Here is a 48,481-nt window from a genome sequence, read left to right as displayed (position 1 = left end):
ACAAATGTTACGTGCCTTCAGCGACAGCATGAATGGCTATACCTTCTTTGAAAGATAATCTCAGGTTTAAGGACTCAGCTCTATGTCAAAAGTGATCATTATTGGCGCCGGTGGTGTTGGCGGCGTCGTTACTCATAAATGCGCACAATTACCCGAAGTATTTTCGGAAATTGTTCTGGCCAGCCGTAATGAAGACAAATGTAAAGCAATTGCCGCACAGCTGGATCGCCCAATCCGCACAGCACAGGTTGATGCGGATAATGTACCTGAGCTGACCGTCTTACTGGAAAAGGAAAAACCGGATCTAGTCATTAACGTAGCTTTGCCGTACCAGGACTTGCACATTATGGATGCCTGTCTGGCTGCCGGTGTGGATTATCTGGACACTGCCAACTACGAACCGCTGGACACTGCAAAGTTTGAATACAGCTGGCAGTGGGCTTATCGCGAAAAATTTGAAAAAGCCGGTTTAATGGCATTGCTGGGCAGCGGTTTTGATCCCGGTGCGACCAACGTCTTTACCGCTTATCTTGCCAAACATTATTTCGATGAAATCCATGAGTTGGACATCATTGATGTCAACGGTGGTGACCATGGTTATCCGTTTGCTACCAACTTCAATCCGGAAATCAATATCCGTGAAGTCACTGCTGAATGCCGTCACTGGGAAAATGGTGAGTTTGTCACCACTCCTGCGATGTCAAAAAAAGCCAGCTTTACCTGTCCGGAAGAGGTCGGTAATTACAATATTTACCGTATGTACCACGAAGAATTGGAATCACTGGTTGTTAATTTCCCGACCTTGAAACGTGCCCAATTCTGGATGAGCTTTGGTGAAAGCTATCTGAAACATCTGGAAGTGCTGGGTAATGTCGGCATGACCGGTATTGATCCAATTGACTATAACGGCCAGCAGATTGTGCCGATTCAGTTCCTCAAAGCGTTATTGCCCGATCCTTCAACATTAGGTCCACGTACCAAAGGCAAAACCTGTATTGGCTGCGTGGTCAAAGGCGTAAAAGACGGTAAACAGAAAATCGTTTATCTCTACCAGATTAAAGACCATCAGGATTGCTACGCAGAAGTACAGTCTCAGGCTATTTCATACACCACAGGTGTGCCAGCAATGATCGGCGCCAAAATGATGCTGGAAGGCAAATGGAAAAAACCGGGCGTCTGGAATATCGAACAGTTTGATCCCGATCCGTTTATGGAAGATATGAACAAATACGGTCTGCCATGGCAAGTGATTGAGCTGGATGATTTCAATCTCGACGGTTGATTAATTCTCTACGGTCTCAAAGAGGCGTCGGGTTACGCTATGCTAACCCGACCTACAACCTTAACAAGATAAATTAATTATCGATTTCAGGTGTTTGAAAATTAATGCAATTTACGGATTTTACCAAGCTGGATCTATCCCGTCTGCCATCGCCATGTTTTGTGGTAGATGAAGTCGCGGTTGAGCGTAATTTACGCATTCTGAATCATGTGCAAACGGCGAGTGGTGCAAAAGTTCTGGCCGCTTTGAAAGCATTTTCCATGTGGTCTTTGGCACCGTTAACAGCGAAGTATTTGAGTGGAACCTGTGCCAGCGGTCTGCATGAAGCACGTCTTGGCTTTGAAGAATATGGTGGAGAAGTACATGTTTTTGCCGCCGCATTCAGCCAGGCAGATATTGATGAGCTGCTGACATTTGCCAATCATATTGTGTTTAATTCCTGTGGGCAGTGGTTACGATTTCGTGAGCAATGTCTGAAGGCTCAGAAGCAACGTCCTGAATTACATTTCGGTTTACGTATTAATCCAGAACATTCAGAAGGCGCGGTGCCAATCTACGATCCATGCGCGCCCGGTTCGCGTTTAGGTATTCCGTTATCACAGCTGGACGAAAGTGCTTTAGAAGGCATTTCCGGTCTGCATTTTCATACCTTGTGTGAACAGGGCTTTGAGCCTTTGCAACGCACTGTGGCTGCTATGGAAGCCAAGTTTGGTCATTTATTGCCACAGATGCATTGGGTGAATTTTGGCGGCGGTCATCATATTACCGCTGATGGTTATAACATTGATGGGTTAATCGAGTTAGTTAAGGATTTTAAACAACGGCATCAAGTCGAAGTTTATCTGGAGCCTGGTGAGGCGGTGGCAATCGGTACAGGTATTTTGAGTTGTGAAGTGCTGGATATCACCTGGAATCATTTGGATCAGGCCATTCTGGATACCTCTGCTACCTGTCATATGCCTGACACTTTGGAAATGCCTTATCGCCCAGATATCACTGGTTCAGGATTACCGGCTGAAAAAGCGCATACCTATCGTTTGGGCGGTTTAACCTGTCTGGCGGGCGATGTGATTGGCGATTACAGTTTTGATACGCCATTGGAAATCGGTCAACGACTGGTATTTGAAGATATGAGCCATTACACCATGGTGAAAACCACGACGTTTAATGGCACCAAATTACCATCGCTGGCTATCTGGAACTCCGAAACCGATGAGTTACGTGTAGTCAAAAACTTTGACTACAGCGATTTTAAAGAGCGACTGTCATGAACACTGAATTGAACGAAGAATTTCCAATTTTCCTGGGCTCTGAAATTGATCAGGCCGACCCGAAACAGGCGATGTTTCATGTTTTGCCAGTGCCATATGAAAAAAGTGTGTCCTACGGTGGCGGAACCAGAAATGGTCCATCAACCATTTTGAATGCCTCATGGCAGTTGGAAAAATGGGATGGTAAAAGCAATCCATGCGATTTGGGCATTTATACCTGCCCGCCAGTCGATTGCAGCGTCAGCTCGCAACAGGTGATAGATAATATTGCCAATGCCACTGCTGAAATCATCCGTAATGGGGGTATTCCAGTGGTGTTAGGCGGTGAACACACCGTGACTTATGGCGTTATCAAAGGCCTCAAAGATGCCGGTATTGAAGATTTCGGTATTGTGCAGATTGATGCACATGCCGATCTGCGTCATGCCTATGAAGGCGATATTCTGAGCCATGCTTCAGTGATGAAACGTGCTGTGGATATGGGCATTCCGTTATATCAGTTGGGCATTCGCGCGTTTTGCGAAGAAGAAATGCAGGTGCGTGAAGAATTTGGCGTGTATTACCAGGATGCCGATGAGTTGGTGCCAAATAATATCAACAGCATTACCTTACCTGATGATTTCCCGCAGAAAGTGTTTTTCACGGTAGATATTGATGGCATGGATCCCAGTGTGTTTCCATCAACAGGCACGCCAGTGCCGGGCGGGCTCAGTTGGTATCAAACATTAAACCTGTTTGAATCGGTGGCCAAACAACGTGAAATCATTGGCTTTGATGTGATGGAATTTGCGCCGATAGAAGGCTTTCATGCCTACGATTTTGCGGCGTCTATGCTGACCTACAAGTTGATGGGAATCACTGCTCGTAGCCGTCAAAGTTGATTTTAAAATCAACCACAGAGGTTTTTGAGATATCCACAGATTATTTCGAAGGATATTAATTCAGAGCAACCTAACGATTATTTGGTTTGTGTCGAGTTACGCTGCGCTAACCAGGCCTACGTTTTATCTTTGTGGTTTTAAATAAGATTGATATCGGTCACCAATGTCGGTGAATCAAAGAAAACTATTATAAATCTGCGTCCATCTGTGTAATCTGCGGATTGATATTGCTTTATATCTCTCTGTGCTTTGTGGTTAATTCACTGATCGTAAAATCAGTTTTTACTTTTCTTTGAAGCGTTTACACGTTAAAATTCGCGGTTTTTTTACTCTCTGGGGTCTGCGACATGAGCCAAGCTACAATCACATTGCTGCAAAACTACTACGATGCGTTCAACCGTCAGGATATGGATGCGTTTTTGAATATGCTGACTGATGATGTTATTCATGACGTAAACCAAGGTGGTCGTGAAGTTGGTAAAGAAAAATTCGAAGCATTTATGGATCGTATGAATGCGCATTACAAAGAACAAATCGTCGATATTTCTATCACCAGCAACGAAGCCGGTGACCGCGCTGCAGTTGAATTCACTGTGTTAGGTGAATACCTGAGCACCGATGAAGGTCTGCCAGAAGCGAATGGCCAAAAATATAATCTGCCAGCTGGTGCATTTTTTGTTATCCGTGATGGCAAAGTCGCTCGCATTACCAACTACTACAACCTGGAAGACTGGGTAAAACAAGTCGTCGGTTAAACTGCAAGATGATCAGCCAGGCTGGAACAGCTTTTCCAGCCTGGCTTTTTTATATGCCTTTCCATTGCACGGATTAAGATAACTATGCTGGAATTGAAACGTTTATCAGGTGAAGCCCTGAATCAATATATTCCCGAACTGGCCCAGTTACGCATTCAGGTGTTTCGTGATTTTCCCTATTTGTATGATGGCGATACAGATTACGAAGCACGTTATCTGCAAACCTACATCGAAGCTCCAGACAGTGTGATTGTGCTGGCATTTGATGGCGATAAAGTAGTCGGTGCATCTACCGGCATCCCGTTGAAATATGAAACAGAAGAAGTCAAAGCGCCGTTTATTAAAGCGGGTATAGACGTGAATAGTGTGTTTTATTGCGGTGAATCGGTATTGCTATCGAAATACCGGGGGCAGGGCGCTGGTGTAGCTTTCTTTGATCACCGTGAAGCACACGCCCGTGATTTGGGCGGCTATGAGTACAGTTGTTTCTGCGGAGTGCAACGACCTGACGATCATCCACGTCGTCCGGCAGGCTTCAGACCATTGGATAACTTCTGGCGTAAACGTGGTTATGAAAAACATCCAGAATTGCAGACTACTTTCAGCTGGAAAGAACTGGACGAAGATCATGAATCACCCAAGCCGATGACTTTCTGGATGAAGAAACTCTAGCTTAGGTTTTGCCATCTATAACAATGGCTTGTCAGCATAGTGGTTGAGAAGCTGTTACAAATAAACTATCTGGCATTGAAATAAGGCTGAAATGCCCAATCTTTAATGTCCCGTTAACGATTTCCCGAGTTTGGTGTCAATGAGCAAAGTTAAAGTCGCTGCAGCGCAATACGATATTGGTTTTTTCGAGGACTGGTCGCAATTCACTGACAAACTGACGCAGTGGGTGGCTGAGGCGGTTGAAGAAAAGGCCAAGTTATTAGTGTTTCCTGAATATGGCAGCATGGAACTGGCTTCGTTATTTGGCGAAACCATCTATAAAGATCTCGGAAAACAATTGCATTCCATGCAGGATGTTTACGCTGACTGGCAGGATCTGCATCATCAACTGAGCAAGCAATATGATGTGATGATGTTGGCCAGCACTTTTCCGGTATTACAGGAAGATGGCACTTTCCGTAACCGTGCCAACTTATATGGTCCTGATGGCCTGATTGGTTTTCAGGACAAATTGATCATGACTCGCTTTGAAAATGAGCAATGGTTAATTCATCCTGGTAAACAGATCAAAGTACTGGATACCGATGTCGGCCGTATCGGCATCAATATCTGTTATGACAGTGAATTCCCGATGATTGCCTATCAACAGGTCAATGCGGGTGCAGATTTAATTCTGGCACCAAGTTGTACTGACACCCAGGCTGGTTTTCACCGGGTACGTATCGGTTGCCAGGCACGCGCTCTGGAAAATCAATGTTATGTAGTTCAGTCACCGACCTTCGGTGAAGCGTCTTGGTCAGAAGCGGTTGATGTCAACACCGGGCGTGCCAGTATTTATACCCCTGTTGATTATGGTTTTCCGGACAATGGGATCTTGATTGAAGGGGTTGCTGATAAACCGGGTTGGGTCTGCGCCGATCTGGATTTGACTGAAATTGCCCGCGTTCGGCAGGAAGGACAGGTATTTAATTACCGTGACTGGCCGTTGCAACATAAATTAACCGGTCCAGAGCAAACACGTTAAACAGTTTAAACACCGCTGTTATCGCGGTGTTTTTCTTTGCAAACGTCAATAACCTTGCTGTCCATGTGGATGCAGTGGTTTCAGGCAAGGTATAAAATACTCAGCCGAATATGCTTAAAAAAATTACAGGAGTCATGCATGACTAGCCCCGCGCAAATTGAGGAAATCGTCAAAAATTATCAGGATCCATCAACACTGATAACATTCGGCGATACCCGCGCCACGGTCAAAGTATCGCAGGACGATAATCAGACGCAGGTCGATGTGACTTTAGGCTATCCAGTCAAAGGTTATGCGGCTGAACTGGCACAGAACCTTAAACAATTGATTGAAGCTGATGGCGCAACAAATGTCAGCGTCAACATCACTACTAAAATCGTAAAACATAAAGTGCAGCAGGGTGTGCCAGCACTGGAAAATGTCAAAAATATTATTGCAGTTGCGTCAGGTAAAGGCGGCGTAGGTAAATCAACGACCTCGGTCAATCTGGCACTGGCTCTGGCGGCTGAAGGTGCCACGGTAGGTATTCTGGATGCAGATATCTACGGTCCAAGCCAGCCGCGTATGCTGGGCACCACCCAACGCCCTGAATCCATTGATGGCAAATCAATCGAGCCAATTGAAAGCTACGGCATTCAGAGCATGTCGATTGGCTTTTTGATTGATGAAGAAGAGCCGATGATCTGGCGTGGTCCGATGGTGACCCAGGCTTTACAGCAAATGCTGGGCGACACCAACTGGAAAGAACTGGATTATCTGGTTATCGATTTACCACCTGGTACCGGCGATATTCAGTTGACCTTGTCACAGAAAGTGCCGGTCAGTGGAGCGGTTATCGTGACGACACCACAAGATATTTCCTTACTAGATGCCCGTAAAGCATTGAAAATGTTTGAGAAAGTGAAAGTTCCAGTGTTAGGCGTGATTGAAAATATGAGCACCCATATTTGCAGCCAGTGTGGCCATGAAGAGCATATCTTTGGTGCTGGTGGCGGGCAGTCGATGGCTGATCAATATGGTGTCAATATGCTGGGCAGTTTGCCGTTGGATATTCATATTCGTGAAGATGCCGACAATGGTCAGCCGACAGTGGTAAAAGATCCGGACGGTGACATTGCCATGGCTTATCGTGGAATTGCCCGTCGTATTGCGGCTAATCTGGCGATGCAGGGTAAAAATTATGCCGCTGCATTCCCGAATATAGTTATCAAGAACGACTAATCAGGCTATCATCAACATCTTTTGAGCTTAACTGACGGACTATGAGCATAAAATCAGATAAATGGATCCGCCGCATGGCAGAACAACACGGCATGATTTCGCCGTTTGAGCCAGGTCAGGTACGTGAACGTGAAGGACAGCGCATTATTTCCTATGGCACCTCCAGCTATGGATATGATGTACGCTGTTCCACCGAGTTTAAAATCTTTACCAATATCAATTCAGCAATTGTCGATCCGAAAAACTTTGATGCCAGCAGTTTTGTGGATATCACATCAGATGTGTGCATTATTCCGCCAAATTCTTTTGCCTTGGCTCGCACTATTGAATCGTTCAAAATCCCGCGAAACGTGTTAACGGTTTGTTTGGGCAAATCTACTTATGCCAGATGTGGCATTATTGTAAATGTCACGCCGTTAGAACCAGAATGGGAAGGGCAGGTAACATTGGAGTTTTCCAATACCACACCCTTACCGGCCAAAATCTACGCCAATGAAGGCGTTGCACAAATGTTGTTCTTTGAATCTGATGAAGTCTGTGAGACCTCTTATGCTGACAGAGCTGGTAAATACCAGGGTCAGCAGGGCGTGACTTTACCGAAATCCTGATAGAGATATGGCCGTGCAAAGCATCAGCAGAATCATTTTACCGGGGCTGCTGCTTATGCTTAGCGGCTGTGAAGGTCAACCACAACAAACCAATCAATGGCAGCATAGCGAAGGCAGTTATGCTGCGACCTTTTCAGCTGATGGTCAGTTTCTATTATCCGCTGATGTAGATGCGGCAGCCAGGCTCTGGGACTTACAAAGCAATCAGGTGAAATACAGCTGGCAAAGCGAACAGAAAGAAACTATTCGCAGTACCTCGGTGGCATTAGCCAAATCCAGTCCGGTGGCGGCGACCGTCGAGTTTGATACGGTTATGTTGTGGAACACCCAAAGTGGTATGCCGGAAAACAGGCTGACTTTTCCATTACGGATAAAATCGCTGGATATTTCACCCAATGGGCAATTTCTGTTGTTGGCATTGGCTGACAGTACAGCGGTCTATTTTGATATCAAGGCTAACCGGGTACGCCATGTATTTGAACACGATGGTGCGGCGGTGGATTCCCCGGTAAATCATCCCATTAATGCGGTGGCTATTTCACCTGACGGAAAAACAGCGTTAACCGGCGGTGATGATAGAACGGCTCGACTATGGGATCTGCAAAACGGCCAGCAATTGCAAAACTGGCTACATGGCAATAATGTGAATCTGGTGAAATTTGATCCACAAAGCCGATTTGTCTTCACTGCCGCTGATAATGACCATTCCTATCTCTGGTCGTTAACTGATGGCAGTCAACAATCTCAATTACGCAGTTCCGCATGGCCGAAATCAATGCCAATTCCGGATTTTCCGGTATTTACAACTACAACCACCGCCGTTAATTTTTCTCAGGATGGCATGTTATTGGTCACCGGACATGCTGCAGAGCGCATTTGTGTCTGGCAGCTGCCGCAAGGCGACAAATTACGTTGCTGGAAAGTGACCAGACAAAATCCACTTAACCCCGGTATGGTCATCCAGGCGGTGTCTTTTATTGCTAACGACAGTGCGGTATTAAGCATTGCCGGCACCGGCGAAGCTCAGCAGTGGCAGTGGAGGTAGTAGTTATGTACAAACTGGTTTTTTTTGTCCCTGACAGTCATAAAGAATTAGTTAAAGAAGCCATTTTTAATGCTGGTGCCGGACAATTTGAAGGTTATGAGTTTTGCAGTTGGGAAACTCTGGGCACTGGTCAGTTCCGCCCTTTATCGGGTAGTCAGCCGTTTATTGGTGAAAGCGGAAAAATTGAACTGGTTAATGAGTACCGGGTTGAAACGATTTGTACGAACGACACCATCAAAGCCGTTGTCTCAGCTTTGAAACTTGCCCACCCATATGAAGAGCCTGCTTATCAGTACTGGCTAGTTAATCAAGAGGATTTTTAATTTAATGAACGCACCTGCGTCCCCGCAAACCATTCGTCTTGCGGATTACACTGTTCCCTCCTATCTGGTCGATAACGTTGATTTGCATTTTGATCTGGATGCGTCAACCACCCGAGTCACCAGCATTCTGAATATGCGACGTAATCCGAAAGGACCAGGGGAAGACTGTGTGCTAAATGGTGAACATCTTCAGCTTATCAGTATCAAGCTGGATGGCCGTTTGTTAACTGCTGCAGAATTTCAACGGTCCAATACACAGTTGATTTTGCCGCAATTGCCGGAAAAATTTCAGCTGGAGATTGTGACCGAAATTCATCCAGATCAAAACACGGCTTTGGAAGGGCTTTACCACTCAGGATCATTGGTCTGTACCCAATGTGAGGCTGAGGGTTTCCGTCGCATTACTTATTATCCGGATCGACCTGATGTGATGGCGGTGTTTACCGTCACTATCACTGCTGATAAACAGAAATGGCCGATTCTATTATCCAACGGTAACCTGCAAGAGCAGGGCGAACTGGAAGATGGACGTCATTGGGTGCGTTGGCATGATCCGCATCCTAAACCCTGTTATTTATTTGCCTTGGTTGCCGGCGATTTGTATATGCAGCAGGACAATTTCACCACCATCAGCGGTCGTGACGTGACCTTGCAGATCTATGTGGATAAGGAAAATCACGATAAATGTGATCATGCTCTGATGTCATTAATACAATCCATGCGCTGGGATGAAGAAGCCTATGGTCGGGAATATGATCTCGATGTGTTTATGATTGTTGCGGTCAACGATTTCAATATGGGTGCGATGGAAAACAAAGGGCTGAATATTTTCAACGCCGCTTGTGTTCTGGCCAGCCCAAAAACTGCTACTGATAACGATTTTTATACGATTCAGAGCATTGTCGGACATGAGTATTTCCATAACTGGTCCGGCAATCGGGTGACCTGTCGTGACTGGTTTCAGCTTAGCCTGAAGGAAGGTTTCACGGTAATGCGTGATCAATCGTTCAGTGCAGATTTGAATTCTGCCGCTGTGCAACGCATTGATGATGTCGATCAATTACGCAGTCTACAGTTTGCTGAAGATGCCGGCCCGATGGCCCATCCTGTGCGTCCTGACAGCTATATTGAGATCAGTAACTTTTATACCGTCACGATTTATGAAAAAGGCGCTGAAGTCGTGCGCATGATCAAAACCCTGCTGGGCGATGAAGGCTTCCGTAAAGGCACAGATTTGTATTTTGACCGGCATGATGGTCAGGCGGTCACCACCGATGATTTTGTCAAAGCAATGGAAGAAGCCAACCACTTTGATCTGACCCAGTTCAAACGTTGGTATACCCAGGCTGGCACGCCTGAAATCACCGCAAAATATTACTATGATGCAGCCAATAAAACCTTCAGTCTCACATTAAGTCAGTCCTGTCCGGCGACGCCTGGGCAATCCGAAAAACTGCCATTTCTGATCCCGGTAGCAATGGGGCTGCTTAATGCTGATGGCCAAAGCCTGCCATTACAACTGGTTGGTGAAACCCAAGCTTATGCATCAGACACACGCGTACTTGAACTGCGTGAAACCGAACAGACTTTTCAATTTATCGGTGTAGAGCAGCAACCGATAGTTTCTTTATTACGTGGCTTTTCAGCGCCGGTTAAATTATTGATTGAACGTGATAATGAAGAACTTGCATTCTTAATGGCACACGAGAAAGACAGCTTTAACCGCTGGGATGCGGGACAAAGCCTGTTTATCCAAATCATGCTTGCTTTAATTGCCGACTATCAGCAAAACACCAGTCTGGAGTTACCTGAAATTTTGGTAAAACAGTGTGCTGCGGTACTGGAAGACAAAGTGGCGGATCCAGCTTTGGTGGCCCGTATGCTGACATTGCCTTCAGAGAATTATCTGGCGGCGCAGATGACAGTTGCTGATGTGGATGCCATTCACCATGTTCGCAAGTTTGTAAAAGAAACCCTAGCTGTCCGTTTGAAAACGCAGTTTGATGTTTTATATCAACAACATAATCTGCCTAATGTGCCGTATCAGTTTGATTCCGAGCATATGGGACGACGCAGTCTTAAAAACGTCTGCCTGGGTTATCTGATGGCAACGGGCGACCCAATGCAGACGCAGCGTTGTCTGAAGCAGATGAAACAAGCCGATAATATGACTGATACCCTTGCGGGTTTGAGGTTAATGGTGGATCAAGCCGGAATCGAGCGTGAACATGCCTTGCGGGCATTTTATGAACAATGGCAGCATGACCGGCAGGTTGTTGATAAATGGCTGACTGTGCAGGCTTTATCCAGCTTGCCTGATACCTTGATACGTATTAAAGGCTTGATGAAACATCCGGCGTTCAGCATTAAAAACCCGAATAATGTCAGAGCGTTGATTGGGCAATTTTGCCGTAATAATCCGGCTGCATTTCATGCAATTGATGGCAGTGGTTATCGGTTTCTGGCCGAGCAGATTCTGGTATTAGATAAACTGAATCCACAAGTGGCCTCCAGACAGTTGGGTGCGTTTAACTCCTGGCGTCGCTATGATGCCAAACGCCAGCAAATGATGCGTGAAGCGTTGCAAAGCATTGCACAGCAGCAAGATCTCTCATCGGATGTTTATGAGATCGTTAATAAATATCTGGCGGATTAATGAAATTTCACCTGCACCCCCAGCTTGCAGCTGATACGTTTGTGGTCGGAGATTTGCCTCTGTGTCGGCTGTTATTAATGAATGATGCACGTTTTCCGTGGGTTATTCTGGTGCCGCGTCGGTTGGATATCAGTGAAGTGTATGATTTACCAATGCAGGAACAACAAATGTTGTGGCAGGAATCTGCATTGGTCGCTGAAAAATTGATGCAGCTGACCAAGGCCGACAAAATGAATCTGGCCGCGCTAGGCAATGTAGTACCTCAGTTACATGTGCACCATGTGGCGCGTTTTAAAACCGATGAGGTGTGGCCAAAACCTGTTTGGGGGCAGGGTACAGCTGAGCCTTATAATGAAGCTGACAAACAGCTTATGTTGCGTAATTTAAGTGAAATGTTTAGAGGTTTTCTCATTAGTGGTCAAAGTCTTAACGTTTAGACTTAATGTCGATAGGGAAGAGGCTATGCGCTATTACCGTGGTGAAGCCTCTGCCGTTGTAGCCAGAACAGACACAGGTCAATCGTTGCAGTTTCCGGCTTTACACGTGCGGCGCTTCATTACACAAAAAGGGATTCATGGACGTTTCCGAATCCGCTTTGATGACAATCACAAATTGCTCAATCTGGAACGGATTGGCGATTAATCAAGGTGAGCTAAATCGTCTAATAAAACCGGTTTGGGGCGGCCAATGTGGTAGCCCTGTGCATAGTCAACACCGATGGTTTTTAACATCGTCAAAATAGCTTCATTTTCCACAAATTCGGCAATAGTTTTTTTGCCCATGCCCTTGGCGACATCCACTAAAGCTTTTACAAACAAACGGTCATCGGGGTTGTCACAAATATGCCGGATAAAGGCACCATCAATCTTTACAATTGCCACGGGTAGTTCCCGCATATAACGGAACGAAGCAAAACCGGTCCCGAAATCATCCAGTGAAAACTGACAACCGAGTTTATTAATTTTCAGCATCATCGCTTTTGCCTGACCGTAATCGGCAACGGCTGCTGTTTCCGTTAATTCAAAAATCAGATTGTCAGGTTTGGCTCCGGTTTCTCGTAGCAAGCGTTTCAAACGTGGCAAGAGTTCTGGATCCGAGGTCGCATGTGCCGATAAATTCAACGATAGTGACATTGGGTCAGGCAGCCGATCAAACTCAGCCTGCTTGTGTAAACCCATTTGTAAAACATGGTGATCTATTTGATGAATTAAACCGGTTTGTTCAGCTACTTCAATAAAACTGCCCGGCATATGCAAAGTACCATCAGCATCCTCAAGTCGCAGTAGCGCCTCGTAATGGCTAACCTTGTTAGTGCTCAAATCCAGAATAGGTTGGTAGTGAAAAATAAAGCGTTGATTTTTTCCGGCCAGCGCATCAATGATTTTTTGTTTCCAAAGAATTCGATTTTGCAGATGACTGCGGGTTTTATCATCAACGTTAAAGGTGTGCCAAGTGTTTTTGCCTTTCGCCTTGGCTTGATACATCGCTAAATCAGCATTACTTAACAATGCATCAATTCCTTGATCGGCCAGCGGAAACTCAACCAGACCGATACTGGATGAAATATGGTAACTAATATGCTGATAGATAAAGTTTAATTCAGCCAGCTGTACGGCAATCTTTTTGCAAAACTGCTCGGCACCTTTTAAATCAGTCTGTGGCAGGATAACCGCAAATTCATCTCCTCCCAATCTTGCCACCATATCAGTAGAGCGAGTCACTTTACTTAATACCTGGGCCACACGTTTCAGCAATTGATCGCCGATATTGTGCCCACAGCTATCATTTAAATCCTTGAACTGATCCAGATCCAGAACCAGTAATACGCCGTTGCTGTTTACTTTTTCGGCATGTAGCAGAATGCGTTCAAACTCAGCATTGAATTTAAACCGATTATATAAGCCGGTTAAAGCATCATGTTCGGCCATCCACAGAATTTGATCTTCATTATGTTTTTTCTCGGTGATATCAACGCCGACAGACAGAATCACCGAATCATTATTCTGAACATTCAGACTTGAGTGCATCCAGGAAATAACCCGAACATTATCGTTATGGTGGATAAAATCGGCCTCCATCTGCTGGACATTGGAACGCTTTTCTTTAATGTCGGTGAGTGCCTGATAAATATGCGGCCATTCTTCGGGTGAGAAGAATCCTTGTATCGGGGTATTCAGAATTTCGTTGGCTGGTATGCCGGTAATTTTTTCAGCGTACTGATTGAATGAGGTAATGCGACATTGCTGGTCCAGCGTGATAATAATTAATTGCGCTGTGTTAATAAGGTTTTTGACAAAATCCCGTTCCTGTTGCAATGCCAGCGTCTGCATTTCCACCGAACTGTGAAGCTGTTCGAGTTGAGTGGTAAGTGACACCGTTGCTGTTTCAAGCAGATCCAACTCATCGGTAGATTGATGGTGTTGAGGGGGGCTGATAGATTGTCGAACAGTCTGATACTGTTGTTTTGCCAATAATGGTAATGCTTTAGAAACGCGGGAGAGGCGGCGTAATGGTGAGGAAATAAATAACACCAACGAACTGCCCAACAATACAATACTGACTATGGCAAACAGGATATTCCGCACTAAAGACTGGTGAAGTTCTTTTTGCTGTTCGCTGATATTTTCCATAATGACAAACAGCACGTCATCACTGCCTTGCGGACGAATCATATGGAATTCGATAGGCAGCCCGGTGGGGCGCATAATATGATTTTGCATATGATGGAAATCGTGTTGATGAATTCCACCAAACTGCCGTAAGTAATCAATATTCCTTTCAAAATGACTTAATGCATGAACATACTTTTCCCAGGTTGGCAGGTAACGATCTTGCGTTTGTTCATCACCGGCATAAGAGGAAAGAATAGCCAGATCGGCACCGGTTTTACTGGAAAATGCCAGCAATATCTGGCTAATGTCATAACCTAACAACAACACATATTCAGTCTGATCCTGACTCAGTACAGGGATAAGCAAATATTGACGGCATTGATATTGGCAGTCGACCTGACTGTAACTGGTCTCATTTTCAGCAGTGTGCACGGCAAATTGACTGACGAATTCCGGTACTTCCAATCCCCATCCACCGAGGTATTTCCCATCTCTCCGGTATAGATGCGCCACACTCACATTCCATCCCAGTTCCAGTTCACTTTGCTGACTATAGATGAGATCAAGCAACTCATAGGCTGTTGGTGTCTTGCTGGCAGGGATTAACACAAACTCTGCCAGGCGCTGCAATTCGTTTTTAGATGACTCCAACTGACCGTCCAGATACTGGTGATATTGCTGTTGGATTTGCTCGCGTACGAAACCAAATTTATGCTGCATATCCCAATAAATCATTATCGGGAAACTGATATTCAGCAGGATCAGCAAGCCACCAAACAAAAGGGCGAATTTCCATTTCAGGCTGAAAAATCGTGATGGGCTATCTGGTTGATTCATGTAGATTTAGAAATGATAAGAAAGGGATAGCGCAAACAAATTCCAGTGTTTGTCAGTCTGGCTCATATCATTTTCTCGTGGTGACAAAATCGCTGTTCCTTCAATGAATTGATATTCCGCTCGTACTCGCCATTGAGGAGTGACATCCCAGTGGCCACCTACAGCCCAGGTTTTGCTGTAATAGGCATGAGCCGGTATCGGTGAACGATCAATTCCAAAATTGGCCAGAAAAGCACTTTCCTCACGGTTTTGACGGGCTCTTTTACTGCCATTCCAATCATCATGATTCAGTTGGAACTCTTCATAGCGCACAAAACCCTGCCATCTGGGGCTAAAGTTATAACTTAACTGCGAGTAGTAACCAATCGAATTGAAATCCTGCGCTGCAAAAGCAGAACTAATATTGCGGTATCTTGCGGCCTGAAAGGCAACCTCAGTAGTGAACTGCCATTTTTCACCATTAAATTGCATTGATAAAACACTGTAGTCGATATCAATATTGCCAGAACTTAATCCCGGACCTGCAGGGAAGGCAACTCGATCAGCTGCGCCGGCACGAAAATCTGTACGAACACTGGCACCGGTATAGGCATAAATCCAACGGCCACCGTTATGTTCGTACAGTAACCTTCCAAAAGCCGCTAAATCATTGCTGCGTATTTCGCCGTCCCAATCCTGTCCCATGTAGGCATATTCAAAGTTTTTATCGACAATCGGATAACCAACACCGCCTTGTAATGACCATGTTCCGCTATCACGGTAAATTCGTCCGTAAAGATGGATTCCATCTGACGATACTGTGAGGTTTCGAACTTTGTCGAAATAAATGGCTTGTGGAAGAAAGATACCTTCACGGGTATGGGCGACATCACGGGTTTCGTTATACAGACCAATTGGGTTTTTGATCCGGCCTAAGTACATGCCAAAAGTACTCTGCGCAGAAGAAAATAATGTTGCATCCAGCAATGCATAATCTATTTGCGGAGAGCCGGAATATAAATCTCCCGCCCGGCGAGACAAGATTTGCCCAGCTAAACGTAGTTTGGGAGAAACTAAATAACTGCCATTCAAGCCAATTTCAGTAAATTCAAAACTGCCATTATCACTATCCCCAAAAAAGCGATTGTCCGAGGTCTGAACAAAGGCCTGAGAGGCAAAGCCATTCCAATGAAACCGAGAGGGTGAAGGGGTATTCGTATCGGCAAATACAGGCCCTGCGAGGCCGGTTGCAACTAACCATAAAGCCAGCTTCATGATGGTGCCCTCACAATAGAAACCGTATCGTCTATTTCAGGCTCACTGATATAACCAATGGCTCCGGGGGTATTCGCTATACGTTGTCGCATTTCCGCTTCATCATTGACACGATTGGGGCGGACACCGGTTCCGGAAAAAGCTTGCTGATCCCAAATACGTCTCAATTGATAAGGAAACATGCCCAGCAGAGATTTACAAAACTGGATGTGTAAGGGATGTTCGTCATCAAGGACAAAAACATTCACCGGGGTGCCATCAGGCCATTGAGAAATACGCATCGCAAAAATAGCGCGGAGAGTGGTTTTGGATAACTGCAGATCGTCAAGCATGGGATTGACAATCACGGTTTCAGCTTTGAGTAATGGCGCAAACGCCAGTAGTGCTATGACCAGCCAAATTTTTACCATGCGAATCTGTGTCATAGCTTCGACCTATCCTTTATCCAAGCATGGCTGATACTAACTTGTGATTACGGAAAAGAAAATAGTATTTAAGCTAATCCAGTTTTATTTTTGTTTAGGGCTGTAAATAAGATAGCTGCCTGAGGCAATATCATGCCAGCTGAGTTTGTCGGGGCTTAGCCATAGCCACCAATATCCCAGGCCGAGTGGTAACCATGAAAATATGCCGACCACGAAACGAAGAAACGCTTGTTGCCAGCTAATTCCGGTGTTATTGCCGCTGATGAGATAGATTCGCCAGGCACGCATGCCCAGCGTTTGTCCGCCATGGGTCCAGAACCAGCCATAAAAAACAAAAGCCACGCCGATAAGGTAGATAAAAAAGAACGGGTTGTTTGCGCCTATAGCTTCGCCGCCATTAAAGGCGACAGCAACTGCTGTGGCAACCATAAGCACTGAAACCAGCAGCATAATGTCATAAAGCATTACTCCCAGCAGTCTGAATGGGCCAGGTTTACGGGTTACAGATAAGTTTTTGGTCATAACAAAGGCTCAATTTTATTGGGCGAATTCGGGCGTATAAAGTATCATTATCGCTTTAATTTTCTCTGAATTGGGTTTCAAATGCTGCAATTGGTTGGCCGTCCGGCTTTCTCTGCTTTCCGAATTGAAAAATTGCTGCGCGCCATCCGCGCTGAAGTTGCCTCTGTGAGTGCGTTAAGAAGTGAATATCACTATTTCGCTGAACTGGAAAGTGACGGTCAACTTAACGAAGCGGATCTTGCCACGCTCAGCGAAATGCTTGAAGCCAACAAAGGCAGCAGCAATGTGCAAGCCGAGGAAAAGCTGTTTTTGATTACCCCACGTCCGGGCACTATTTCTCCTTGGTCGAGTAAAGCTACCGATATTGTGCATAACAGCGGATTAACCGATATTGTCCGCGTAGAACGTGGCATTGCTTTTTATGTCAGCAGTAATTCAACGCTGACCAGCGAACAACGTTCAGTAATTGCCGCAAAACTGCATGATCGTATGATCGAAAGCGTGTTTGATAATGAAGAAGACGCTGAACAATTGTTTATGCACACAGCGCCCAGACCATTATTGTCTGTTGATATCCTTAATGGTGGTCGTCAGGCACTGGTTGAAGCCAATCAAACACTTGGACTGGCACTCGCAGATGATGAGATTGATTATCTGTTTGATAATTTCTCTGCGCTTAATCGCAACCCTAACGATATAGAACTGATGATGTTTGCTCAGGCCAACTCTGAGCATTGCCGTCATAAAATTTTCAAAGCTGACTGGATCATTGATGGCAAAACACAGGATCGCAGCCTGTTCGATATGATTCGTTACACCCATGAGCAACATCCTGAAGGGGTAGTCAAAGCTTATAACGATAATTCTTCAGTTATTGAAGGCCCGCGCAGTCATCGCTTCCAAGTGGATATGAATGATAACCACTACTGCTACGAAGGCGAGCAACAGCATATCCTGATGAAAGTGGAAACCCACAATCATCCAACTGCTATTTCGCCATTTCCCGGTGCAGCAACCGGTGCCGGTGGTGAGATTCGGGATGAGGGTGCAACTGGTCGTGGTTCCAAGCCTAAAGCAGGTTTAACCGGCTTTTCAGTTTCTAATCTACAGATCCCCGGTTTTGAACAACCTTGGGAGGCCAACTACGGCAAACCGGCCCGTATCGCATCAGCATTGCAAATCATGATTGATGGCCCATTAGGTGGCGCGGCATTTAATAATGAATTTGGTCGCCCTAATCTGTGTGGTTATTTCCGTACCTATGAAGCCAAAGTGCCTTCAGATAATGGTTTTGAAGTGCGTGGTTATCATAAGCCAATCATGGTGGCCGGTGGTCTTGGCAGTATTCGTCCACAACATGTTGAAAAACATATTATGCAACCAGGCACTCAACTGATCGTGCTTGGTGGTCCAGCCATGTTGATCGGTCTGGGTGGCGGTGCAGCGTCATCAGTCGCATCTGGTACCAGTGAAGAAGGTCTGGATTTTGCCTCGGTGCAACGTGGTAATCCGGAAATGGAACGTCGCTGCCAGGAAGTCATTGATCGCTGCGTCGCGTTAAATGACAAAAACCCGATTGTTTCGATTCATGACGTTGGTGCAGGTGGCCTATCCAACGCGTTTCCTGAGTTAGTTGATGACAGTGGTCGTGGTGGCCGTTTTGAGCTTCGGGTGATCCCGAACGATGAACCGGGCATGTCGCCAATGGAAATCTGGTGTAACGAATCACAGGAACGTTATGTACTCGGGGTGAATCCGGAAGATGTCGAGTTGTTTCAGGCGATTTGCGAACGTGAGCGTTGCCCGTGGGCGATCGTCGGCGAAACCACTGAAGATCAGCATTTGTTGCTGGGAGATGCGCAATTCGAGAATAATCCGATCGATATGCCATTATCACTGTTGCTGGGCAAACCGCCGAAAATGCTGCGGGATGTCAAACATCACAGCAAACCGAAACCGGAACTGGATCTCAGAGGTATTACCGTCAGTGATGCGTTGGAAAGAGTATTAAAACTGCCGACAGTCGCCAGCAAAAACTTCCTGATCACTATCGGTGATCGCAGCATTACCGGTTTAGTTGCCCGCGATCAGATGGTGGGACCATGGCAGGTACCAGTTGCCGATTGTGCAGTCACATTGGCCGACCATCACGGCTTGCTGGGCGAAGCCATGTCGATGGGCGAACGTACGCCATTAGCCGTAATTGATGCTCCGGCATCAGGACGCATGGCGATTGGTGAAGCATTAACTAATATTGCCGCTGCCGATATCGAAAAAATCAGTGATATCAAATTGTCAGCCAACTGGATGGCGGCCTGTGGTCACAGCGGTGAAGATGCGTTGCTATACGATACGGTCAAAGCGGTTGGTATGGAATTATGTCCACAATTGGGTATTGCCATTCCGGTGGGTAAAGATTCGCTGTCGATGAAAACCGTCTGGGATGACAACGGTGAAACCAAAGCAGTTACCTCACCGTTATCACTCATTATCAGTGCCTTCGCGCCAGTGATCGACGCCAGCAAAACCTTAACACCACAATTGCGAACTGAGCTGGGCGAAACCCTGTTGATTTATCTGGATCTGGGGCATGGACATAATCGTCTGGCCGCATCTGCTTTGGCACAGGTTTACAATCAGGTCGGTCATCGTGGTCCGGATGTTGATGATGCACGCAATCTGAAAAACTTCTTTGCAGCAATGCAACAGCTGAAACAGGATAACTTGTTGCTGGCCTATCACGATCGTAGTGATGGTGGTCTTATTACGACTTTATGTGAAATGGCGTTTGCCGGTCATTGCGGTCTGAATATCAACCTCAATGGTTTGGGTGAAGCCTTGCCGGTGTTGTTTAACGAAGAACTGGGCGCAGTCATCCAAATCAAAGCTGAACATCAAGATGCTGTATTGGAACTGTTGCAGCAGTTTGAGTTAGACAAACATAGCCATCTTATCGGTGATGTAACAACTGACCAGGCGATTCACATCAGTGTGAACGGTGAGGAAGTATTAAATGAACGCCGTCAGGTATTGCAAAAATTCTGGGCAGAAACCAGTTACCGTATGCAAGCTTTGCGCGATAACCCGGATTGTGCCGAACAGGAATTTGCAGCACTGGATGATCAGCAGGATCCTGGTTTACATGCCAAGCTGAGTTTCGACTTAACCGAGAATGTAGCCGCGCCGTTTATTATCAGTGGACATCGGCCGAAAATGGCGATTCTGCGAGAGCAGGGCGTGAATGGTCAGCTGGAAATGGCTGCAGCATTTGATCATGCGGGCTTTACCGCCGTTGATGTGCATATGAGTGATATTGTGGAAGGCCGGGTTTCTCTGGCTGATTTCAAAGGTCTGGTTGCCTGTGGTGGTTTCTCTTACGGTGACGTATTGGGAGCAGGACGTGGCTGGGCCAGTACGGTATTGCATAATGCTCGTGCACGCGATGAGTTTGCTGCCTTTTTTGCCCGTGAAGATACCTTCTCACTTGGTGTATGTAATGGCTGTCAGATGTTGTCACAACTCAAATCACTGATTCCTGGCAGTGAACATTGGCCACGTTTCAGCCGTAATCTTTCTGAACAGTTTGAAGCACGTTTTTCTTTAGTTGAAATTACCGAGTCGCCATCGATTCTGTTACAGGGTATGGCCGGATCGATCATGCCGATTGCTGTAGCGCATGGCGAAGGACGCATTGATTTCTCTGAAGGTGGCAGCATGAATGATGCCCTGGTGGCAATGCGCTTTGTTGATCACTATGGCCAGCCTACTGAGCGCTATCCATTTAATCCAAATGGATCGGAAAATGGCCATACTGGATTCACTACCACAGATGGCCGCGTTACGATTCTGATGCCACATCCTGAGCGGGTGATCCGCAGTGTTCAGCATTCATGGCATCCGGATGACTGGGGTAAGGACGCACCGTGGATACGGGTGTTTCATAATGCCCGACGTTGGGTTGGTTAAAACAATGGATACCCCTTTGATTTATCGAAGGGGTATTTTTTTATCAACAGATCCTAAAGTGTTTTGCTTAGCCAGCCATGAGTGATTTGCGTATTCCAAAATTATTACTGTCAGGACGTTTACCATGGCTGCTGTTACTAGCCATGTTGGCAATCCATCAAGGACTGGTCTTTGCAGCAACGTCTGTACAACACGATCTCGAAAATTGGCAATATCGCTGGGGCGACTCACCATTTATCGATGGGCAGCCCGAGTGGACCATGCCAGACCAGATACAGCATGCTGATTGGCATAACATAGCCAAACCTGCTTACCCACCGGATCGGCAGGGTAGAACAAATATCTGGTACCGCACTGAATTGCCAGAGGCCAGGTTGATCGATCCAGTCGTTTTTATCTCCAGCATTGATTTAATTGCCGAGGTTTATCTCGATCAGCAGCTGGTTTATCGTTTTGGTGAATTTGATGCTGATGGAAAGGGTGAATATGCAGGGTGGCCCTGGCATATGATTGGTTTGCCGGATGATTTTTCCGGTCGGACATTATATTTTCGGATTTATTCTGACTACACCGATATTGGGTTATGGGGTGAAAAGAAACTGCTTGAACGCTCAGAAGCCTTGCTCAATATATTGAATAATTCGCATAACGATTTAATTATTGCGGCGTTTTTTTTCTTTATCGCCTTGCTGGCATTTGCTTTTTCACTGATGCGCGGCGATAACCGAGAATTTATTTATCTTGGATTATTCTCGCTGGCAAGTGCCGGCAATTTATTAGGTGAAAGTCAGGCATTACAACTATTGATTTATGCGCCGCTGGCCAAAACTTATCTGGCCGCGATCTCGTATTTTTCAATCCCGATTTTTATCGCATTGATTTTAAATTACTGGTTTTCTGAAAAAAGCGGCAAGCTAATGCTGCGTATTGCCCAAATGCATATGGTGTATGTGGTGCTTTGCTTGGTATTGTCATTATCCGGTGTCTGGCATCTGGGATTTTTCTACCCGATTTTTGACGTGTTATTTGTCATGACTTTGATGGCCATGGCTTGGTTTTGTGTACGTTATTTTTATGTAATGAAGATCGAACAACGAATGGTTATGGGCGCATTCGGTGTTTATGCCATTTTTTTCCTGATCGATATGTTGGTTGCTCATGATCTGGTGCCCTGGTTCAATTTCCCGCTTGCTTATGGGGCATTAATCTTTGCTTTGGTCTTGGTGATTATTTCACTTCGCCAATATCGACAAACTCAGCAGGCATTAGCTGAGTTAAATGTATTACTAGAGCAGCGGGTTACCGAACGAACGGCATCTTTACAAAGTTATGTGCTGCAGGAACAACAGCGGGCAAATCAGTTGGCGTTAGTCAATGATTTTAGTCTGCGGCTTGAAACGCTGATCAGTCGATTGGAACCGAGTCAAAGTCTGCAAGCCGCTGGTAATATAATCTGTCAGGATTTACACAAGGTTTTTGCTCCGATACAACTGCGTGTAAACATGTTTGATGAGTTTGCCTATTTATCCCCCAGTACAGCTCTTGATGATAAATACAGAATCGACATTGATGATCTGCAGTTCGGTAAACAGACATTTGTTACTTTTCAATTACTGGATATTTCTACTCAGACTCCGGAGACCTGTCAGTCCATCGAATTGTTTATTTCGCGTGCGATTGACCGGTTGAGTGTGACATTAAGTGGTATCAAGCTGAGAGAGCAGCTGCATGTCATGTCATTTGAAGATGCGTTGACCGGTTTAAAAAACCGACGTTTTTTTGATGATGCTTTGCAACGAGAACTTCAGCTTGCCGGGCGACATCAGCAAGCAATTTCTCTGCTGATTTGTGATATCGATCATTTCAAACAATTTAATGATCTACATGGTCATGAAGCAGGAGATATGGCGTTACGGGCAGTAGCTTCCTTAATGCTGGAACATTTTCGTGAGACGGATATACCTTGTCGCTACGGGGGGGAAGAATTTGTTGTATTGATGCCGTCAGCGAATGTTGAGGATGCATTGGAGCGAGCAAAATCATTGCTGGAGAAAACCGCATCTACCCCTATTCTTTATCAGCAAAAGGATTTAGGCAGACTGACCATTTCAATTGGTATCAGTAGTTGGGATGGAAAGAGTAAAATGCCCGATCTGTTTGTACAAGAGGCCGATAAAGCTCTGTATCGGGCAAAACAAGCGGGAAGAAATCGGGTAGAAGTTACCGCTCACAGAGAATCTTAATCTGTTTGAAAAGTGAAATTTTTTGTAAAGGTGGGAGTTCATCCCGTTAATACAGAATTTTATCCGTTAAAATGCAGTCATATGACATATTCGTTTATAAATAATAATTACAAGGAGCACGTATGAAACGCCTTTCTATAATTGTCCTCGCAGCGGTAGTCACTGTTGGACTATCTGGTTGCCAGATGAGTAAACAAAATGTCGGTGCCGGGGTAGGTGGTGTTGCCGGTGGTGTACTCGGTTCAAACATTGGCGGTGGTAAAGGCAGAACAGCAGCCATCATTGGCGGTACCATTCTCGGTGCCATGGTGGGTGGCCATATCGGTAGTGAAATGGACGAACTGGATAGACGTCGTACCTACGAAACCTTTGAGAATACCCCGACCGGACGTGCTAATTCCTGGAGCAATCCAGATACTGGTGCACAATATTCAGTGACACCGACGCGTACTTACGATTCACAAAGTGGCCCATGCCGCGAGTATGAAATGGATGTGTATATTGACGGCAAGCGTGACGTGGTTAAAGGCACAGCCTGCCGTAACTCACGTGGTGAATGGGTTAACCAGTAAGCTTTAATCATTAAAGTTAATCAAAAAAACCGACGTAAGTCGGTTTTTTTATGACCCTAATGCGCTAAATAGCGCTTTTCTTACAGAAAGGGCCAATTTGATAAAACTGCCGACATTGGAATTCATGTTCACATTGAGCAAGCTGCAGAGAATATAACCTAGCACGCTCACCCACTTCACGTGCGGTATGTATTACCTGAGGTTTCTTCTGATAACTGCCTCGACGGTAGCCGGTTTGACCTTCATGGTAAGCCAGATACAAATGGGTTGGGTTATCCAGACTAATATTCACCATGCGCTGAGTACGCTGGTTATACCAACCAATAAAGTCCGTCGCATATCTCATATGGGTGCGCCTGGCCAGCGGGCTGGCGTTATCAGCTAAGTATTCGCGCCACACCGGATTTTGTGCTTGGGCATATCCATAGGCAGAGGATGGTCGGTTCCATTGAATAAATCCCAATATTTTTTTTGATGGTGGTCGGATATGACTATTAAAGCTGGATTCAAACTGGATAAAAGCCATTTGGGTGGCAACAGATGTTCCCCATTTTTGCTCTGTGGCTTTGGCATAGTCATACCAGCGTGGCTGCTGTTGAAAAATATGACAGATATTAGTCTGACTTAACGGCGGCGCGGGGGCTAACGGCGAACAGCTGGTTATAAACAATACTATTCCCAATGCAGAGATACATCGAAATGTATTAGCACCTAATCTCAGTATGACAGCAGCTAAGGTTTGAGGATAATTGGTCATCGTTATCAATGAAAGGTGTTTGCTCAGAATGGAAACGTATTAACTGGCAGATTAACAGAGCTAATCCTGTTGAGATTGATAGAAACGCTGATAACTGCGAATATTTTTATCCCATCTTTGAGCAAAGTTTTTATAAATGGAATTAAATTTAACGCTGTCAGCGGTTGTGGCTTTATTTGTCAGCCTGTCGATACTGGCCGCTATCCCAAGTATCAGCGTGCTGATCGTGACGACAAGAGCTGCAGTATATGGTTTCAGACATGGTGTTGCAGTGGCCTTGGGAATTTTACTGGTAGATATTCTGTTTATCAGTATTGCCCTGTTTGGTATGACACTATTGTTGCCATGGCTAGGTAAATGGGAGTTGCTTATCCGTTTGCTGGCTGCCGGGTATTTATTCTGGCTGGCAAGGCGGATATGGTGTGGGGCGCTTCAGCAACAAGCCCATCTGACACACGAAACATCCGTATCGTTAAAATCCAGCTTTTTGCTGGGTGTTGCTGTGACATTGGCCGATCACAAAGCTATTTTGTTTTATATGGGGTTTTTCCCAGCATGGATGGATTTGACTCAGCTCAAGTTGTTGGATATTGCAGTTATTTATCTGCTGACATTATTTTCTGTTGGCGGGGTAAAGGTTATCTATGCCTATCTGGCAGCTAAGTCAGCCAAAATTTATCTCGTCGACCAACAGTATCGTTTTAATAAAGTGGCCGCCATATTCATATTGATGGTAGCTGTGACGATGCTGTTTTCTATGTGGTTGAATTAAAAAAAACACACTTAGCATAACGATGCGCCGAGGATAGTCATTTACCGTTAACACTTATTAAACACGGTTTAGTGGGAATATTTTCTCGCTTTTGTTATAAACGATACAAAAGGCATTTCTAAAATATAGTGGTGTGCCTTTATAACGAAGTGGGGGGAACAATGATTTATAGGACTTTTATAGCGAATTATCTGGCGATAAAGACCTTATCGTTGATGTTCTCTAATTTATAACCCTTATCAGTCTGACTGATGATGACTGGTTTTAAATACGCTTTACCACTTCGGCGATATCTCGATATGCCCATCATTAAAGCAATGCTGTTGGTTGGTATTGCCTATTATTTGGCTGCCTTAATCGCTATTCACCAAACCATTACGCCGGAAGGAATCGCTATTTTATGGCCGCCTAATGCGATTTTGCTCTCTGCTTTTTTAATTTATTCACATCGTTATCTTCCCTTTATTGCAGTAGCAGGCATTATTGCCGAATTAATTGCAGCCACCCCTTCCTTTCCATTTTGGTACGCGGTGTATTTTGCATTGATCAATATTTGTTCAGTCGCATTTGCAGCGTTTTGTATTCGACGTAAAACCGGGCAGAATTTTAATTTCAATCGCTTAAAAGACGGTGCTTATTTTTTAGTATTTGGACCATTTCTGTCGGCTTGTATCGCTGGTATGTTAGGTGGGGCAGTATATGTTTCATTAGGCAGAACTGACACCAGTTATATGAGCCTATGGCAAATATGGTGGTTTGGCGATGCGCTGGCGATGCTGGTATTCACCCCATTGATTGTCGTATTGGCACGTTGGAAACAAGCTGGTTTTCCACACTTTAAATTACATTTTTTGCTGGAAGCAGTATTACTCTGGCTGGTGGTGATTATCATCGGTTATCAAAGCCTTAACATTGAAAGATATGATAGTTCTTATTTGTTTTTTACCCCCATTTGGTTGGTGTTTCTGGGTATTGTTGCGGCAATTCGGCTTGGTGTTGCCGGGGCCTCGTCCACTGTTGCATTAATTACAGTATTTGCTGTGGAACATTTGCTTCGCGGTACCCATCCACTGATAGTGAATTCGCCGCAAGATGCAGTTTTACTTACTCAAGAATATCTTGCCATTATCGCCATTGTTTCGATTGGACTAGCGTTGTTAATTCAGGAAATAGCCGAGCAGCGCGATGAGCTGAAACGCCATGAAAACGCGTTAAAAGCACAGAATTTGTTTCTTGAAGAGCGTGTTAACGAACGTACCTTGGCGTTAAAGGAAGTCAATCAAGCATTGCAACAAGCCAATGATCAACTGGCGAAGAGTGCAGCCACGGATGAGCTGACCGGCATTGCCAACCGTCGACATTTTCTTAGTGAAGTTGCGCGTGAATTAAAACGTTTACGATTGGATGGTCAGACTGCCAGTGCCATCATGATTGATATAGATCATTTCAAAATGGTTAACGACAATCTGGGGCATGACGCCGGTGATAAAGTGTTGCGTGAAATTGTTGAACCTATCAGCCAAGCCATAAGACCCCGAGATTTATTTGGCCGTATGGGGGGCGAAGAGTTTTTGATCTTTCTTTCAGGGGCCGACTACGATACGAGCAATGCTGTTGCCGAACGTATTCGCGTAGCCATTGAATCACTGAACATTCGTTATCGTGAGCACGAGATCAACATAACAGTCAGTCTCGGAGTCGCTCAGTGGGACGGTAACAGTCATTTGGATGAATTATTTTATCAAGCGGATAAAGCGCTTTATCAGGCCAAAAATCGCGGACGCAACAGGGTTTATAATTTGGCTGATGCAGAAATTCATCCTATATCAAAATCAGATCATGAAATACACCGGGAATTACCCTAGGGTATGTTGATCTTTCATAGTCACCACTGCTGGAGGCTCATTCCCCAACAGCATTGCCAATGACTTATGAAGAATAGCTAACTGTTTCATTTCCGTCTTGTTGGACGAAAAAAGTTTCCAGCGGAGCTGTACGAATACTAAACAGGTCTTAGTAGTGCTGCGGATAAAGCTTCTGATAGTGTTTTGGATTAAAAGCACTGGCCATCAGCAAGCCAACAATGCCTAAACCGGCGAGTAAAATCCAGGCAACACTGAAGCTTTCCAATGCATCACGAATCCAGCCCGCTATCCATGGGGCAATAGCGGCAATCATCGCAGCAACACCTTGCACAAAACCGGCCAGTTTACCGGCGATCATTGAGTTGGGATGATGATCCATAGTCACAATCAATGCCATCGGGAATATACCGCCAATTCCCAGTCCGGCGATTGCTGACCACAACCATAGACTGATATCGGGTCTTAATGCCATGCCGCCAAAGCCGATGATTTGCAAAATGCACAAAATATACAGAATGCGTCGTCTATCACTTTTTTTAGCAGCCAGGGCGGGGAACAGTAATCCAGCAACTACTTCCATTGCGGTTAACAAACCCAGCATCAGGCCAGCTTGTTTTGCCGTGAAGCCTTGTTCGATCGCATAAGGTGACAGCCATGCCAAAACACAGACATAACCGCTGGAACCCAGTGAAAAGAAGATCGCCAGATACCAGCTGCGACGTTGACGCCACAAACCTGGAGTAGCGATATTTTGTGAATTATTTTCCTCAACAAAACGTCTGCCATCCGGTTTATAAATCAGCCAAGCTATCAAGGCCAGTACAGCAAGCAGTCCCCAGCTGCCAAGTCCCATTCTCCAGCCGTACTCGGCTTCAATAAAAGGTGAAATGGAAGCTGATAATGCCGCACCCGCCATAATGCCGGTGATATAAAGCCCCATCATTTTAGGATGCTGTGGGCCGTAAATATTTTTGATCACCATAGGCATCAACGCTTGAATCAAGGCAATACCTAAACCGGCTAACAAAGCGGTCAAAATCAAACTACTGGCGTTAAAAGACCAGAGTCGTAAACCCGCCGCCAAAGCCAGCAGTACAATCGAAAATATAATGATCTGATTCGTGCCAAAACGCTGCGCCAGTTTATAACCCGCCAGACAAAACAGCCCCATTGCAAACACCGGCAAAGTGGTCAGCAATGAGGCAAGTTTAAAACTGAGGGGAATATCTTGCTGAATAGCAGGAAGTAAGGGGCCAACCGATGCAAGAATTGGCCGTAAGTTGAAGGCAACCAGCATGATCACTACGGCAAAAATGATCCTCTCGAGAGTGGAGTATTCGTATTCTCTGGCAGACATGCAGGACAGCCCCTTTGCGTTAGTGCATGAAAATGATTATTTATCTTGATGTAAAGATAGTTGCATATTAAAGCTGATTTTGTATGATGTAAAGAATCTTTATGTCGAGATAGATTTATGGCTAAGCAAAAACAAACCATTCAATCAGATAGCGTGGATTCAATAATTACGCAGTGGCGTAGTGAAAATATTGAAGCCGATTTATTGCCAATGGCCATTCTGGGACGATTGGCGAAACTAGGCAAATATATTGATAACGATATTCTGCATTGCCACGATCAACAGGATTTGCGTCAAGGGGAGTTTGATGTATTGGCTACCTTAAGACGTTCGGGTAAGCCCTATAGTCTGACTCCTTCCGAGCTCTATCAGAGCATGATGCTGTCATCAGGGGCAATGACAAGCCGTCTGGATAGATTGGAAAACAAAGGTTTTATTCGTCGCGAACACAGTCAGTCTGACCGGCGTTCGGTACAGGTGATGTTGACTGCTGAAGGAAAAAAGAAGGTTGATACGGTATTACCAGCACATATCAACACACAGCATGATTTGCTCAAGGGCGTGAGCCAGCAAGATCGTGAAATGTTAGCTGAACTACTCAAGCGCTGGCTGCTGCAACTGGAGACAGCACAGTAAACCACTGTCTCCAAAACTCATCTTGATTCAAGAAAGCAGCTTTTCGCGTTTCGGATCATAAAACGGTAATTTCACCACTTCACCCATAAGACGCTTCTGCTGGCCATCCAGCTTTCCGACTTCAAGTCGGGTGCCGATATGAGCGAAATCCGGGGCGACTCTTATCATGGCAATTTGTTTACCGATTAACGGTGAATATGTGGCGCTGGTCACAACACCCACAGGGAACCGGCCGTTATAAATTTGATCACCATGAGCCGCCGCATCACCACCTTCAAGCACCATACCGACCAGTTTATGACGACTTTCCGGTGCCTGACGAGCCAATGCCTCACGGCCAATAAAGTCTTCCTTTTTACTGTTAAGAGGCACACTGAAACCGGTACCGGCTTCAAATGGCGTGATTTCATGGGTAAATTCATGCTCAGCCATACTTAAACCCGCTTCAATACGCAAAGTATCCAGCGCATCAAAGCCCATAGGTGCAATATCATAAGCCTGGCCGGCTTGCCAGATAGCATCCCATACTGCTGGCGAATCATCCGGATGGCACCAGACTTCATAGCCTAATTCGCCGGTATAACCGGTTCGCGAAATCATCACCGGAATGCCGCTCGGGCCTCCAATACGGCCAATGGTGAAGTGAAACCATTTGAGTTTTTCAACACTAGGTTGGCTGTCCGATGTCCAGATAATCTCACTTAATAATGCCCGGCTTTTGGGGCCCTGAACGGCGAGGTTATCCAGCTGTTCAGTTGCATTACGAATACTGACTTTAAAACCTTTTTGCTGGGCTTTTTCCCGCATCCAGACGCCGGTATATTCCGCCCCGCAAATCCAGCGATAGGCTTGTTCACCCATCCGAAAAATAGTGCCATCATCAATCATGCCGCCGGTTTCAAGGCAAATCGCCGAATGAGCAATTTCACCTATCGCCATGCGGCTCACATTCTGCGTTAATACATATTGCAAAAAGGCCACCGCATCAGGACCAACGACTTCAAATTTGCGTAAAGCCGATAAATCCAGAACAGCAACTCGTTCACGACAAGCCAGATATTCAGCATTGGCACCCCAGCCAGCATAGTCTGTAGCGACCCAATAGCCGGCATAGTCGATAAACTTTTTAGTCAGTTCAGAAGTTCGGCTATGAAAGCCGGAAGCTTTGGTCATGCGAGGTAACTCCTCAGAATTGGTTCGGTGAGCAATGGCACGCGGAAACTGTTGTTCGGCGCCATAAATACGCACATGAATATCGGTTGGATGCCAGCCATTAGCCGGATCAATATCATCCGGGCAGGCCGATGAGGCGCAAACCAGATCCCGATCGGCACGAAATAAGACATAATCACCTGCACGCGACCAGGGTTCATCCATAAATACCGCGCCGGAAGCATCAATTGCTGTGTTAAAAAACAGATTGATGGCTGGCCAACCGGCACGGGGTTTAATGCCAAATGGTGCCAGTACCCGATTAAAGTTTTCGGTGCAGCTGATATGGCCAAAATAGCCACTGTCATCATAGTATTTGGGAGTGCAGGCCAGCAAAAAACTATCATGCCGACCAACCGTATCCTGGACGACTTCAACCATCGACAACAGATCAGTGCCGAGAAAGCGCGAATGCAGACCGGGAACCGGATTGCTCAGACCGATTACTGTTCTGGTTGAAGTTGCGTCCAAGGCGATTTCAATACCTTGATCTAAAGCCTGTTTATCAAAAGCGACAAAGTCGGAACACTGTTTACCAGATACATCAATGATTTGAATCCACTCACCTTTATTGACTTCATAGGTTCGGGCCGAGGCGCGCGGAATACGTAACTCGGTTTTTATCTGGCCCAAAGGGTCTGGCAATGGGCATTGTGTCGGATCGGCATAGGTAATGGTAATATCGATTTCGGTCACTGGATTTTGTTCATCAACAGCCATTTTGGCACCAGCAGCAGCAACCACCACGCTCAGATCTGCAGTAGCGTTAAATTTTGCAACTTCGGTCCCGGATACCGATAAAACCTGTTCAAGCTGTGATGCATCCAGTTGCCAGCTTGCCAGTTGATGACGCAACCTATCTGCAGCCGACCCAACTTGAGCAAGTTGTTGCTGGATAGCTGACGCGGCTGTCGGTGTACGGGAGCCCAGTAACTCAGGAGCAATTCGCCCCTGTGAATCCAATACAATCAGCTCACAGCTTTGAAGCTTATCTTGACTGGATATTTCCAGCACATCTCCAGTGTTAAGCGAGAGCTTTATCGCATGCTGGCCTGCCAGTCGATGACGGCGAATCGGTGTAGTGGGGGAGGAATCGAAAAAATAATCTTCACCCCATGACTGATTTTTCATTTCTAACATTGGTGTTTCCTGTTTGCGAAACCGCCAGAGTTCAAAGCGAACTTATCTGGTGCAGTTTTACTGTGTTTCGCGTCATTAAAGTGCAGCTGTTTTCGATAAAAAATGGTCACTGCTTGCCATACACTATTTATTTTCCCAAAGATTGCAGCAATTCTCCTGATGGCATACCTCATTGGTATTACCCTCGGTATAAATCCCGTCAAGTGGCATAAAAGCTGCTGTTTATTAACTGAAATCTCATTGAATGATGACGCTTTACACAGGTAAATGGCATTAAGCCAAAGGACAATGGAGTCATGCTCAATATCAAACGGAAACACTGGCCAACAATACAGGAGTGGTTGAGTCAGCGATTACAGTTTGTCACGCATAACAACAAACCAAAGCCTGCGCTGGATTTAAATGATCTGGCGTTCAAACTCGCTACCGCAAATGATATTAATGAAACCTTGCCCAAAGTGCTTAAGTCATTACAGGCATTGATAAACGAACAATTCACCGAGACAGAGCAGGGTGATTTGCTGGTCTTATTCAGCAATCCGCTAACCTCCGAAACGTTTTTGCATCACTGTATGCAAGAAGCACCGTCACAGAAATTGATCCAGAGCCTGCATCAACATTTCACCATCAGAAAACCCCTAGAGAACAACCATATCAATTTGCAGATAAACGGAGCATCTCTTAGCTGTATTCCGACACGATTATTCGATTACGATAATCAGACGGTCTGGTTATTGATGAGTTTCCGCCAGAACTTGCCCAATGAACAAAAACTTAAATGGGAAATGGCTTTAATTGAACAAACGCTTGGCAAAGGACTACAGGCGTGGTTTCAACGTGAGAGCAAGGTCAAACAGGCGCTGGCTGCCGAACGGGCGATTTATGCCGCTGAACTGCATGATTCACTGGCTCAGGTGTTAGGTTATCTGAAACTGAAAAGTGCCAAGCTCGATAAGTTATGTCTGAAAGCAGAATATGCCGAACTCAAACCGATAACCGAAGATTTAGCGGCCTACACCCAATGTGCCTATCATCAAACCCGTGAATTGATCACTGCTTCACGGCTGACCATGCAGAGTGAGAGTTTATCGCAGGGTGTAACCAACTCGGTCCGCGAATTTGAACAGCAGTCTGCGATTGTGTTTGAACTGGATAACCGCTTGCCAGCCAACCTGCTGCCTCCCAAACAGTCGATACAGATCCTTTATATTATTCGCGAAAGTCTCAGTAATATCGTGCGGCATTCGCATGCTACTCATGCCCGTGTCGCTTTATTATTGAAAACGCCTAATCAACTGCATATCCAGATTGAAGATAATGGCAGCGGTATTGATCTTACGGCGGCGCGCAGTGATAGTTTTGGGTTGCAAATCATGCATGAACGGGCTGAGCGGGTAGGGGCTAAACTGAAGATTTCCCCACGCGCTGAGGGTGGCACCTTAGTAAAGTTGGAAATGGATCTTGGAGATAAACCATGAGCTCATCACCAATATCTGTGGTTGTGGTCGATGATCATCCGCTTTTCCGACGAGGTGTCGTCGAGTTGCTTAATGATAGTGACGAATTGACGGTGATTGCTGAATATGATTCAGCAACGGCATTGCTGGCTAATCTTGATGATACCTATCCCGATATTTTGCTGTTGGATTTACAGATGCCGGACCAATCCGGTCTGGAAGTGCTTAAGCAGCTGCGAAGCCATGATGAACAGCTGAAAATCATTATTATCACAGCTTGTAGTGATCAACAGATGTTGCTGGAAGCGCTACGGTTTGGTGCCAATGGCTTTCTGCAAAAAGACACGCCACCAGATGAAATCCTGATGCAGCTGGTTTCAGCAGTGAAAGGCAATGTGGTGATCAACGCCGGAGCCGTAACGTCGCTGGCTACGCATCTTCGTGAAAATCAAACAGCAGCCAGCAGCCAGTCAAGTCCTGCTTTTACGCAGATGACAGAGCGGGAACGTGAAACGCTGTTTTATATATCCAAGGGTTTAAATAATAAATTGATCGCCCGTGAACTAGGCATTAGTGATGGCACGGTCAAGGTGTATGTGAAAAATCTGCTACGCAAATTGAATCTGCATTCAAGATTAGAGCTGGCCGCCTGGGCTCACAATCATCAAACGGAAGAGTTGACGGACAGAGAACACTGAAATGACCATACTTAAATGGCCCGCTAAACCCATATCCACAGATATGTCTGCTTCGCAATTGACCCAACTGTTCAATAGCCTCAGTGATGTTGTGATGCTGCTTGATGAGCAACATCAGATAAAAATGATCAATCAATGCTGGCAGGACATTACCGGTATCAGCATCGATCAGACGCAGGGCAGAACATTTACCGATTTTCTGCATCCGGAGGATATTGCCAGCTGGACGCAACTGATGCAGAACATTCGTCCGGATTCAAAAGAAGTGATTTGGTTTCGCCTGATTAACGCCAGTGGCGAACTACGCTGGTGTGAAATGCGCCTGCAGTCGATAGAGAAAAATTCACTCTATCCGTTGTCAGCCACACTATGTGATATTACTCCTCAAGTTCGTAATGAACAGGTGCGACATGCCAGTTACCGCAGTCTGCAGAGTCTGGTGGATAGATTGCCAGCAATGCTCTATCGGGCACGAAACAACATCAGCTGGTCGATGGAATATGTCAGCGAAGGCTGCGAGCTGATTACCGGTTACAGTGCTGAAGTCATGTTGAACCAACCTCAAGTATCGCTGGGAGCAATGATCCACGCAGAAGATGCCGGTTATGTCTGGGAGCAGGTGCAGATCGCACTGGAAAATCGTACGACGTTCAGTATTGAATATCGTTTGACGCAGGCCAATGGCAAAGAAATTGTGGTGCAGGACAAGGGAAGAGGACTGTATTCAGAAAGCGGAATGGTGCTTGGCGTAGAGGGAATTATTTTTCAGACCGCTGAATAAATACGCACTTTTACCGCATCAAATATACGATTATTTTGATTTATTAACTACTTACCCTATTGGGGATACTCCTTGAAGAGGATTTTTCATCATGTCTTAGCAGGTTATTTTGACGCTGACAGCTGCCTTTTACGCAGCATCATGCTGATAAATAACATTGATGGAGAAACCTATGTCAACTCGAATAGCGGTACTCGGCGCCGGACCAAGCGGCCTCGCACAACTTAGAGCATTCCAATCAGCCCAGACAAAAGGCGCTGAAATTCCAGAGATTGTCTGCTTTGAAAAACAAAGCGACTGGGGCGGTCTGTGGAATTACACCTGGCGCACGGGTCTGGATGAAAATGGCGAACCAGTGCATGGCAGCATGTATCGCTATCTTTGGTCGAACGGCCCCAAAGAATGTCTGGAGTTTGCCGATTACACTTTTGAAGAACATTTTGGCAAACCGATAGCCTCTTATCCGCCACGTGAAGTGTTATTTGATTACATCAAAGGTCGGGTGGAAAAGGCCGGAGTGCGCAAATACATCCGCTTTAACACCGCTGTTCGCAATGTGACTTACGATGAAAACAGTCAACAATTCACAGTAACAGTGCAAGATCACAGTACTGATACGGTTTACGCAGAACAATTTGATTATGTGGTCTGTGCCACCGGTCATTTCTCTACGCCCAAAGTGCCTACTTTTGAAGGCTTTGATAAGTTTGGTGGTCGGATTCTGCACGCCCATGATTTTCGTGATGCACTGGAATTTAAAGACAAGGATATTCTGCTGGTTGGCAGCAGTTATTCGGCTGAAGATATTGGTTCACAATGTTACAAATATGGCGCACGCAGCCTGATTAGTTGTTATCGAACCGCGCCGATGGGTTATAAATGGCCGGAAAACTGGGATGAAAAACCTAACCTGGTAAGGGTTGATACTGATACCGCCTACTTTATGGATGGCAGCTCCCGGAAAATTGATGCGATTATTCTGTGCACCGGCTATTTGCATTACTTCCCATTCCTGGCCGATGATTTACGCTTAAAAACCAACAATCGTCTGTGGCCGCTGAACCTCTATAAAGGCGTGGTCTGGGAAGATAATCCGAAGTTTTTCTACCTTGGCATGCAGGATCAATGGTACTCATTCAATATGTTTGATGCGCAGGCCTGGTATGTGCGGGACATAATTCTGGGACGTATTCCATTGCCTTCATTGGATGAGATGCGTGCTCACAGCATGATGTGGCGGGAAAAAGAGCTGACGCTGGAAACCGCTGAAGAAATGTATACCTATCAGGGCGATTATATTCAGGAGCTGATAGATGAGACGGATTACCCGTCATTTGATATTCCCGCGGTAAATCAGACCTTCCTGGAATGGAAATATCATAAGAAGAAAAACATTATGACTTTCCGTGATCATTCGTATCGTTCGTTAATGACCGGCACCATGTCCCCCCCGCATCACACTCCTTGGTTAAAGGCGTTGGATGACTCTTTGGAAGCCTATCTTTCCGATAAAAGCGAAGTGCCCGTTGCTAAAGAAGCATAACGACTAGGAAGCAATAATGTCTGGATTAACTAAAATTGTTGATAAAACCGTTGCCCCCATTGAGACCGACCTCGATGGCTGGACCAAGCTTGAAGGCAATCCAACGATGAAAACCTGGATTGAATATACCAGTCCAGATCAGACAATGATTACCGGCTGCTGGGAAGCCACACCAGGGCTCTACCATGCTGTTTATGCAGGATGGGAGTTTGTGCATCTGATTGAAGGAAACGTGGTGGTCACACCGGATGATGGTGAACCGCAAACTTTTGGTCCCGGCGATGCGTTTGTTTTGGAGAAAGGCTTTAGTGGCACCTGGTTGATTAAGGATAAGGTGTATAAGCACTTTGCAATCAAGCTGAAGTAAAATTTAGCCAATCATAAATGCAGCGTGATGGCATGCATGCTCCTTTTTGATTAGCTGATTAAGGATGAATAGGACAGGTGATGATTAAAGCGATTTTTATGGCCAGCGAAAACCTGGGTGCCCAACAGCAGGTAACCAGCATTGATCTGGTCACGGGAAAAGGCATTAAAGGCGATCGAAATTTTGCCAAAGCCCAATGGCCAGGCCAGAACATCACTTTTATCGAACTGGAAGAAATCAATGCGTTTAATGCACAGTTTGGGCAACACATTGCTTTGTCCGATACCCGACGTAATGTGATCACCGAAGGTGTGCGGCTTAATGACTTGGTTGGACAGATATTTCAGATTGGTGACGTCAGCTTCAAAGGCATCGAACTTTGTGAACCTTGTGCGACTTTGGGAAAATTGTTGGAAAACGACGGCTTAACTAAAAAGGCGATTGTTAAGGCATTTACTCACAAAGCCGGTCTGCGTGCCGATGTGTTATCAGATGGTCAAATCAGTGTGGGCATGTCGATCGAGTCAGGCGTGATGCAGCCATTAACATAAAGCTGCATCACCCCGTTTTTTGTTTATTAATTGCTGATCGATTGTTGATATAAATTATCCAACAACGCAGACATCGCCTGTTGGCTTTGTTTGAGCTGCTCAGCATTATTCAGTAACGTTGCTACATCTTGCACAAACTCAGTTTGTGGCAATGGCTGGGTTTCCAATGCCAGAAATGCGTCGACTGTACCGGGTTCCACTTCCAGATGAAACTGCAAAGCCCAGACCCGCGGACCATAATAGAAACCCTGACATGGGGTAATCCCACTAGCAGCAAAAGAACTGGTATTTTCCGGTAACTCAACACAATCACCATGCCAACTTAACGGCCGCAGGTCTTCGGGCATCCAGCTGGCTTTTGGATCGATTTTATTGACTGGAAACCAGCCAATTTCCTGCTGAGTATTGGGATACACTTTGGCCCCCAAAGCTGAGGCAATTAACTGACTGCCCAGACAAATCCCGAGCACGATCTTGTCTGCTTCAATCGCCTCGCGGATAAGTTGTTTTTCGCCAATAAGCCAGGGATAGTTGGTTTCATCATAAGTGCTCATCGGCCCACCCATGATTAATAACCAGTCAAATTCAGCTACTGAGGGCAACGGATCGCTTTGATCCAGCCGGTAAGTTGTTAATAGAAACGGTTTTTCTGCAAACCAATGCCGCATGGACCCAATCCACTCGCCATCAGCATGCTGAAAGATAGCGACTTTCTGCATTCGCAACTCCAAAATTCTGATGAAAATCAGACAGCAAGAATTGCTATCTGATAAAAAGCTAACTGCGCATCGCGGCGTTACGAGCAGTCGCTAAACGATAACCAATAGCACAGTAAAACACCAGTGATTACTATTAGAGTATTGAAGGCTGTGGATCTGAGCTTTTGTCGGCTGACATCCGGCCAATCATCTCAGCTATTTTGACCAGTGCTAACTCGACGTTTTCATTCCATTTGCAGGCAGCTGATAAGCGAATACAGTTGCCAAATTTCTGCCCATTGGTAAACATGCTGCCGGGTGCAATGCTGATATTGTGATCCAGCAAGTTATTTGCCAGCACGACAGTATCAATTTTTCCAGGTAATTCGAGCCAGACCACAAAGCCACCGCTGGGTTGGGTGATACGGGTGCCAACCGGAAACAGTTGAAACAGCTTGTTGACTAGACGTTGGGTGGCATTGGCATATTGCTGGCGGACCTGGCGAAGATAGCGATCATATTGACCGCTCTCCAGGATCTGGGCGATGGCTAATTGCCCCGGATTGGCACTTGAAAAATTCAGCACATATTTTAAATATTCCAGCTGCCGGGCTTTGGAATGTGATGCTACCCAGCCAACCCGCAGTCCTGGCGACAGGGTTTTCGAAAAAGATGAGCAGTAAATGATGTTGTCATCCAAATCGTAGGATTTCAGCAAAGTAGGGCGTGATTGCTGATGACATAACTCGCCATAAACATCGTCTTCAATCAGCATCAACTTTTTGTCTTTTGCCAGTTGCGCCAGCTGCTGTTTTTTTTCGTCAGGGATACAAGCCCCTAAGGGATTACCAAAACTGGCCACTACCACACAGGCTTTTACTGGCCATTGGTCCAGTGCGAGTTCCAGCGCTTCTATGGATATCCCGGTGACCGGATCTGTTGGAATTTCCAGTGCCTTCAAACTCAGCGATTCCATAATTTGTAACAGACCGTAATAGGTAGGCGATTCCACTGCCACAACATCGCCAGGCTGTGTGCAACTGCGTAATGCCAGATAAACCGCTTCCTGACAACCATTGGTAATCACAATATCTTCCGCTACCAGATGACAACCCTGAGCCACCATACGTTTGGCAATCTGCTGTCGTAATGGCATTAGTCCAGCCGGTTTGTCATAGGTTATTACGGTATTCAGATGCTGTTTATGCACTTGAGTTAAATAGCGCCCCATCAGTTTGACAGGTAAAAAAGATTTATCCGGCACCGCCGCTCCCAGTCCGATAATGCCTGGATTACTGGCATTGTTGACCAGTTGCAACGTCATCTGTTGGCTACCGACTGCTTTTGGCTGTGAGAGTCTTGCAGACATTTTGGGCAGTTCAATGACATTATTCAGCTGTGGCCGTACATAAAATCCCGATTTGCTAATGGATTCAATAACCCCTTGATCTTCCAGTGAATGATAAGCAGCAATTGCAGTTGAAACACTGATATGACGCTGTTTTGCATAACTGCGTATGCCAGGAAGTTTGTCGCCAGGCTGATAAACACCGTCGTTGATCGCTGAGCGGATTTCAGCTGCCATTTTTTGATACAGCAACATGATCTTTTTCCTCGCTATAGAGCGGTACAGATAAACCCGAATGCAAACGGTACAGATGAAAATAAATCAATCTGTACCGGTATTTGTTTGGAATATTTGAATCTGTACTGTTTTTAATGCAAATCCTATCATTTGTCTAGTAGCAAAAATGGAATTCAATGATGAAATCGATGATGGTGCTAGTGGGTGGGGGCGTTATGTTGTGGCTGGTTTATGAGGCTAAATTACATTCAGTTAACACTGAGTTTCCAGTATGTGAGCAGGCGCAGCCGACCAAACAAGACCAAACCCGCTGTTATCAGACGCAATGGTGGTGGGATTCGGCTGTATAAAAGGAACTCATATTGATGATTAACGATATAGCGCAATTTGTTGAGAGTTGGTTGACGGCGTGGAATCAACATGACTTGCCTGAGATCATGAGCCATTACAGCGATAAATTAGAGATTTATTCACCTATGTTGATAAAGCTGGGTATTACGGCGACCGGTAAATTGCAGGGTAAACCAGTGATTGCTGAATACTGGCAACAGGCATTAATAAAATTTCCGGATCTGCATTTCAAGTTATCTCAGGTGACGGTTGGTGTGGACTGTCTGGCGATAAGCTATCAATCAGTTTTAAATCTGCCGGCTACCGAAATAATGTTTTGGGATACAACAGGACAAATCTATAAGGTAATAGCGTGCTATGGGGTTGATAGGGAAAATACACTGTGAATCCCGCTCAGCATTATCAGTTGATGGCGCGCTATAACAAGTGGATGAACCAGCGTCTGTATATGGTTTGCCGAAGCCTTTCAGATGAATTGCTTAAAGCAGATCTCGGGGCCTTTTTCGGTTCGATTTATGCGACCTTAAATCATCTTTTATTTGCCGATCATGCGTGGATGGCTAGATTTAACAATCAGCCTGCACCCTATCGTTTAGGACAGGAGATTTATAGAGATTTTGCAGATTTAACGACAGCCCGAGAACAGTTCGATCAAACGATTATTGAGTTCACAGAAACGTTGACTTCGACATGGCTGTCAGCAGAGCTTCATTATCAGAGTGGTATTGATAATCGAACCAGGACATTACCTGCCTGGGCATTGCTGACCCATATGTTTAACCATCAAACCCATCATCGTGGACAAATAGCGACTTTATTATCACAACAGGGCATTGATCTGGGCATAACCGATATTCCCTGGATGCCGGAGTGGTTGCCGGCGTCAATTTAAGTGTCTGATTAATTTATTAAATCGTCTGGTGCCCCATTTTTGCTCACTTTGCGCACAGTTCTGGTGCAAACTGGTTTACAGCAATAGATTTATAGGACTACTATCACTCCGGCAACCCTAAAGTTAAATAAGTTTATAAATAGATGGAACGGGTTGTTAATTTAATAAAAATCAACGGAGAGAACGTATGACAAAGTTAACTGCATTATCTATTAGTATTGCTGTATTAGGCGGCATTTGGGCGTTTCTTGCATTAGGTCCTTTAGCCGGTTTTGTTTTGGTCTGGGCTGGTTTTATCGCTTGGGCGTGTTTCTTCCATACAGGTGCTGATATGCCAGCCCTGCAAAAAACCATTGTGGGAATGAGCTACGGTGCGGTAATTGCTGGTATTGCTCTATTATTAGCCACCACTAATCCTTTGAGCATACCGGGTGCAGCAGGACCAGCTATTTATATTGCTGTTACAGTATTTTTCCTGGTTATTGTTGCCAGATTTGATTTGTTATCAGTAGTACCTGCCAATGTATATGGCTATGCAGCGACGGCGGCTTTTGGTTTGCAAACAGCTAATGCCGGAAGTGCCTTAACGATGAATATGACAAATCCTGTTCTTATCGTCATTCTTTCTACTATTCTGGGTGCAGTCTTTGGTTTGTTATCTGCCAAACTCGCCGGTGCAATCGAAAAGAAATCATAACTAAACCCGCCTAAGCGGGTTTTTTATTTCTGTTCAGGGCCAAACATAACTGAAAATTATCTCCGTTATGTCTGGCCCTGAATTTTAAGCAATCGTTATTAACCCAAGATAATGAACTGCAATCAGTTTGCTGACATGTTTGTCACTCCCGTTTAATAAAAACAGATCTGGATGTTTTATGCGCACAGCTATTTTTTTAGTGTTGATTTTATCGACCATTGTTTTAGCGACATTTCCGTTTTTTTTCACCTGGGCCAATCGTATTGAACCCAGCTTTATGGGCTTACCTTTTGCTTTCCTATGGCAGATAGCTTTAGCGCTGTTAGGCGCATTATTTCTTGCCTGCTGGTATCTCGCCGAAAGTCGTAGTGGGGATTTGGATATTGAAGTTGTAGCGGAGGAGTCGAAATGATTCCAATGCTGATGCTGGCCGTTTTTCTTGGCCTGATTTTATGGATTAATCGCCGACAAATGGGTGTGAAAACGCTCAATGATTATGCAACTGCCAGCCATAGTATTGGCGTACTGGGGATCACGCTGGGCTTTCTGGCTACCTGGTATGTTGGTGCTGGTTATACGGTATTTTCAGGCTTCGCCGTCAGTTTCGGCATGATCGGGATGTATGTTATTCCCTATGGCATTATCACCATGCTGGTGATGTATCTGGTGGCTGAAAAATCCTTTATCTGGGGCAAAAAATACAATATCCGTACCCAGTCTGAATTGCTTGGGCTACGTTATCGTAGTGACACGATTCGAGTATTGACTGGGTTTGCTGGTGTGGCCTTGTCGGTGCCGTGGTTATTGATGGAGTGGTACACCATTGGCTATGTTTTTAACTATGCCACCGATGGTTTTATCAGCCCGTTACTGGGAATGATCATCGGTATATTTGTGGTGGTGTTTTATGTTGCTTTGGGTGGTATGCGTTCGGTTATCACCGCCAATATCATCCAAGGTCTGTATATGTTGATTGCCGGTTCTGCCATTCTGCTGTGGGTTATTTACACACAACTTGGCGGTATCGAAGGCGCGATGCAACGTATTCTCGAACAAAGCCCTGAAGCGTTAACCTTTCCCGGTCCCGGCTGGGATATGTCGCCGAATTACTGGATGGCCATTGTTATCACCAGCGGTCTGGGCGGCTTTATGTGGCCATGGGTCTATAACAAATTATTTGCTGCTGACAGCATTCGAACTATTAAACAATCGGTATTGTTTGCGCCGACGCTTGGCATATTGTCATTCGGTTTATTGTTTCTATTGGCTATGGCTTTGCACCCATTACCGTTTGCTCAGCAAAATCCACAGGAAGCCATGTTCTGGATCCATAGTCAGGCTGGTGCATGGCCGTTGGGCTTTTTTGCCGTTTTAGTCATGGCAGCAAGTCTGGGTACGGTCAGCAGTATTCTCAATGCCATGTCGACGGCGATTTCGGGGGACTTGGCCCAAGTTATTAAACGCGATATCAGTGAAAAAACGGCTTTGCAAATCGCCCGTTGGTCAGTAGTGTTTATGAGCATCGGTGCATTAATTGGTGCATATATAAGAGAAGGGCAATTAGTGTTTCTGGCATTGATGACTTATCAGGGCATGATTGTATTGTCACCGGTAGTGTTACTCGGTCTGTATTGGAAACGTGCCAATAAAATCGGTGCAGTTAGTGGATTTTTAGCGGGTATGGCGGTGTCGTTTGGTTTAACCATTATTGACCCGGCATTTATCCAAACTTATGGTTGGACGCCGGGTGTTTACGGCTTTTTAACTACACTGACAATCATGCTGATTGCAGGCTTTTGTCGGCCGGTTGAATCACATGTGGAAAAACTTTGGCAAGATATTGCCTTGGCAAAAGCCACCCGTCCAAAAAGCAAACAGACTCAGATCAAATCGGTTTAGTTGGTAGATGTGGAAAGGTAAAAACGATTTCATTCGCAAAGGGATAAAAACATTGTGCTTGCTGCTGTTAAGCACAATGTCACCCTATGCTGTGAGTCAAGACAGTGCGGAAAATGTGGTGTTATTACATGGTCTTGCACGATCCTCGGCTTCCATGAATTCTATGGCGACACAACTCAGTCAAGCGGGGTATACGGTTTGTAATATTGATTACCCGTCACGTCAGCATCGTGTTGAAGCGTTGACCGATGAGTTTGTGGTTCCGGAAATGAAAAAATGCTTTTTGGATCCGTTGTCGACTATCAACTTTGTCACCCATTCATTGGGTGGCATTATTGTTCGACAAATCGCCAATGAAAATCCCTCAATCAAAATCGGCAGGGTAGTGATGTTGTCGCCTCCTAACCAGGGCAGTGAAGTGGTAGACAAACTCGGCACCTGGGGTTTATTTGAATGGATTAATGGGCCAGCAGGCAAACAGCTTGGCACGGCGGAAGATTCATTACCCAATAAATTGGGAGCTGCGAGTTTTGAACTGGGTGTGATCACTGGTAACCGATCTATCAATCTCATTTTATCTACACTGATTCCCGGACCAGATGATGGCAAGGTTTCTATTGAAAAAGCCAAGCTGGAAGGTATGCAGGATTTTCTTATCGTCCCTCAGACCCATCCACTAATTATGAGAAATAGCGTAGTGCAATCCCAAACGCTCAATTTTCTCAAAAACGGCCATTTCCAGCATTAACACGACCCTATTTACTTAACGGGCAAATATCCCGCTGTTTGCGGTCAAAAAACTGTTTCAGCCAAACATTGTCACTGTTAAGGTGAGACCTATGTTTTTTGGAGTAATACATGCAATTAATGACCCGAGTCACCAGATACTTTCTGATCTTTGTATTTTCTTTCAGCGCGGCTGCCGTGATGGCAGAAGATCATCCGAAACATGACTATAAAACCCTGGTGCTGGATATTTTGATCACTGGTGATAGCACAGTAACCGGCGATCAAGCCGAGAATGAAGCAAAGATTGCCAAGTTCAGTGAGCATCTGCGAAGCGAATTACAAGACAAAACGCGCTTTAATATCATTAACGATGCCGAATCATTGGATAAAATTAAAGCGGCTGATGACAAGCAGGATTTACATAACTGCAATGGCTGCGAGATTACCCTGGCCAAAGAGCTTGGTGCAGAGATCGTTGTGGTGCCAAATGTCTTTCGCATGAGCCATTTGATCTCGACATTACATGTCGAATTTAAAGATGCCAATACCGGCAAACTCGTCAAACGCAAAGCCTATGATTTCCGTGGTAACACCGATCAAGCCTGGGAACGCGCTATTAAATATGCCATGCGTGATTTAAAAGATTGGGATAGAAATTGATTCGAAAGAGACAGTTTTTACTTTGTTAATTGATAAAAGTTATTTGACGTTTTATCTGTGTTTAGATTAAAAACGTCAATTTGACGCAAATTTACAATTCAATGATTTTGCTTATCGACATAATTCATTCCGTCATCAAATACGGAGTGAATTATGTCAAGAATCAATCAAGCAAAAGTCTACCGACTGTTTCCTGCTTTACCTCAAGGACTCGGTTTAATAGCCGATGCGGTCGATAACACATCCCTGGATAAACGTTTAATTTGTTTGCTTGAAATCCGAGCATCCCAGATAAATGGCTGTGGTTTTTGTCTGGATATGCATTTCAAACATGCCCGTGAGCTGGGAGAAGACCAGCAACGTTTGGATGTGATTGCTGCGTGGCGGGAAGTCCCCTGGTTTTCTGAACAAGAGGCCGCAGCCCTTAATCTTTGTGAGCTGCTGACAAAATTACCCTCTCAACGGGTTTCACAAGAAGATTTTGACAGATTAAACCAGCATTTTTCGGAAGCTGAAATGATTGCACTTGTTTCAACCATTGTGAAAATCAATAGTTGGAACCGAGTAGTTGCTACGTTTCATTTTATTCCCCAACGCGATAACGTCTAATTGAGGGGATAAAATGATGAAAAAAGATTTTTTTGCTGTGTTTTTGCTGAATATTTCATTGGCAATCCTCTATTCACCTGTGGTCAAAGCCAACGACATAACACATTTGTTATCTCAACAACTTCAGGCTCCATTTAACGAGGAAGTCGAGATGATCACGGTACGTTATGCTCCCGGTGAAAGTACTTCACCCCATAGACATAACGCACACACGCTGGTGTATGTACTTGCCGGTACCGTGGAAATGCAGGTTGAAGGCGGAGATATTATTCAGCTACATGCCGGTGAGACTTTCTATGAATCTCCTGAAGATATTCATTTAATTTCCCGTAATGCCAGTAAAGAGCATGAAGCCGTTTTTTTAGTGGTTTTTATTAAAACTCAGGGTGCCAATACAGTTATTCCACTAAATGAATAAATTGATATTATTCAATAACGGTGATTTACCCGTTTGCAGTTTTGGAAACGAAATATCGTGCGACCAATTGATCAAAATCAAGTCAATCAAATTCAGGAGCTGGTTTATCTAGGTTATCAGCGTGTAGTGCCTGATGCCTTATTATCGCCCTGGATTGAATGTTACTGGATGGCTCAAACTCAGCTGCAGCAACTTCATCAGGAAAAGTTATATCCAGACGGTGGTTGCAGTCTGTTATTTCACTTCAAAGGCAATGCTGAAGGTTGTTGGTTTAATGCGCTGCAAAAGTTCGGCAGCATCCGCTTTGAAGCTGAAGTGGACAGTTTTGGGATCCGTTTTAAACCCGGCGGTGCAAACGCGCTATTGGGGTTAGCCATGAACGAATTGGTACAGGAAGAGTTCGCGGCAAACGATCTCAAGCTCAAGGGTTTAGAAACGTTATTTGAACAACTGATAAATGCCGATTTTCAACAACGTGTCAAACTCACAGAAACATGGCTGCTAAATCAATTCACCAAACAACAGCCTATTTATGGTCCAGTCCAACACTTGAGCCATCAGCTTGCGGTTGCTGATAACGAATTGGTTCAGACTTTGAATAAAATGGGCATAACACGCCGACAAGCTGAACGTTACTTTCACCATCAGGTTGGTATTCCACCCAACCAGCTTAAACTTCTGCTGAGAATCAAGGCTGCCCGGCTTCAACTCAAGCTTAATCCGCAACAATTACTGGTTGATACGGCATTGCAATGTGGTTATTTTGATCAGGCGCATTTTAACCATCATTTCAAAAAAGTTACTGGATACGGCCCGGGAGAATATCGTCTTAAACAGCAACGACGAATTATCAATCAAGAGATGATCATCAATTAAACGCGATAAATCACTGACAGAATGATTTAAAAGCAAATCAATCTGCTTTTCAAAATTTAAAACTGAAGCAGATAATCGGTTTAATATAAAAAAACCCCGACATAAAGCCGGGGTTTTTATTAACAACACAATATTGTTTCCCTGTTCAACACAGGGTTAAACATCATTTAATTTTTTCAAATGCCGCATTTTCATGACGGATGATTGAAATAATCAAGCCGACAATAATGGCCGCAGTACCGATGGTGAACAGCACCAGTGCAAATGGGTTATCTGCAAAGGTAAAGTAAGCACCGACGTTTTCCCAGGTTGTAATTGAACTTCCCATAATAAAGCTCCTTATGCTTCAGAACTGGCTAATTTATTTGGTACTTCACTGGTAGTCGCAGTCATTGCTGGCACACTACCTTCAGGGTATGGCTTGGCCAAAAGCTCAACTTCATCAATACCGATATCTTCACAAGCTTCAGGTACCCGTAAGCTGTTGGCTTTTTTCAGTAAAAATGACAAGCCGTATCCTGGAACAAAGCCCATCAGACCCATCACGATCGCACCGACAAATTGACCAACGAAGCTAATCGCAGGTAAACCTTCAGCATTTGGTGTTCCGCCAGCAAAAACGCCAACCAGAACTACGGCCACAACACCAGTGAAACCATGAACACTGACAGCACCTACCGCATCATCAATACCACGTTTTTCCAGTAATTTCGCGAATTGAACTGCGACGATACCGGTAGAAACCGCAATGATAAATGCCAGTGAAGGAGAGTAGAGATCCAGACCAGCGGCTACCGAGATAATACCGACCAGACCACCAGACATAGTCCAGAAAGGATCACGTGTGGCGATGTAACAACCGATAATGCCACCGGCAAAGCCCATCAGCGTATTGAAAGCAAATGCTGAAAGATTGGTTGGTGTGCCATAAATTGTGGTCCAACCTGTCTCACCACCGTTAAAGATGATGCAACCACCAAGGAATCCAAAGAAACCAAAGATAATCATCATCAAACCGATCAATGTCATTGGCAGACTGTGTGGTGAAATGATTTGTGGGATACCATCGATGAACTTGCCTTTACGAGCACCAAGATTCATCAATACACCCAGGGTAAAGAAGCCAGCCACCGCATGCACAACGCCCGATGCACCAACATCGTGATAGCCGAATTTGGTTAATAACCAGCCATCTGGATGCCAACCCCACGCTCCAGCCATAATCCAGACAACGCCGCCCAGGAAAATAGTCAGAATCAAGAAGGCACTAACCCTTATCCTTTCGATGACAGCACCGGATAAGATCGAGCCAGTCGTGGCGCCAAATAAGGCAAAAGCAGCCCAGAAAATACCAGTTCCCATGTCCTGAACATCTGGACCCATACTGGTTGACCAAGGAAGTGCAGCTGCTGCCTCAATCGGTACAAAACCGGTTGGGAAAGCGTTATAGATCCACCAGCCAAACAGATAAAATGCTGGAATAATCAGCGCGATAGCAAGAATATTCTTGATACCGGCTGCCAAGGCGTTTTTACTTCGTGAAGCACCCATTTCATATGCCAAGAAGCCTGCATGTATCATTAACATAATGGCGGTACACCACCAGTAAAACACTTCGACGTTCATAGCCTGATGCATTTCGAATACAGCTTGCTGGGCATCCAATGCTGCCTGCAAGGATTCTAGTGTTGGCGAGTTTTCCATCTTACTATCCTCATTTTAGTTAAAGTCATTTCCCGTCCACCCCTTTTCGGTCAACTTT

At 45.2% G+C, this 48,481-nt stretch carries 47 protein-coding genes; 36 read left to right on the top strand and 11 right to left on the bottom strand.

Features of this window, described 5'->3' with window-relative positions; genetic code table 11:
- Positions 1–82: 82 nt before the first annotated feature.
- The 13 genes from Q7V21_RS06615 (at position 83) to Q7V21_RS06555 (ending at position 12,380) form a co-directional block, all read left to right on the top strand.
- Positions 83–1,282 (top strand): saccharopine dehydrogenase family protein, encoded by a 1,200-nt coding sequence (locus Q7V21_RS06615; protein ID WP_304916526.1) that lies wholly within the window; start codon positions 83–85, stop codon positions 1,280–1,282.
- A 104-nt stretch (positions 1,283–1,386) separates the two neighbouring features.
- The gene (gene nspC / locus Q7V21_RS06610) at positions 1,387–2,553 is read left to right on the top strand and encodes a carboxynorspermidine decarboxylase (RefSeq protein WP_304916525.1); all 1,167 of its coding nucleotides are present in this window, start codon (positions 1,387–1,389) and stop codon (positions 2,551–2,553) included.
- A complete protein-coding gene (gene speB, locus Q7V21_RS06605) occupies positions 2,550–3,434 on the top strand; it encodes an agmatinase (RefSeq protein WP_304916524.1) in 885 nt (294 codons plus the stop codon). The genes nspC and speB overlap by 4 nt, the downstream gene beginning before the upstream one ends.
- A gap of 347 nt (positions 3,435–3,781) precedes the next feature.
- Positions 3,782–4,189 (top strand): ketosteroid isomerase-related protein, encoded by a 408-nt coding sequence (locus Q7V21_RS06600; protein ID WP_304916523.1) that lies wholly within the window; start codon positions 3,782–3,784, stop codon positions 4,187–4,189.
- Positions 4,190–4,273: 84 nt separating this feature from the next.
- Positions 4,274–4,861, top strand: a complete 588-nt coding sequence (locus Q7V21_RS06595; protein WP_304916522.1) for a GNAT family N-acetyltransferase — start codon at positions 4,274–4,276, stop codon at positions 4,859–4,861.
- A 139-nt stretch (positions 4,862–5,000) separates the two neighbouring features.
- On the top strand, positions 5,001–5,885 hold the full coding sequence (locus tag Q7V21_RS06590) for a carbon-nitrogen hydrolase family protein (RefSeq protein WP_304916521.1): 885 nt from the start codon (positions 5,001–5,003) through the stop codon (positions 5,883–5,885).
- A gap of 138 nt (positions 5,886–6,023) precedes the next feature.
- Entirely contained in the window at positions 6,024–7,106 is a 1,083-nt protein-coding gene (gene apbC, locus Q7V21_RS06585) for an iron-sulfur cluster carrier protein ApbC (protein ID WP_304916520.1), read from the top strand.
- 41 nt (positions 7,107–7,147) lie between these two features.
- Positions 7,148–7,714: a dCTP deaminase gene (dcd, locus tag Q7V21_RS06580; RefSeq protein WP_069295167.1), complete on the top strand. Its 567-nt coding sequence runs from the start codon at positions 7,148–7,150 to the stop codon at positions 7,712–7,714.
- Between the two features lie 7 nt (positions 7,715–7,721).
- Positions 7,722–8,759 carry a WD40 repeat domain-containing protein gene (locus tag Q7V21_RS06575; protein ID WP_304916519.1) on the top strand — a complete coding sequence of 346 codons (1,038 nt, stop codon included), beginning with the start codon at positions 7,722–7,724 and terminating at the stop codon, positions 8,757–8,759.
- 5 nt (positions 8,760–8,764) lie between these two features.
- Complete coding sequence (locus Q7V21_RS06570) at positions 8,765–9,082, top strand: NGG1p interacting factor NIF3 (protein WP_304916518.1); 318 nt, start codon at positions 8,765–8,767, stop codon at positions 9,080–9,082.
- A gap of 4 nt (positions 9,083–9,086) precedes the next feature.
- The gene (gene pepN, locus Q7V21_RS06565; protein WP_304916517.1) at positions 9,087–11,738 is read left to right on the top strand and encodes an aminopeptidase N; all 2,652 of its coding nucleotides are present in this window, start codon (positions 9,087–9,089) and stop codon (positions 11,736–11,738) included.
- Entirely contained in the window at positions 11,738–12,175 is a 438-nt protein-coding gene (locus Q7V21_RS06560) for an HIT domain-containing protein (RefSeq protein WP_304916516.1), read from the top strand. The genes pepN and Q7V21_RS06560 overlap by 1 nt, the downstream gene beginning before the upstream one ends.
- Positions 12,176–12,200: 25 nt before the next feature.
- On the top strand, positions 12,201–12,380 hold the full coding sequence (locus Q7V21_RS06555) for a DUF2835 family protein (RefSeq protein ID WP_304916515.1): 180 nt from the start codon (positions 12,201–12,203) through the stop codon (positions 12,378–12,380).
- On the opposite strand, the gene Q7V21_RS06550 is transcribed toward Q7V21_RS06555, so the two are convergent.
- The 4 genes from Q7V21_RS06550 to Q7V21_RS06535 form a co-directional block, all read right to left on the bottom strand.
- Positions 12,377–15,187 carry an EAL domain-containing protein gene (locus Q7V21_RS06550; protein WP_304916514.1) on the bottom strand — a complete coding sequence of 937 codons (2,811 nt, stop codon included), beginning with the start codon at positions 15,185–15,187 and terminating at the stop codon, positions 12,377–12,379. The genes Q7V21_RS06555 and Q7V21_RS06550 overlap by 4 nt on opposite strands.
- 6 nt (positions 15,188–15,193) lie before the next feature.
- Positions 15,194–16,441: a hypothetical protein gene (locus Q7V21_RS06545; protein WP_304916513.1), complete on the bottom strand. Its 1,248-nt coding sequence runs from the start codon at positions 16,439–16,441 to the stop codon at positions 15,194–15,196.
- Positions 16,438–16,866 (bottom strand): hypothetical protein, encoded by a 429-nt coding sequence (locus Q7V21_RS06540; protein WP_304916512.1) that lies wholly within the window; start codon positions 16,864–16,866, stop codon positions 16,438–16,440. The genes Q7V21_RS06545 and Q7V21_RS06540 overlap by 4 nt, the downstream gene beginning before the upstream one ends.
- 84 nt (positions 16,867–16,950) lie before the next feature.
- A complete protein-coding gene (locus Q7V21_RS06535) occupies positions 16,951–17,388 on the bottom strand; it encodes an RDD family protein (protein ID WP_304916511.1) in 438 nt (145 codons plus the stop codon).
- Between the two features lie 81 nt (positions 17,389–17,469).
- On the opposite strand from Q7V21_RS06535, the gene purL reads away from it, so the two are divergent.
- From purL to Q7V21_RS06520, 3 genes are all read left to right on the top strand, one after another.
- Positions 17,470–21,354, top strand: a complete 3,885-nt coding sequence (gene purL, locus Q7V21_RS06530) for a phosphoribosylformylglycinamidine synthase (RefSeq protein ID WP_304916510.1) — start codon at positions 17,470–17,472, stop codon at positions 21,352–21,354.
- A gap of 77 nt (positions 21,355–21,431) precedes the next feature.
- Positions 21,432–23,597 carry a diguanylate cyclase gene (locus Q7V21_RS06525; protein WP_304916509.1) on the top strand — a complete coding sequence of 722 codons (2,166 nt, stop codon included), beginning with the start codon at positions 21,432–21,434 and terminating at the stop codon, positions 23,595–23,597.
- Between the two features lie 122 nt (positions 23,598–23,719).
- A complete protein-coding gene (locus tag Q7V21_RS06520; protein WP_304916508.1) occupies positions 23,720–24,169 on the top strand; it encodes an RT0821/Lpp0805 family surface protein in 450 nt (149 codons plus the stop codon).
- 64 nt (positions 24,170–24,233) lie between these two features.
- Here Q7V21_RS06520 and Q7V21_RS06515 read toward each other — a convergent pair whose 3' ends face one another.
- On the bottom strand, positions 24,234–24,926 hold the full coding sequence (locus Q7V21_RS06515; protein ID WP_304916507.1) for a hypothetical protein: 693 nt from the start codon (positions 24,924–24,926) through the stop codon (positions 24,234–24,236).
- A gap of 136 nt (positions 24,927–25,062) precedes the next feature.
- Between Q7V21_RS06515 and Q7V21_RS06510 the strand changes: the two genes are divergently transcribed.
- Positions 25,063–25,698: a LysE family translocator gene (locus tag Q7V21_RS06510; protein WP_304916506.1), complete on the top strand. Its 636-nt coding sequence runs from the start codon at positions 25,063–25,065 to the stop codon at positions 25,696–25,698.
- A 251-nt stretch (positions 25,699–25,949) separates the two neighbouring features.
- Complete coding sequence (locus Q7V21_RS06505) at positions 25,950–27,563, top strand: diguanylate cyclase (protein ID WP_304916505.1); 1,614 nt, start codon at positions 25,950–25,952, stop codon at positions 27,561–27,563.
- A gap of 148 nt (positions 27,564–27,711) precedes the next feature.
- Here Q7V21_RS06505 and Q7V21_RS06500 read toward each other — a convergent pair whose 3' ends face one another.
- On the bottom strand, positions 27,712–28,920 hold the full coding sequence (locus Q7V21_RS06500; RefSeq protein WP_304916504.1) for a cyanate transporter: 1,209 nt from the start codon (positions 28,918–28,920) through the stop codon (positions 27,712–27,714).
- A gap of 117 nt (positions 28,921–29,037) precedes the next feature.
- On the opposite strand from Q7V21_RS06500, the gene Q7V21_RS06495 reads away from it, so the two are divergent.
- The gene (locus Q7V21_RS06495) at positions 29,038–29,556 is read left to right on the top strand and encodes a MarR family winged helix-turn-helix transcriptional regulator (protein ID WP_304916503.1); all 519 of its coding nucleotides are present in this window, start codon (positions 29,038–29,040) and stop codon (positions 29,554–29,556) included.
- 27 nt (positions 29,557–29,583) lie between these two features.
- Here Q7V21_RS06495 and Q7V21_RS06490 read toward each other — a convergent pair whose 3' ends face one another.
- On the bottom strand, positions 29,584–31,908 hold the full coding sequence (locus tag Q7V21_RS06490; RefSeq protein WP_304916502.1) for a DUF1989 domain-containing protein: 2,325 nt from the start codon (positions 31,906–31,908) through the stop codon (positions 29,584–29,586).
- A 296-nt stretch (positions 31,909–32,204) separates the two neighbouring features.
- On the opposite strand from Q7V21_RS06490, the gene Q7V21_RS06485 reads away from it, so the two are divergent.
- From Q7V21_RS06485 to Q7V21_RS06460, 6 genes are all read left to right on the top strand, one after another.
- Positions 32,205–33,386: a sensor histidine kinase gene (locus Q7V21_RS06485; RefSeq protein ID WP_304916501.1), complete on the top strand. Its 1,182-nt coding sequence runs from the start codon at positions 32,205–32,207 to the stop codon at positions 33,384–33,386.
- The gene (locus tag Q7V21_RS06480; protein WP_304916500.1) at positions 33,383–34,063 is read left to right on the top strand and encodes a response regulator; all 681 of its coding nucleotides are present in this window, start codon (positions 33,383–33,385) and stop codon (positions 34,061–34,063) included. Before Q7V21_RS06485 ends, Q7V21_RS06480 begins: the two co-directional genes overlap by 4 nt.
- A 1-nt stretch (position 34,064) precedes the next feature.
- On the top strand, positions 34,065–34,844 hold the full coding sequence (locus tag Q7V21_RS06475; RefSeq protein ID WP_304916499.1) for a PAS domain-containing protein: 780 nt from the start codon (positions 34,065–34,067) through the stop codon (positions 34,842–34,844).
- A 172-nt stretch (positions 34,845–35,016) separates the two neighbouring features.
- Positions 35,017–36,387: an NAD(P)-binding domain-containing protein gene (locus Q7V21_RS06470; RefSeq protein WP_304916498.1), complete on the top strand. Its 1,371-nt coding sequence runs from the start codon at positions 35,017–35,019 to the stop codon at positions 36,385–36,387.
- A 16-nt stretch (positions 36,388–36,403) separates the two neighbouring features.
- Positions 36,404–36,754: a cupin domain-containing protein gene (locus tag Q7V21_RS06465; protein WP_304916497.1), complete on the top strand. Its 351-nt coding sequence runs from the start codon at positions 36,404–36,406 to the stop codon at positions 36,752–36,754.
- An 80-nt stretch (positions 36,755–36,834) separates the two neighbouring features.
- Positions 36,835–37,305 (top strand): MOSC domain-containing protein, encoded by a 471-nt coding sequence (locus Q7V21_RS06460; protein ID WP_304916496.1) that lies wholly within the window; start codon positions 36,835–36,837, stop codon positions 37,303–37,305.
- 26 nt (positions 37,306–37,331) lie between these two features.
- On the opposite strand, the gene Q7V21_RS06455 is transcribed toward Q7V21_RS06460, so the two are convergent.
- On the bottom strand, positions 37,332–38,024 hold the full coding sequence (locus tag Q7V21_RS06455; RefSeq protein ID WP_304916495.1) for a type 1 glutamine amidotransferase: 693 nt from the start codon (positions 38,022–38,024) through the stop codon (positions 37,332–37,334).
- 133 nt (positions 38,025–38,157) lie between these two features.
- The gene (locus Q7V21_RS06450) at positions 38,158–39,606 is read right to left on the bottom strand and encodes a PLP-dependent aminotransferase family protein (protein WP_304916494.1); all 1,449 of its coding nucleotides are present in this window, start codon (positions 39,604–39,606) and stop codon (positions 38,158–38,160) included.
- 158 nt (positions 39,607–39,764) lie between these two features.
- Here Q7V21_RS06450 and Q7V21_RS06445 point away from each other — a divergent pair, with 158 nt between their 5' ends.
- The 11 genes from Q7V21_RS06445 (at position 39,765) to Q7V21_RS06395 (ending at position 46,719) form a co-directional block, all read left to right on the top strand.
- Entirely contained in the window at positions 39,765–39,938 is a 174-nt protein-coding gene (locus tag Q7V21_RS06445; RefSeq protein WP_304916493.1) for a hypothetical protein, read from the top strand.
- 15 nt (positions 39,939–39,953) lie between these two features.
- A complete protein-coding gene (locus Q7V21_RS06440) occupies positions 39,954–40,325 on the top strand; it encodes a nuclear transport factor 2 family protein (protein ID WP_304916492.1) in 372 nt (123 codons plus the stop codon).
- Positions 40,322–40,831 (top strand): DinB family protein, encoded by a 510-nt coding sequence (locus tag Q7V21_RS06435; protein WP_304916491.1) that lies wholly within the window; start codon positions 40,322–40,324, stop codon positions 40,829–40,831. The genes Q7V21_RS06440 and Q7V21_RS06435 overlap by 4 nt, the downstream gene beginning before the upstream one ends.
- A gap of 187 nt (positions 40,832–41,018) precedes the next feature.
- Complete coding sequence (locus tag Q7V21_RS06430; RefSeq protein WP_304916490.1) at positions 41,019–41,528, top strand: DUF1097 domain-containing protein; 510 nt, start codon at positions 41,019–41,021, stop codon at positions 41,526–41,528.
- Between the two features lie 178 nt (positions 41,529–41,706).
- Positions 41,707–41,940 carry a hypothetical protein gene (locus tag Q7V21_RS06425; RefSeq protein WP_304916489.1) on the top strand — a complete coding sequence of 78 codons (234 nt, stop codon included), beginning with the start codon at positions 41,707–41,709 and terminating at the stop codon, positions 41,938–41,940.
- Positions 41,937–43,427, top strand: coding sequence for a sodium:solute symporter (locus Q7V21_RS06420; protein ID WP_304916488.1), 1,491 nt, complete (start codon positions 41,937–41,939; stop codon positions 43,425–43,427). The genes Q7V21_RS06425 and Q7V21_RS06420 overlap by 4 nt, the downstream gene beginning before the upstream one ends.
- A 91-nt stretch (positions 43,428–43,518) precedes the next feature.
- Positions 43,519–44,175: an alpha/beta fold hydrolase gene (locus Q7V21_RS06415; RefSeq protein ID WP_304916487.1), complete on the top strand. Its 657-nt coding sequence runs from the start codon at positions 43,519–43,521 to the stop codon at positions 44,173–44,175.
- Between the two features lie 110 nt (positions 44,176–44,285).
- Positions 44,286–44,816 (top strand): DUF3280 domain-containing protein, encoded by a 531-nt coding sequence (locus Q7V21_RS06410; RefSeq protein ID WP_304916486.1) that lies wholly within the window; start codon positions 44,286–44,288, stop codon positions 44,814–44,816.
- A gap of 153 nt (positions 44,817–44,969) precedes the next feature.
- Positions 44,970–45,425: a carboxymuconolactone decarboxylase family protein gene (locus Q7V21_RS06405; RefSeq protein ID WP_304916485.1), complete on the top strand. Its 456-nt coding sequence runs from the start codon at positions 44,970–44,972 to the stop codon at positions 45,423–45,425.
- A 13-nt stretch (positions 45,426–45,438) separates the two neighbouring features.
- Entirely contained in the window at positions 45,439–45,843 is a 405-nt protein-coding gene (locus tag Q7V21_RS06400) for a cupin domain-containing protein (protein ID WP_304916484.1), read from the top strand.
- Between the two features lie 57 nt (positions 45,844–45,900).
- Positions 45,901–46,719, top strand: coding sequence for a helix-turn-helix domain-containing protein (locus Q7V21_RS06395; protein WP_304916483.1), 819 nt, complete (start codon positions 45,901–45,903; stop codon positions 46,717–46,719).
- Between the two features lie 163 nt (positions 46,720–46,882).
- Here Q7V21_RS06395 and Q7V21_RS06390 read toward each other — a convergent pair whose 3' ends face one another.
- A complete protein-coding gene (locus Q7V21_RS06390) occupies positions 46,883–47,047 on the bottom strand; it encodes a hypothetical protein (RefSeq protein ID WP_304916482.1) in 165 nt (54 codons plus the stop codon).
- Positions 47,048–47,058: 11 nt separating this feature from the next.
- A complete protein-coding gene (locus Q7V21_RS06385) occupies positions 47,059–48,423 on the bottom strand; it encodes an ammonium transporter (RefSeq protein WP_304916481.1) in 1,365 nt (454 codons plus the stop codon).
- Positions 48,424–48,481 lie beyond the last annotated feature (58 nt).

This window comes from Methylophaga sp. (assembly GCF_030651745.1).
Note: the sequence above shows the minus strand (reverse complement) of the source record. Positions and strands in the feature narration are given on the sequence as shown.

Excerpts from the sequence above, each read along its gene's own strand:
- Q7V21_RS06615 (WP_304916526.1), top strand. The coding sequence starts at position 83 with ATGTCAAAAGTGATCATTATTGGCGCCGGTGGTGTTGGCGGCGTCGTT.
- nspC (WP_304916525.1), top strand. The coding sequence starts at position 1,387 with ATGCAATTTACGGATTTTACCAAGCTGGATCTATCCCGTCTGCCATCG.
- speB (WP_304916524.1), top strand. The coding sequence starts at position 2,550 with ATGAACACTGAATTGAACGAAGAATTTCCAATTTTCCTGGGCTCTGAA.
- Q7V21_RS06600 (WP_304916523.1), top strand. The coding sequence starts at position 3,782 with ATGAGCCAAGCTACAATCACATTGCTGCAAAACTACTACGATGCGTTC.
- Q7V21_RS06595 (WP_304916522.1), top strand. The coding sequence starts at position 4,274 with ATGCTGGAATTGAAACGTTTATCAGGTGAAGCCCTGAATCAATATATT.
- Q7V21_RS06590 (WP_304916521.1), top strand. The coding sequence starts at position 5,001 with ATGAGCAAAGTTAAAGTCGCTGCAGCGCAATACGATATTGGTTTTTTC.
- apbC (WP_304916520.1), top strand. The coding sequence starts at position 6,024 with ATGACTAGCCCCGCGCAAATTGAGGAAATCGTCAAAAATTATCAGGAT.
- dcd (WP_069295167.1), top strand. The coding sequence starts at position 7,148 with ATGAGCATAAAATCAGATAAATGGATCCGCCGCATGGCAGAACAACAC.
- Q7V21_RS06575 (WP_304916519.1), top strand. The coding sequence starts at position 7,722 with ATGGCCGTGCAAAGCATCAGCAGAATCATTTTACCGGGGCTGCTGCTT.
- Q7V21_RS06570 (WP_304916518.1), top strand. The coding sequence starts at position 8,765 with ATGTACAAACTGGTTTTTTTTGTCCCTGACAGTCATAAAGAATTAGTT.
- pepN (WP_304916517.1), top strand. The coding sequence starts at position 9,087 with ATGAACGCACCTGCGTCCCCGCAAACCATTCGTCTTGCGGATTACACT.
- Q7V21_RS06560 (WP_304916516.1), top strand. The coding sequence starts at position 11,738 with ATGAAATTTCACCTGCACCCCCAGCTTGCAGCTGATACGTTTGTGGTC.
- Q7V21_RS06555 (WP_304916515.1), top strand. The coding sequence starts at position 12,201 with ATGCGCTATTACCGTGGTGAAGCCTCTGCCGTTGTAGCCAGAACAGAC.
- Q7V21_RS06550 (WP_304916514.1), bottom strand. The coding sequence starts at position 15,187 with ATGAATCAACCAGATAGCCCATCACGATTTTTCAGCCTGAAATGGAAA.
- Q7V21_RS06545 (WP_304916513.1), bottom strand. The coding sequence starts at position 16,441 with ATGAAGCTGGCTTTATGGTTAGTTGCAACCGGCCTCGCAGGGCCTGTA.
- Q7V21_RS06540 (WP_304916512.1), bottom strand. The coding sequence starts at position 16,866 with ATGACACAGATTCGCATGGTAAAAATTTGGCTGGTCATAGCACTACTG.
- Q7V21_RS06535 (WP_304916511.1), bottom strand. The coding sequence starts at position 17,388 with ATGACCAAAAACTTATCTGTAACCCGTAAACCTGGCCCATTCAGACTG.
- purL (WP_304916510.1), top strand. The coding sequence starts at position 17,470 with ATGCTGCAATTGGTTGGCCGTCCGGCTTTCTCTGCTTTCCGAATTGAA.
- Q7V21_RS06525 (WP_304916509.1), top strand. The coding sequence starts at position 21,432 with ATGAGTGATTTGCGTATTCCAAAATTATTACTGTCAGGACGTTTACCA.
- Q7V21_RS06520 (WP_304916508.1), top strand. The coding sequence starts at position 23,720 with ATGAAACGCCTTTCTATAATTGTCCTCGCAGCGGTAGTCACTGTTGGA.
- Q7V21_RS06515 (WP_304916507.1), bottom strand. The coding sequence starts at position 24,926 with ATGACCAATTATCCTCAAACCTTAGCTGCTGTCATACTGAGATTAGGT.
- Q7V21_RS06510 (WP_304916506.1), top strand. The coding sequence starts at position 25,063 with ATGGAATTAAATTTAACGCTGTCAGCGGTTGTGGCTTTATTTGTCAGC.
- Q7V21_RS06505 (WP_304916505.1), top strand. The coding sequence starts at position 25,950 with ATGATGACTGGTTTTAAATACGCTTTACCACTTCGGCGATATCTCGAT.
- Q7V21_RS06500 (WP_304916504.1), bottom strand. The coding sequence starts at position 28,920 with ATGTCTGCCAGAGAATACGAATACTCCACTCTCGAGAGGATCATTTTT.
- Q7V21_RS06495 (WP_304916503.1), top strand. The coding sequence starts at position 29,038 with ATGGCTAAGCAAAAACAAACCATTCAATCAGATAGCGTGGATTCAATA.
- Q7V21_RS06490 (WP_304916502.1), bottom strand. The coding sequence starts at position 31,908 with ATGTTAGAAATGAAAAATCAGTCATGGGGTGAAGATTATTTTTTCGAT.
- Q7V21_RS06485 (WP_304916501.1), top strand. The coding sequence starts at position 32,205 with ATGCTCAATATCAAACGGAAACACTGGCCAACAATACAGGAGTGGTTG.
- Q7V21_RS06480 (WP_304916500.1), top strand. The coding sequence starts at position 33,383 with ATGAGCTCATCACCAATATCTGTGGTTGTGGTCGATGATCATCCGCTT.
- Q7V21_RS06475 (WP_304916499.1), top strand. The coding sequence starts at position 34,065 with ATGACCATACTTAAATGGCCCGCTAAACCCATATCCACAGATATGTCT.
- Q7V21_RS06470 (WP_304916498.1), top strand. The coding sequence starts at position 35,017 with ATGTCAACTCGAATAGCGGTACTCGGCGCCGGACCAAGCGGCCTCGCA.
- Q7V21_RS06465 (WP_304916497.1), top strand. The coding sequence starts at position 36,404 with ATGTCTGGATTAACTAAAATTGTTGATAAAACCGTTGCCCCCATTGAG.
- Q7V21_RS06460 (WP_304916496.1), top strand. The coding sequence starts at position 36,835 with ATGATTAAAGCGATTTTTATGGCCAGCGAAAACCTGGGTGCCCAACAG.
- Q7V21_RS06455 (WP_304916495.1), bottom strand. The coding sequence starts at position 38,024 with ATGCAGAAAGTCGCTATCTTTCAGCATGCTGATGGCGAGTGGATTGGG.
- Q7V21_RS06450 (WP_304916494.1), bottom strand. The coding sequence starts at position 39,606 with ATGTTGCTGTATCAAAAAATGGCAGCTGAAATCCGCTCAGCGATCAAC.
- Q7V21_RS06445 (WP_304916493.1), top strand. The coding sequence starts at position 39,765 with ATGATGAAATCGATGATGGTGCTAGTGGGTGGGGGCGTTATGTTGTGG.
- Q7V21_RS06440 (WP_304916492.1), top strand. The coding sequence starts at position 39,954 with ATGATTAACGATATAGCGCAATTTGTTGAGAGTTGGTTGACGGCGTGG.
- Q7V21_RS06430 (WP_304916490.1), top strand. The coding sequence starts at position 41,019 with ATGACAAAGTTAACTGCATTATCTATTAGTATTGCTGTATTAGGCGGC.
- Q7V21_RS06425 (WP_304916489.1), top strand. The coding sequence starts at position 41,707 with ATGCGCACAGCTATTTTTTTAGTGTTGATTTTATCGACCATTGTTTTA.
- Q7V21_RS06420 (WP_304916488.1), top strand. The coding sequence starts at position 41,937 with ATGATTCCAATGCTGATGCTGGCCGTTTTTCTTGGCCTGATTTTATGG.
- Q7V21_RS06410 (WP_304916486.1), top strand. The coding sequence starts at position 44,286 with ATGCAATTAATGACCCGAGTCACCAGATACTTTCTGATCTTTGTATTT.
- Q7V21_RS06405 (WP_304916485.1), top strand. The coding sequence starts at position 44,970 with ATGTCAAGAATCAATCAAGCAAAAGTCTACCGACTGTTTCCTGCTTTA.
- Q7V21_RS06400 (WP_304916484.1), top strand. The coding sequence starts at position 45,439 with ATGATGAAAAAAGATTTTTTTGCTGTGTTTTTGCTGAATATTTCATTG.
- Q7V21_RS06390 (WP_304916482.1), bottom strand. The coding sequence starts at position 47,047 with ATGGGAAGTTCAATTACAACCTGGGAAAACGTCGGTGCTTACTTTACC.
- Q7V21_RS06385 (WP_304916481.1), bottom strand. The coding sequence starts at position 48,423 with ATGGAAAACTCGCCAACACTAGAATCCTTGCAGGCAGCATTGGATGCC.